Consider the following 57,671-nt stretch of genomic DNA (forward strand, 5'->3'; position numbering starts at 1 on the left):
TCAAAGTATTCAGCTATTTTGTTTGCTGTCAATGGTGTGTCTTCCGCGCTTTTTACAACAACGGTATTTCCCATTGCAATCGCTGCGGCAACACTTCTTGATAATATTTGTATGGGATAATTCCATGGAACAATGTGTGCCGTCACGCCGACAGGTTCCCGGACAACGTAGTCAAGAAGACCATCTTCTATTGGGATGGTATCACCCATTACTTTATCCGCAGCCCCGGCGTAAAACTCGAAGTAACGAATGGCCGCATCAATGTCCGCATAACCTTGTGATAACGGCTTGCCGACATCGGTCGACTCTAATTCTGCCAGCTCATCCCTGTTTTCGTTTACCTTCGCAGCAATTTCATGTAATAACCGACCTCTTTCGAATGGTTTGATGTTGCGCCACGCATTGCTTTCAAAGGCATCTTTTGCAGCTTTCACAGCAGAATCGACATCCTTTGGTTGACCGCGTGGTATCCTTGCCAGTTCACTTCCGGTTGAAGGATCTGTTACGGTAATCCACTTTTCATTAGAACTCTTGCACCACTCGCCGTTCACATACATTTCAATTGTTTTCATTCGATATTCCTCCACGAAAATACTGTCATGTTTCATCCCGAGAGACGATTTCCGGTTCCCTCTTTAAACTGGGCTTGTCAACATTCAAACGCTCCTGCCCCCGTCTACATGAAATACACTGCCTGTAACCATGTCAGCGTCATCCGAAAGCAGGAATTTGGCTGACTTTGCAATATCCATTGGGGTGATTAGCTCTCCCATAGGAACGCTTTGTTTAAATACTTGTTCCTTCACTTCATCCACATCTGCACCCTCTCCGGCAAATTGTTCCAGCATGGATGTGTCACACGGGCCCGGGTGCAATACATTTACCCTGATTTTGTCGGAGGCCAATTCCAAAGCCAATGCCTTCGAGAATGATTCAACCGCCCCTTTTGATGCAACATACGATTGTAATCCCGGTCTTGGTCTGGTGGTCGAAACAGAACCGATGTTTACAATCGTTCCTTTACCGTTTCTTTTCAGATAAGGTGTTGCTTCCCGGCAGGTCAAAAATGTCATGGTCATATTTATATCCATAATGCTTTTCCATTTTTCCAAGTTTACTTCTTCAATGGGGGTAGCACTTTGGGCAATACCAGCTGCATTGACAATTCCATCAATTCCGCCAAAGTGGGCTGCGATTTCCGCAAAGACATCGCGCACCTTCTTTTCATCCAATAAATCTCCTTTGATCGCCTTAAATCTATTATTTTCTTTCAAATCAGCTAAATTATCTACATGCAGATCACAGCCGGCTACATTTGCCTGTGCATCCAATAGTTTGGTAACAATCGCTTTTCCCATGCCCCCGGCTGCTCCTGCAACAACAAAGGTTTTGTTTTCGAACGTCATCTTTCATTCGCACCCCCTCTAGTTATAAAGTTTTTTGATTATGGCATCTCCCGCCTGATTGGTTGTTGCTTTTCCACCCAGATCAGGGGTCAGATATTCAGCATCATCCAGCAGTGACTGAATGGCTGTGAGCACGTTATCATGCAGGTCTTTCCTGCCCAAATGCTCCAGCATCAGTGCCAGCGACCATATCTGCGCAATTGGATTGGCAATTCCCTTTCCCGCTATATCAGGGGATGAACCATGCACCGGTTCAAACATCGATGGAAAGTTTTTTTCCGGATTAATGTTCGCTGAAGGTGTAATCCCCAATCCGCCAACAATGGCAGAGCCCAAGTCCGATAAAATATCGCCAAATAAATTAGAAGCGACGACAACCTGAAAATCGTGCGGTCGCTGGACGAAATATGCTGCCAAAGCATCAATATAATTTTTTTCATAGCCAATGTCTTGATGTTGTTCCGCTACTTCCTCTACTACTTTATCCCAGAACGTCATGACGTGGGTAATCGCATTCGATTTGGTTGCATTCGTTACTTTGTTATACCCATGTTCACGTGCATACCGGAACGCAAAATCGGCTATCTGGTTGACTCCTTGTCTGGTCATTACCGTGTTTTGAATGGCAAGTTCCCGCTGTTCTTGATGAAACATGGACCCGCCGGCATCAGAATACTCCCCCTCCAAGTTTTCACGAATAATCGTAAAATCAATATCCGCCTCTGTACGTACCAGACTATTGATTCCGTTTAACAGTTTAATAGGCCGCAAGTTAACGTACTGCTGAAAATTTTTCCTGATGGGCATAATTAATTCCCAAACAGAGATATGATCCGGCACCCGTTTATCACCAATCGCACCAAACAAAATAGCATCATAACCTTTCAGTCTGTCCAGCCCATCGTGCGGCATCATCCGGTTATGCTGCAAATAATACGCCGAGTTCCAATCAAAAACATCATAGTTTATATCAATTGTCTCATGACTGTTTATGGCCTCCAGAACCTTAATTGCCTCATCCATAACTTCCTTGCCTATCCCATCACCGGGAATAACAGCTATTTTATGATTCATTTCCGTTACCTTCCTGATTCAAAAATTTTAGTGCAGCAGTGCGATATAGTTTTGTTGTAGTGCCCAGTTCTTCAACTTCGACATATTCATTGATCTGATGGGGAATGTCCCTATCTCCTGCACCCGTTGTAACAATCGGCACCCCATGTACATGCAAAAACGTGCCATCTGTTGCACCAGGAACACCATTGTATACCGGCTGTTTGTCCAAGACCTCTCTAGCTGCATCATAAACAGCCTTTACGACTGGATCATCTTTTGCTGTTTCAGTCGCTGGTCTGTCTTCAATCACGTCATATTCGACCTGAAAATCTTTATCTTCCGCTTTTAACTTGGCAAAAATGTTCTCGATTTTACGGATAAGATCCTGATGATCTTGGTTTGGTACCGTACGAATGTCCAATGTGGTCATACACCTTTCCGGAATGACATTAATTTGGGCATCCCCGCTTACAGGCGATTGTAATATTGTCGGTGTAATGCTCGGCCACTTTAAATAGGGGTGCTCACCATGGATTTCCTGCTCGCTCTTTTCCAGTTCTTCCAATGCGGTGATGATTTTTGCCATCCGCCAATTGGGATTAATCCCGCTCCAGGAAATAGCACCATGGGCCATTTTCCCGATAACGGTTATTTTTATCCTCAAAGCCCCTCTTTGTGCAACACAAACCTGATTTTCCTCCGGTTCGCAAATGATTGCCCCATCAACATCATCAGCCCAGCCGCGTTCGATAAAGTGTTTAATGCCAAGCATCAAACTTTCTTCATCCACTGGAATGCACAGGATTATTTTCCCGGTAAATAATTCTTTATCCTCCAAAATAGATTGAACAGCAGTAATCATGCAAGACAGGTTTCCCTTTGTATCATTCGTCCCCCTGCCATACATTTTTCCATCGATAATGTCAGCACCAAAAGGATCATGTGTCCAACTGGCCGGATCACCTTCTGTAACAACATCCGTGTGTCCTTCAAACAGGAGTGTCTTGCCGGGTTTTCCCGAATCAATCACTCCAATTACGTTCGGCCTGCCAGGTGCAACCTCCTCCACATGCACCTCTATTCCTTCAATGTTCCGCAAATAATCTGCCACAAAATTAGCCGCTTTTTCCTCGTTGCCGCCGGGTTCATCCGGCCGGTATACGCTGGGGATCCGAACCAGCTGTTGGGTCAGTTTTACCGCCCTTTCATAATCCCGTTTAACACGATCAACCTTGGTAGTACGCATATACATGTCACAACTCCTTACGCTTGTTTTTTAATATTTGCTTCCGGAAATTCATATGCTTGCTGTTTAAACAGAAGGCTAAATAACACAAATACAATCAATGATAAGAAAACTGGAACTGTTACAGTATGAACGCCAAGCAAATTTCCATAGGCCTCATTGTAAAAGTGAATCGCAACGTAGGAACCGATTCCAGTAAGCATCGAAGCAATCGCCCCGTATTTATTCGAAAACTTCCAATATAACCCCAAGACTAATGGCCAGATAAAGGATGCTTCCAGTCCGCCGAACGCAAACAGGTTCAGAAAAATGAGCAAGTCCGGCGGTTTTATGGCCAGAACAAAGGCAACAATTCCGATTACGGCTGTAACTCCCATACTGACTCGTTTCACATGTTCACTGGAAGCATTCGGTTTGATGTAGTTAATATAAACATCTTTAACGACAGACGAACTGACAAGCAACAGTAATGAATCAACTGTTGACATCATTGCTGCCAGTGGCGCTGCCAAAACAATCCCTGCAGCCCAAGACGGCAATACATCCAGTGCAATGAATGGAATAACCTTATCCGCCACCTCGATTCCGGGCAAAATCGGCCGCGCAAAAATACCAATCAGGTGCATATTCAGCATAATAAACCCGACGACAATCGTTCCAATGATCAATGCCCTGTGCATCGACTTCGAATTTTTGTATGACATAGCCCTGACAGATACTTGCGGCAGACCAATAACCCCAACCCCGACCAGAATCCAGAAGGACGCGATATAAAAAGATGAAAGTTGTCCATTTTGCCCATACGGTGTTACCAAATTCGGGTTTTCCGCCATCAAATCCGAAAATATATTCGAAATTCCACCACCTGCAATAATTACTGCAATCAATAGCACCAATGTTCCGAACATCATGACAATACCTTGAATGGTATCCGTGACAGCAACCGCCCGGAACCCGCCAATAATGACATAGATTAAAACAGATATGGTGAAAACAAATAAAGCGGAAATATAGGATATACCTGTTAAAGACTGAATGAGATATGCTCCTCCAACCCACTGCGCTGCCATGGCAGAAAACAGGAACACGATGATACTGATGGCAGCCAATAAAACGACCGTTACACTTTTATACCTTTCCTTCAAAAAATCGATCAATGTAACTGCATTGTAACGCCGTGCAACGATTGCAAACTTTTTGCCCAAAATTAATAAAACAAAGTAACCTGTTGCAACCTGGGTCATTGCAAGTAATACCCAGCCAAGTCCTATCGAATAAGCTGCACCCGGTCCTCCCAGAAAACTGGATGCACTCCCATATGTTGCAACCATGGTCATTGCTAACACCAGACCGCCTAATTCCCTGCTTCCAAGAAAATAATCACTTAAAAATGTTTCACCCTTTGCCATTTTCCTGTTCGACCAAATCCCTACAAGAAAAATAATCACCAAGAATATCAATAACGGAATGATCACTCCCCAATTCATGCAGAATTCACTCCTTTATCGTCTTCGTCATCTTCAAAAGCCACTTCTTTCAGGACAAATTTAACCACCAGGATAACGAGTGCAACCATTACCAGAAACCCGACGATGCAGCTATAAAAAAACCATGCCGGAAAGCCGAATACATAATCATACTGCTCCGGCGGTTTGGAACCCATTCCATAGGCAAAACCATACCACCAGATAATATTAAAAGCCGCCAAAGCACAGCCCAGTAATGCCTCACGATTTGCAACAGCAAAACGAGAATCTCTATCCTTTTTCGCCATTTTCATCTCTCCTTTATGAATGGAGTAGTTTACTTGCTATTTCATCACCCGGTTCTGTTTTCTTGGACCCATCCCTTATAATTGAAATTCTCACCCCCGCTTGCTAATGGACAACTAATTCTTTAACATCCCCTACCCTAAGGGAACGCTTACAGATATGTTGTAATTACCTCCCAGTATGCAATCAATATTTATAAAGTTCACATAACTAATTCATTGATATATAGTACGTATGATGTATTATGTATGTATGATACAATATTCATTGTTATCTGTAAACAAATATTTCAACAATTCCATTTTATATGAAATTTATTTATAATTAGAGTACGTTGGAAAAATGAATTACTATTTTGGAGGAAAGCATATGGAAAGCATATTCAATTCATTAAATACAACAACAAACCGATCAACAGAAATAGTGAATCAAATAAAATCCAATTTGCTGGACGGTACACTAAAACCAGGAGATAAGCTGCCGACTGAAGCAGAACTGACCGAACAATTCGGGGTCAGCCGAACCCCCTTAAGGGAAGCTATTAAAGTCCTCGAATCTATTGGTGTCATTACAATAAAAAGAGGTTCAGGCATGTTTATCACCAATAACCTGTCCCATTTCTCTTTGAATCCGCTTGTATTCAGCTTAATCATGCATAGCCAAAACCTGGATAAATTAATTGAGTTTAGACAGCACTTTGAAGTTATGATGATCCACGTCATCAAGTCCAATTGGTCCAGAGAAAAAATTAACCGAATAGAAGAGGTATATAACTATCAGGTTAAAACATTACACCCCGATTTACCTCCCAAACGATTGGCAGAGATAGATTTAGAGTTTCACTATGCTGTACTGGAAGCAACAGAAAATGCATTAATCATTGAAATTGGAAAAACAATTTATGAACTCTATAAACCGAAAATGATCCAATCAAAACAATCTGGCAGTATAGATAAAACATTAAAAGCACATAAAATGTATTTGGATACACTCCGTGAGAAGGATACGCCATTAGAGGAATCAGAAATAGAAGAAATGATTCGGTTTAACCGGGAATGGTTAATTGGGGAGTAGGAAGTTATTAGTTGGTACCTGTCGCCTGGGACATGCTGAATTGTTTGAGGCGACTAACGTCTTAAGGAAGGGTCAGTTCCCGCTCGTCCTATTTTAAAAACAGGTTATCTTATATTAAATGATGTTGTGATGTTTACTTATACAAAAAGAAGCAAAAGATCTACCCCTTACTCTATTATTTAAGTTCCCTTCAAAGGGGGCGCTCTTTTGGCAGGTAACCCTCTCAGTTCAGAGCGATCAACTCAGGGGAGGTTTACTTATGCCGTTCAGACATAATAAACGCCACAAGCATCCCAAACGGCCCCGTTCCTGTACGTCCTAAAAAAGAAAAAAGAGCACAACATGCGGCTAATATCCGCTAGTTGTGCTCTCTTTTTCATCATAAAACTTTCCGATTGTTCCCACAACAGGCTTCTTATTCTTCCTGTCTCGTCACGCTGCTTTGTCCATTCCATCGTCAAGTATTATATTTTTCTTTAGTTGTTTTTGTGCTGAGAAGTAAAATAGTCCGATAACAATGACTGTTATTACCGCGGCAGCGATATTAGCCGTTTTGATTTGTAATCCAAATCCTATTTCTGCGTATAGGATATAGGACATTGTTGCCATTGTGATGAACGTCGCCGGAATAAAGGAAATCCAATAGTTTTTCTTCGCCAGCAATAGATACATCGCTCCAACCCACAATGCAATCATTGCCGTTGATTGGTTTGCCCATGAAAAGTAGCGCCACAGCAAGGTAAAGTCAACCTTTGTTAAAACGAAAGATATAACAAAAAATGGAAGCATTACCAAAATACGATTTATTACCTTCTTTTGGCTAATGTTAAAGTAATCTGCAACAATCATCCGCAAACCCCTAAATGACGTATCACCGGAAGTAATCGGCAAAACAATAATGCCAAGAATAGCTAGTGTACCACCAATTGCACCAAGCATACTGATCGAAACTTCACTTACAATTGCTGCCGGGCCGCCAGTAGCCAGGATTTCGTTCAATTCATTACCGCCAAACATACTCATAGCTGCAGCTGCCCAGATCATGGCAATAATAGCCTCGGCAATCATCATGCCATAGAAAATTTTGCGGCCTTGACTTTCATTCTCCGTAGTACGTGAGATGATTGGTGATTGTGTCGCATGGAAGCCGGATAATGCACCACATGAAATAGTTAAGAATAACAGCGGAAAAATAGGCGCATTATCAGGGTGCATATTTGTTAAATTTATTTCAGGGATTGGTGCGCCGGTTACTACCAACCCGATTCCGACACCTGCAGCACTGATTAACAGCAATGCACCAAAGATTGGGTAAACTTTGCCGATAATTTTATCAATCGGTAAAATCGTTGCCAAAATATAATACATAAAAATGGCGAAAACAATAAGTCCCATTCCAAGCCAATTTGATGTTAAACCATGAAGTAGTGTTGCCGGAGCAGTTACGAAAACTGTCCCTGTCAGCAATAACAATAATACCGAAAAAGCGTTTACAACATGTTTCATACCTTTTCCAAGGAACTTTCCCGCTAATTCAGGCAAGTGTGCTCCCTTGTTTCGAAGTGATATCATACCCGTCAAATAATCATGAACTCCACCAGCAAATATCGCACCAGCAACAATCCACAAAAATGCTACAGGACCGTATAATGCACCCATTATCGGACCGAAAATGGGACCAACACCGGCAATGTTCAATAATTGAATCAATGAATTCTTTTTGGAGTTCATTGGCAGATAATCAACATCATCTGCCATACTGAAGGCAGGTGTTTTCCTGTTGGTATTAGCACCAAAAACCTTTTCCACAAATTTACCATATGTTAAATACCCTATAATTAACAGGGCGATTGAAACCAAAAAAGTTACCATTTGTTTATTTCCTCCCCTTGTGAATCCGCTTTCAACCTAGGGATATTATATCTGGAATTATGGCTTATTTGTGAAAAACACGGCCAACATGTTGAAATTCCAGTTCAACATGTCGAATAAGGGATATAAACGTCAAATTATAACTCAAGCTGTTCCCGAAGTGTTTTAACATAATTACGACTTACGGGAATTCTTGTTTCCAGACTCTTTAATTTTAATTCATATGCACCATTAAACCATGGAACCAATTCTTCTATCTCCGTTAAATTAACCAAAAAACTTTTGTGTGTCCGATAAAATGAATAGTCCGTCAGCTTGGCCTCCAATTCTTTTAACGTTACTTTCGCCTGGTAGGAATTACGGTTTGTATAAATAACGGTTGCCCTGTCCTGATAGGTGCAATACACAATATCTTCCGGTGAGAGATAGACAATTTTCCCGTCTTCCTCCACCGCAAGCTTTCCAATAAGTTTCTCTTTACCTCTCTCATCTTTCGTCTCCGTTTGTAACATTTTTTCCAGCCGCCGAACCGTTTCCGCAACTTCATCATTAGAAAATGGTTTTAATAAGTAATCAACCGCACCATAGCGGAAGGCCTTAACAGCATAATCGGAGTAAGCCGTTGCAAAAACGATTTTCGGAGGTGCTTTCATGTTTTCCAGCGCGACAACCATTTCCATTCCGGACATATCCGACATTTCGATATCAACAAATAAAATATCAGGCTTTTGCGTTAAGGTTTTCTCCAGTCCCTTTTCCCCTGATTCCGCTTCATCTATTACGGATATCGAAGGATATGCTGATAATAAATGCTTCAGTTCAACACGTGCGTATAATTCATCATCAATAATAATCGCTTTGAGCATCGTATCGTACTCCTTTTTCTTCCTAATGGATCCCCCGATGTCCCCTTCATCTCACTCCTTGTCAAAACTTGGCAGATAGAAGGCCACAGTAGTTCCATTCCCAATATTGGACTGAATGTTCAACCCTGAACTTTTTCCAAACATCATTTCCAGACGAAGGTTCACATTATAAAGGCCGATCCCTGTACCGGTTTCAGACTGAAGTGGTTGATGAAGAAGCTCCTTTAAACGCTCCTCACTTATACCCTTCCCATTATCTTTTATGGTGATCAACACACCTTCCCCTTGCTGTTCAACAATAATTTGAATATCGCTGTTATGCGGCATACCCTTCATGCCGTGCTTAAGGGCATTTTCCACAATTGGCTGCAGTGTCATCGGTGGTATTTTATAGTTCATGAACCGCTGATCTTCCACCTCATAAGAAACGTCTAACCGTTCAACAAACCTTTCCTTCTCAACCGATAAATATGCATTCACGTGCTCAAACTCCTGGCTCAGGGATATCACCTTTGCATTGGAGCCCTCCAAATTTTTTCTGAAGTAACGTGATAATGAAATCAATAATTGCCTTGCTTTATCCGGATCAATACGAACCAATGACACGATTGTATTTAGTACATTGAACAAAAAGTGTGGACTCACCTGGGTCTGTAATGCTTTGATTTCCGCCTCCTTGGCTAATTGATAATACCGCTCTGCTTCGGCAATTTCCAACTGCTGACTCAATAACGAGGACAGTCCTTTAATGAACTCAATTGTAACGGTAGAAATGTCTGTTTCGGCCTGAAAATAAAACTTTAATGTACCCACCGTTTCAGATTTTCGTTTCAACGGAGCAATAATCACTTTATTAAGCGGACATCCACGAAAATCACAGTTAATGGCATCTTTATTAGCAATCAACAATGTACCGCTATGCAAAACATATTGGGTACCTTCCGTTTGAACCGGCTGAATTTGCTGGTTTGCTATATGGTGATCAGAAGCAACACCTACATGTGCAAGCGTTAAATCACGGTCAGTAATTGCAACGGCAGCGGCTTCAACCTCTTTCGACAAAATATTGCATGTTGCCCTGGCCGTTTTGACAGACAAGCCCTGGCGTAAATGAGCAATAGTCATCCCAGCAAGCCGCAACGCTTTTTGCGCCTGGGCAGCTCCCATTTTTTCCTCTTCCTGAAAAACACTGTTTATAACTAGAATAAAGATGGCAGTACCAATTCCATTCGCCACAATCATCGGCAGCCCTATTTCCGAAACCAGATGATAAGCTTCCCCAAACGGCCTGGAAATAAGTAAAATCAGCCCCATTTGCAATGCCTCCGCTAGACCGCCGACAAGCAAAGCAACGAACGGCGGAACGTGCCTCCTGCTTTTTTGCAGACGTTTATGAATAAGGCCAGATAATAATCCGGCAATTAACCCGGAGATGCTGCAGGATAATGCTGTAAAACCACCCAAGGTATAACGATGTATACCGGCAATCAGGCCAGCACCAAGGCCAATCCTCCACCCGCCAATCAATCCGGCAATAACAATTCCAATCACCCGCGAATTGGCAATGGCCTCATCTTCATCAAGTACCATCGCCCAGCTTGATATTCCCGATGAATCCATTGCCACCACTATCCCTGTATATGTACCAAGAATACCAAATAAGCCGAACATAATCGTTACTGGAATACGCTGTCGATTCGTAACATTTTGCTGATGAATAACCGTCCTGAAATAGTTGAGCCTTGTCATTAAGAAGGCAACTGTAACAATTATCCCCACCCGCTCCAGCATTAACAATAGTAAACTCCACATTACAGTCACCTCCCGGGACACGGTCCTTGTCCCACTAAAGCACAAAATTGCTTTAATTCGACATTTCCTACACTAATATTAACACTTACAAGGGGAAAGCAAAATAAGACCGATGATTAGTCGGTTCAACCGTGGCTGGCAAGAAAGAATATCCAATCTATTTACACGTAATTGACAATATGCAGAAAATATAATAAAATCATTTCATAAATTAAAGGACATTTCCTTAAATGTCCGAAAAGGTTGAGATGAATTTGAAGCTGGCATTTATAGGTATTGAGGAAATGAAACCGATATTGGATAAAATTGCGGTGGATTTTCCCGAATTAACGATGCGCTATTATTTTTATGAATTGGAAAGTGAAGCTCTTGCATACACCTTACAGGCTGAAAAGGAAAATGACGTTATCTTATATGGCGGACCAACCCCATATGAAATTGTAACGAAGCAACACAACCATACAATTAAAAAGCCCGTTACCTTTATTTCATATGATGGATCAGCACTATATTATGGGATGCTAAAAGTATTTAAGATGATGGATGGAGTTGTCAGTAATATAAGTTTTGATACGATTCCCGATTCAGCTATTCAACAAATCTTTAGTGACCTTAACATGAATTGTGAACAATACCGTCTTTACAACCATTCCTTTCAATCTAGTAAGTTGGTTCAATTTCATAAAAAAATGATTCAGGAACAAGGTAGTTGTTGTGCTGTTACTTGTCTTAAATCGTCCTACCTAAAATTGAAGGATCATGTTCCATGTGTGCTGGCTATTGCGCCTGAGTCAGCTGTAAGACAAGCAGTGCAACAATCAATTCTTCTTTGTCAGTCGGAAAGATTTCGCCAATCACAGATTGTTGCGGGAGTTATTACGGTAACTCCTTATACGGATTTTGATCAAGATTACATGATTTCACAAAAACAGCTCGAAATCCATCATGTTTTACTCTCGTATGCCAACAATCTGCATGCCGCATTGTTTTCAATGAACAACTTTAAATTTGTTTTTTATACGACAATGGGAATGCTCAAAAAAGCTGATCGGACATTATTTTATACGTTTACAAAGGACCTGAGGAAAGTTTTAAACAGTGAAATTGCACTTGGATTTGGGGTTGGCACAACCGCGCAAACAGCCCAACGCCGTGCAAATATTGCATTAAAATACTGTAAACAAGCTAATGTAAAAGAAAGTTGTTTTATCATCACAGATGAAGAAAGAATTATAAACGTTTTGCAGCAAAGTCTATCAGAAGATTGGTTCCGGTCCGAAAGTAAGGATTTAAGTGAGTTATCTGAAGTATCCGGTATCTCCCAGGTAGTTCTAATGCGTATTTCAAAGGTTATTCAAAAGTTGGATAAAACGACGTATACAGCGGAGGAATTGGGAGATGAGCTATCTCAAACACCAAGAAATGCTAGAAGAATATTGAAACAATTAGAAGATAAAGGACTAGCTAATCTTGTAGGAAATGAACATTATTCTGCAAGGGGAAGGCCAAAATCAGTCTATGATATATCCTTTTTAAGTTAAACATATTACACAAGATTAGCAGTCGACTAAGGAATATAATACCAAAGTCAGGAGAGTTAATGATGAATATAAATAAAGAACGCTTATGGGATCATATTCATTCACTTGGGAAATTTGGTCGTAATACAGAAGGTGGAATGACCCGCCTTTCATTTACAGAAGAAGAAAAAGCGGCAAAGGAAATTGTTTCACAATGGATGGAAGAGGCAGGTATGAGCGTTCACACCGATGAAATCGGTAACTTAATTGGCAGATACGAAGGGAAAAGTGTGGATGCACCTGTTGTTTTGGTTGGCTCCCATATTGATACCGTTATAAACGGAGGAATATTTGATGGTGCTGCCGGAGTTTTGTCCGCAATTGAAGCAATTCATACGATGAGTGAACAAGCAATTATCCCGTATTATCCGATTGAAGTAATTGCGTTTACTGATGAAGAAGGTGCCAGATTCAGCAATGGAATGCTAGGAAGCAAGGCATTGGTCGGTAAATTAAAGAAAGAAGACTTATATCGAATGAAAGATATGAATCAAGTATCAGCAGCAGATGCAATGAAACAATTTGGTTATGATCCGGAAAAGCTTGATACCGTTAAACGATCCCCGGAAAAACTAAAAAATTATTTGGAATTACATATTGAACAAGGAAAAGTCTTGGAAGACAACAATTTATCTGTCGGAATCGTGACAGGGATTGCCGGCCCGGTTTGGTTCAACGTACGAATCACAGGGGAATCAGGTCATGCCGGAGCAACACCAATGGATATGAGAAAGGATCCCATGGTTGGGGCATCGATTATTATCAGTAAACTTGAAGAGATTGCCGGTAAAGAAACGCAAGCTGTTGCAACAATAGGAAAGATAGAGTCCCACCCCGGTGGAATAAATATCATTCCTGACTGTATCGAATTCACGGTGGATATCCGTGATATTTCCGAAGAAACACTAATTCGCTTGGAAAAAGAGGTAAGAGAACTTGTTGAACACGTGGCTAATCAACGTGACCTAGGGTTTGAAATTGACGTATTGCATAGGGTATCCCCTTCTGTATCTTCACCCGATGTAATGAAACTGTTGGAGGAATCTTGTTCTAAAGCGGATCTTCCAACTTTCCACTTACCTAGTGGTGCCGGTCATGATGCAATGATAGTTTCTGAAATTACTGATATGGGAATGATTTTTGTTCGCAGTAAAGATGGAATTAGTCATAACCCCAATGAATGGACAGATAAAACAGATCTAGCAAATGGAACAGAAGTATTATTCTTTTCATTAAATGAACTAGCCTCAACAAGTGTAATGTAACGCATAACGACAACATGAAGGTGTGTGATGATAAATGGCAGGTAAAAAGAAAAAATTATTGGATCGTTTTCCCCATCCATTGGCATTGCTGTTTTATATCGTTGTATTTGCAGCGATTTTAACCTATATTGTTCCAGCGGGCTCGTATGAAAGAGAAACAATTGGTGGTGAGACACAAACAATCCCTGGAACTTTTGAATATACGGAACAAAATCCAGCAGGTATTCTGGATTTGTTTTCAGCCATACCGGAAGGATTTCAACAAGCATCCAATATTGTATTTATTGTATTTGCAGCAGCAATGATGTTTGGAATATTGGAGAAAACCGGTGTGATGGAAAATACGATCGGAACATTGGTAAAACGGCTCGGGGTAAAAAGACGATTTATGATTGTCGTTATCATGACCTTTGTTTATGGACTTTTAGGCATTTTCGTCGGGTTTGAAAATAATATTGCCCTCATCCCCATAGCAGTGTTGTTAAGCAGTGCGATTGGCGGAGATAAGATGCTTGGTGCAGGGATTGCGATTGGTGGCGTAGTTATTGGATTTGGCCTGTCCCCTTTTAATCCATATACGATTGGGGTAGGACACAATATAGCTGAAATGCCGCTATTTTCCGGTTGGATCTTTAGAAGCATTTTGGTATTCATTGTACTTTCGGTTCTTGCCGCTTATAATATTTGGTATTTTAAAAAGATACTAAGGGATAGGCAAAAAAGTTTGAGTGATATAGACACTTCTGAAATGCAGCTTACAAAGCCTTTGGAAGAATATAAAATGAAAAGGAAAGACATTGCTGTGCTCTTGGTTTTTGTAGCAGGACTAGCAGTAATGTTAACAGGGGTTTTTGCTAAAGGTTGGTTTATCAATGAGATATCAGCTATATTTTTGATGGTAGCTATTATAGCTGGCATTATTTCAGGCATGAACGGGAATCAAATAGCGGAAACGTGCACAAAAGCATTAGCGCCAAGTGCCTTTGCCGCTGTTATCATTGGTGTTGCACAATCGATTCAAGTCGTATTGACAAATGCAAATATCGGTGACACGATTGCTTTTTATTTTACATCCGGACTAGATGCATTTCCAACGTCGCTTGGTGTCATTTTCATGGCTGTTTCCCAGTCAGTAATCAGTATATTTATACCCAGTGGCAGTGGACAAGCATTGGCTACCTTACCCATTATGATTCCAGTAGGTAACATGATTGGTCTTACCCGTGAAACCAGTATTTTAGCATTCCAAGTAGGAGATGGCTTAATCAACACTATTGCACCAACATCAGGCGGCCTTATGGCAATGTTGGGATTATGCAGAGTCCCATATGGGAAATGGTTACGGTATATCATTCCATTTATTTTGATTGCTATTCTAATAGGTTGTATTGCACTGGTGACTGCGGTATTGATTGGTTGGGGTGCGTAAGTTGATGGTTTGGGTGTGTTAAGACTTTCGCTTTGCAGGGCGAGGGTCTTTTTCCGTTTCGTATTCAAAATAGCAACTGTTGAATTAATAGCAGCAGTTACGCCAACTACTCCCCCTGCTCAACCCTTTCCCCTTCCACTCCCTAAACCAATCCAAAATAACCCTACACCAACACAACTATTTGTATTTTTTTCTAAAATTCTGTGCTATATTATATACTTTGCGAGAATGATATTCTGATAGGATTACTCGATCATGTTCAAATTTTTGGACGACGGCTTTAGCCAAATGAGGGATTACATGAAAAGAATTTTCCAAAACAAAAAACCGATCAAATTGCAGACACGGATTATTCTATTAATCTTCGGGGTTTTAATTGTTGCACTGGCAGTCACCAGTTTTATGATTGCCAGTGAAACGGCTGACAGAACAAGGAAAAATCAAAAAGAAAAGGTAATGAATATTGCCAGTACCGTAAGCCATTCCAAGCTTGTTATCAATAAATTAACAAATCCGAATCATTCAAGGGACATACAATCCTATACGGAAGCGGTGCAGAAGGATACGGATGTTGATTATATTGTCGTTATGGATAATAATCATAAGCGAAGATCGCATCCAATTGAAGCGCGGATCGGTAAATCGTTTGTTGGGAATGATGAGGATCGAGCTTTCCGAGGAGAGCGCTATACCTCCATAGCGGAGGGAACACTGGGTAAATCAATGCGTGCATTTATTCCGGTTTGGAATGGAAATAGGCAAGTTGGTGTTGTAGCGGTTGGATTATTATTGGATAATGTGGAAGAGTCGGTTTTTCGAAGTCAGGTTATTGTTTATACGGGGACTGCCGCGGGTTTAATTATCGGAACAATCGGAGCTGTTTTCTTATCAGGTAGAGTCAAGCGTACCCTACACGGGCTTGAACCCCAGGAAATTGGACAGTTATTACAGGAACGGGATGCGATGCTTGCTTCTGTAAGAGAAGGAATTATTGCCATCAATGAACATGACAAGATTGTTGTTGCCAATGAAGTGGCGATGGATTTATTCCATCGGGCAGGACTTTCAGAAAATCCCGTTGGTCAGCAGTTGTCTGCCTTTCTGCCCAATTCTGATTTGAAACGGGTGTTGTTGGAGAGGGCGGCGGAATATGACCAGGAACTAAGCCTTAATGGCATTGATATTATAGTTAATATCAAACCAATTATCGTAAACGACCATATGGCAGGTACCATTGCCACATTCCGGGACCGATCGGAATTGACCTCTTTGGTGGAACAATTAACGGAAGCCAGGACTTACGCCGATACGCTTCGGGCGCAGACGCATGAATTTATGAATAGATTACATGTTATGTCAGCGATGGTACATACAGAATCATACAGCGAGCTGGAAAAATTTATTGACCAAATCTCCAACCATTATCATAAGGAAATTGGGGAAATATCCCGTCTTGTTAAAGATCCTGTACTGGCAGGTTATATACATAACAAGCTAAGTCAATTCAGAGAAAATGGCGTTGACGTAGAAATAAATGGGGATCGGCAGCTGCCACAATTGGGAAACACCCATCAAATTCATGCCATTATAACACTGATCGGAAACCTAATGGATAACGCAAATGATGCAGTTGCCCATAACAATGAGCGACATGTGTTTATCACAATTAATTATATAAACAAGCAGTTTCACTTTACCATTCAGGATAACGGTCCCGGCCTGACGCAAGTTGAAAAAGAATCAATCTTTGAACAAGGACTTTCAACAAAGGGAAAAAATCGGGGATATGGACTTTATTTAGCAAAAAAAGCCCTCGACGAGTTAGGCGGAACATTTGAGATTAACACGCAAAAAGGTGAAGGAACCGTTTTTGATATAATCATTCCATACAAGGGTGATGATGTATGATAAATGTTTTAATTGTAGAAGATGACCCGATGGTGGCAAAGTTTAATCGAATATATCTTGAAAAAGTACAAGGTTTTACGACGTTTGGTGTTGTTAACGACATCTCAGTCGGATGGGATTTCCTAAATCATCATGATGTAGACCTCGTTTTGCTGGATGTTTATATGGCCAACAGCAATGGTCTCGATTTACTGATGGAAATAAGGGATGCTGGCTTAAACGTTGATGTTATCGTCATTACAGCGGCAAATGATTACCCCTCCATCCAACGTGCCCTAAGATATGGAGCATTTGATTATTTAATTAAACCATTTGATTTTGACCGATTTAAAGTAGCATTGATGAAATATCAACAGAAATTCGAAAACATGAAAGACGGGAAAGATGTTCAACAGAAAGATTTAGATACCTTTCTAATGAATAAATATCATTCGCCTTCAAGTTTCGTTGATTTGCCTAAAGGACTGACAGCACTTACACTTGCCCGAATTGCCAAGCAGATTGAGGAGTGGGAATGCAAAGCCTTTTCCACTGCGGAAATAGCTGATGAGAGCGGGATATCCCGCGTGTCTATAAGCAAGTACTTGAAATACCTGGTTGGTCAGGACGTTTTGGAAGTAGAGGTTTTCTATCAAGATACCGGAAGACCATTACATCGATATCAATTAAAACCGGACAGAATTCAATTCCTTCAATCTTTAATGGGAGCGTCTGAAAAATAGACGCTTCCTTTTGCTTTTATTACTTTCAAAAGAATTGAAATAGTTTCATAAGGTACACAGCAACTCATCCATACCTTAAACTCCTTTGTAAGCGCTGACAATAACGCAAAGGAGTTGTTCGTATGATGCAAAAGAATATCACTGCTTTTTGGGGGTGGCTTTGGCAGTCACATGAAGCTACAAAACGACTGTTGACTTTTTCTCAGATGATAACCGGAGCGAGCTCTAAAGCCGCCGAAAAGTCGCAAGAAAATAAAGTTTCTGATTCAGGGGGTGGAAATAATCATCGTAATAAGAAACCTGCATATAAACCGGCGCAAATTACCGGGTTAATCCTGGGTCCGTTATTATTCTTAGTCACACTATTATTTTTCCAGCCGGACGGATTAAGTATGGAAGCAAGATCCGTACTCGCTGTAACGTTATGGGTTGCTACATGGTGGATTACTGAACCAATTCCTATTGCAGTAACATCACTCATTCCTATCATTTTACTTCCGATTACCGGAGCACTAGACGGAGAGTCAGTTGTTTCATCGTATGGGAATGATATTATTTTCTTATTTATGGGTGGATTTTTTATTGCAACAGCAATGGAAAAATGGAATTTGCATAAGCGAATTGCGTTATCGATTATCGCTGTAATCGGGACGAGCCCGCAACGAATTGTATTAGGTTTTATGGTTGCAACAGCTTTTTTATCGATGTGGGTTTCCAACACAGCAGCTACCATGATGCTGATTCCAATGGGGTTGGCAATTGTACACCAGGCATCAGATTCCTTGCAAAAAGGAAAATATGCCAATGAAATAACGAAATTCGAAAAATCGGTTATATTCGGGATCGGATATGCTGCAACAATAGGTGGTCTTGGGACATTGATTGGGACGCCGCCCCTAAGTATTCTGGCAGCTACAACAGCCGAAATGTTTAATATGGAAATTTCTTTCGCCAGCTGGATGATGATTGGTGTACCGGTTGTTATCGTCTTACTTCCACTCCTATGGCTTTACCTTACGAAAGTTGTTTATAAAGTTAATTTTCGCGAACTGCCGGGTGGAAAGGAACAGATTAATCGGGAAAGGAAATCCCTTGGTAAAATTTCATATGAGGAAAAAGCCGTGGCACTTGTTTTTATCTTCGCCGCCTTTATGTGGATTACACGCACATTTATTTGGCAAAACATCCTGGAAATCCCGGGAATCAGTGATGGTATCATTGCAATGACAGCAACTGTATTACTTTTCCTGATCCCGTCAAAACAGGAAGAAGGAAGCAAAATAATGGAATGGAAGGATTCTCAAAATATTCCATGGGGGATTCTTATTCTGTTTGGCGGAGGGCTTGCCATCGCTGCGGGTTTTACCGAAACAGGGCTTTCAGACTGGATTGGAAGCCAGTTGGCAGAACTGGAAGGAATGAACATTCTTATCATAATGTTTATAGCGACTGCTGTCATTCTGTTCTTAACCGAGATAACCTCAAATACTGCCACTGGAACAATGATTATACCAGTCGTAGCGTCACTTGCGCTTGCACTTAATGTACACCCATATGCATTAATGGTTCCATGCGCAATGGCAGCCAACTGTGCATTTATGCTCCCGGTAGGTACACCACCAAACGCAATCATTTATGGTACAGGAAAATTGAAAATAACCGGGATGGTCAAAAATGGATTCTGGTTAAACATCACCTCTTTAATTTTAATTGTACTGGCAGTATATTTCTTCTTGCCGATCATATGGGGAATTGATTTGTTTGAACTGCCAGCAAACTTGAAATAGCAATAAGGGAAGCATGGGGACGGTTCTCATGCTTCCTTCCCCTTTTTGCCTTCTTTCGCTCAAAATTTCCAATTGTTCCATTTAAGAACTGTCTAATGAGTTCGCGCGTTTGGGCGGGAGCTTCGCACGTTTTCCACCAAAGTTCGCGCGTTTGGCCATAGACTTCGCACGTTTGGACGGGGACTTCGCGCGTTTCAATCAAAGTTCGCACGTTTTAAAACCAAGTTTGTATTGAAGTGTTCTATTACGTAATTTATAAAAATTGCACGTCAGCCATTCCTCTGTTCCGACTTAATAGCAGCTCTGTACGCTTGCTTCACCTGCATATCATTCTGTGCATGTTTCATTTGTTGGGCAATCTTATACTGTGACTGACGGGAAAGCTTATTTTGCTGTGCCATATGATAACCACCTTATTTGTTTTACCACTATGTTTTGCATAAATGAAGGTAATATACAATGGCGTTGCATTAATTTTTAGGCAAAAGTTAAAATGCAGATTCCTTGCTTTTAAGATTGATTCGATAGATTTTCAAGACATGTTTCTGTTGTATATCCAACAGTTTTTTCATAAGTAGTAAAAATGTTTTTTTGATTGGTCGGTTCAAATACTCGAAACTTATTAAGCTGTTTTCCATAAACATGAACGGTAATGACTGTTTCCTCTCCTTGGGGTTTTAAAATGTGGCAGTCTGCTGGTGGCAAAAGCTCTCCAGTGCTTTGCTCGTTTATAGTCATTGTACCGGCATAACTTAGTTTAGTAGTCTGGTTGGAGTACGATTCCAATTGTAAATAATTAAAAATTTTCATACGCCCAGAAATGACTCCCTCTACTCCCCATGTTCCATCATGGTCGTGTAATGGTGTACTATGTTCAGGTTCCCAAATAAGTGCGAGGATCTCAAAGCGGTCTTGTGGATCGCGATATAGGGAATGACGACCATAACTGTTATTGCCTGCAGACATCTTTTCCATAGGCAACCATGACTTACTGCGCAATAATTTACTGAGATGATGCTCGGCCTGTGAAACACGATCACTATCAGAATTGGTTGTTTCTACTACATCAGTCAAATCCCGGATAAAATCCGTCAGTTTATAATGATTCATAAAACTTTCCTCCCTCTATAAATTCAAACAAAATCAAACCAAATTTTAATTACCGTAGCTAGGATAAAAAGTGATAAGATAGCCTTCAATATTTTGGTGTCTATTTTTTTACCGGTAACTGCCCCCATCGGTGCAGCAATAAGACTGGCAACTATCATAACCCCCGCTGGTCCAAACAACACTTGACCTGTTATTATTTTTCCAGCAGTTGAACCAATCGATGATAAAAAAGTAATTGCTAGCGAAGAAGCTATAGTGACACGGGTTGGTATGTTCAGTAAAACTAGCATGATAGGCACCAGTAGAAATGCTCCAGCCGCCCCGACAATACCAGACCCTATACCAACAAGAAAAGCACTTATTATTGCCATTAGACTGTTGAATTCAATTTGGTTTACCTCTGTTTCTAAACTATTTTCTTTCCTGGAGCAAAACATCATGATTGCTGCGATACTTGCTAGTATTGCATATACAAGATTAATACCCTGATCCGATAAAAGTACCGAGCCATAACCTCCTATGAAGCTTCCTCCCAACACAGCAGTTCCCATTGTAATAATTAGTCGTTTATTCAAATACCCATCTTTTCGGTAAGCCAATACACCGGCAATTGATGCAAAAAAGACATCGACTGCCGATATACCGGCAACCTCAGTCGCTGTAAATACACCTACCCCAAGAAATGACGGGATATAAAGTAGCAATGGATATTTAATAATTGAACCGCCAATACCTACCATACCTGATATAAACGAACCAATGAAACCGATTAAAAACAACACAATTATTAAGTCCAAACCCAATCCTAATCACCCATTTTCACATCTGTACAAAAACTATGAAATATCACCGTTATTTACAAAGCAGAAGAACAGATTTTAATCTTTAAAGTCATTTTTCCCGCTGAACCAGCACCCACTTTCGAGTCATTTTACCCTCCTTGTAATCGGTTGCAATTGTGAGAACATTAAACCTTAGAATAAATGCTTGTTGCAAGAATATGAAAGTAAATATTTAACATAAATTAATGGTATCACACGTTAAAAATGGTGAATAATAGATGATTTTTATGGGGTATAACTTAAAAAACAGGACATAATATTTCGGTTGCGTGAAGGGGAATTGAGTGCCCCAAAAATTAACTTGTTACATTTTTCAAATGGCCTATAAATGAATTCATACTCTTTTTTGGAAAGCGAGAAGCAATTTTTACTACAGATAAATCCCTGGTAATACGAACGTCGGAGATTGTTACATGTTTTATAACCCCTAACGCAAGCTCCCTTTTCACGGATAGTTTTGGTAGTATACTAATGCCCATTCCCGCCTCAACGGCACTTTTTATTGATTGAGTGCTCCCCAACTCCATATAACTCTTAACTTTTTCTAATACATTATTTTCCCGTAATACATTATCAACAATTTCCCTAATGCCGGCATTTTTTTCTCTCCAAATCATTTTTTCCTGAGGCAACTCTTCTATACTAATTTCACTTCGATCATTCCACCGATGATTACTGGGAACAACCATGATCAACTCATCTTCGGTGAATTTTTCAATATGAAAATCATCATGTGTAACGATGCCTTCCACCAAAGCAATATCAATTTCCCGATTCTCCAACTGAGCAACAATACTTGGTGTATTTCCAATAGCTAAATTCAATTTTAAATTCCGATTCTTTTTTTGAAATTCACCCAATATACCTGGCAAAAGATATTCACCGATAGTCAAACTTGCCCCTATATTTAATGTAGATACTTCACGATTTGTAATTACTTTTACTGCCTCTTCAGATTGATTAAAAAGATCAATGACCTCCTTTGCGTAGGGATAAAGGGCAGAACCTGACTCTGTAAGTTGCAATTTTCCACCGGTTCTATCAAACAACTCGGTACCATAATGTTTTTCCAGTTGCCGTATCTTGCTGGTCACTGCTGGTTGCGAGATATACCCTATACGAGCTGCTTGACTGATGCTTCCCTCCTCAATTACCTGACAAAACATTTCCAAATAATCTATGTTCATTGCTCAATCACTCCTTGTCTACGAATCTACCAATCCATTTCTATTTTAGCACGTTATTTATTTCTGATTATGGCAATATTGGATTAGACTGATAAATAGAAAATAAGCCTATTGCATATTTAGAAATATACAATAGGCCATTTATTTCGATATAATTTTGAACACGTATTTATAGTTTAAATTGCACTCTGCTCCAGTTCGACTCGGTTATCTTTATCGGTATATATACTTTTATCCAAATTTTTGGTGATTCTAGCTGTTAAGATACCTGTTGTCATTCCACCACTAACATTTAAAGCGGTCCGAGCCATGTCAATTAAAGGTTCTATTGAAATAAGCAAGCCGACGATAGCTACAGGTAAGTTCATCGTTGATAATACGATAAGTGCTGCAAACGTTCCTCCTCCGCCAACTCCTGCGACTCCGAACGAACCAATAGCTACAACAGCAATTAACATCAAAATGAATGAAGGGGTAAATGGATTAATACCCACTGTCGGTGCAACCATAACAGCAAGCATTGCAGGATAAATTCCAGCACATCCATTTTGACCGATTGTTACACTAAATGCTCCCGATACATCAGCGACTCCTTCTGAAACCCCGAGGCTTTTCTTTTGTGTTTTGATATTTAATGGCAAGGTTCCTGCACTGGAACGGGATGAGAATGCGAATATAAGAACTGGTATTATTTTTTTAACATATGTCACCGGGTTTAGTCCCGCCATTCTGATCAGCAACAAGTGAATTAAAAACATGGTAAAGATCGCAAAATACGACGCGATAATAAATAATCCCAGATTCATAAATGTAGCTATATCACTGGTTGCAGCCTTATTTGCCATAAGTGCAAGTATCCCATATGGCGTCAGGCGTAATACGAGTGTTACAATTCGCATCACAATTGTAAAAACGGATTCAACCACCCTTCCAAACACTTTCGCTTGTTCAGGCTGCTTTCTTCTTACACCCATAAAAGCCATCCCGGCTATAACCGAAAATATAACAACTGAGATAACTGATGTTGGTGCTGCTCCAGTCAAATCTGAGAAAATATTACTTGGTATCATGGACAAAATCATATCCGGCATCGACTTGTCTTCCAGATCGTTTAATGCTTTATCATTGCCCATAATAGCCTCTGTTTCTGCCTCTCCCTTGGAAAGGTCCATACCCTCCAACTGAAAAATACCAGCTGAAAAAATCCCAACAGTTGCCGCTATAGCTACTGTTCCAACTAAAAACCCTATTACTAATCCACCGATCTTACCGAAACCCTCTGAAAACTTTGAGTTCGTGAATGCCCGTAAAATAGCAAAGAAAACAAGTGGCATGATTAGCGTTTTTAATAGTGATACGAATCCACTCCCAACGATATTAATCCAGTCCGAGGATCTGCTGATAACGTCTGAGTTCGTACCATACGCGAACTGAAGGATAAGCCCAAACACTATACCAACTACCAGTGCGAGGGAAACGCGTTTACCAAATGAAACGAACTTTTTCTGCATATAGAATAGCCCTGAACAAATTAATAGGAACAACGTAATAATTAATATAACATGGAGTATTTCCATTATTGAGTCTCCTTCCCAACTCTAATTAAAGATTCGTTTACTGCCTTTTCTATTCTCCTTAAGCCTTCTTCTAAAGTCTGCCGTGGACAAGCAATATTAACTCGGGTAAATCCTTCACCGCCTACGCCAAATGTATATCCTTCATCAAATGCTATCTTGGCTTTCTTTTGTAAAAAATCCTCCAGAGCTTTTGCATCCATTCCGAGTTCCCGACAATCCAGCCAAACGAGGTATGTCCCTTCAGGAGGAATCACTTTTATTTCCTCCAAATTCGTTTCAATAAACTCCGTTAAAAATGCCAGATTGTCTTCAATATAATCTAAAAACTTATCAAACCATTCTTCTCCGTATCTATAAGCATTTTCAACTGCCGTAACACCAAACGTGTTGGATAGTCCCAAATAAAGGCGATCAATCATGTTTGTAAAGCTATCGCGTAGTTCTTTATTTGGAATAATGTTATTCGCCATTTGAACTCCCGCTAAATTGAACGTTTTACTAGGAGCTGTACATGTAATCGAATTATCTGCAAACTCTTCCGAAATACTTGCAAAAGGAGTATGGATAGATCCTTTATGAACAATATCCATATGCGCTTCATCAGATACTACCAATACATCATTTTCCATACATATTTGGCCCAATTTTGTCAATTCTTCCTTTGACCAAACCCTGCCGACTGGATTATGCGGATTACACAAAATAATCATCTTAACATCTGTATTCGCAGCTACTTCTTTCAGATTTTCGTAATCTACTTTATACTTTTTATGATCAAGCTTAAGTGGATTTAGCACAATCTCACGGTTGTTTTTCTCAATCACCTCAGTAAAAGGTGTGTAAACTGGGGTTTGGATAATGATCCTATCTCCTTCATTTGTAAAAGTTTGTATCGCAATACTAAGAGCAGTCATAATCCCTGGCGTACAGCGAATCCACTGTTTCTTAATGGACCAATCGTGTCGTCTCTCCACCCAGTCTATAAATGCCTCAAAATAATTTCTTGATCTTGAAGTATAGCCAAAAATTCCATGTTCTGCTCTCTCTTTTATTGCATCAACAACAGGATTGGGACACGCGAAATCCATATCAGCAATCCACATTGGCAGAATATCCTTATCACCAAATAACCTTTCTGTTTTATCCCATTTAACCGAATTTGTATTATACCGATTTATTACCTTGTCAAAATCATATCCCATAAAATACCCCTCCTTATAACGATTGAATCCATATGTTTTTTGACTAAGACTTTACTGGAAACTTTTCCTTCATCCAGGCTAAGTAACCACCTTTTACATTTTTAACATCCTTATATCCATTTGCCTGCATCAGGCTCGCGGCAATTGCTGAGCGGGCACCGGAACGGCAATGTACAAGATATGTTTTTCCTTCAGGCAGATCATCCAAAAGATCTGGAAGTGAACGAAGCGTCTTAAGATCAGCACCTTCAATCCTTCCATCATTCCACTCTGATTGGTTTCGAACATCAATCAGGTGATAATTTTCATCATCAAGTAAATCACGCAGTTTTTGGACATTCACTTCTTCGTAACTTTCTATACGTTCTTGATCACGTAATGTAAATGCTGGTTCTATTGAAGAAACAACCCGATCCAAACCTATTGATGACAAACTTTCTTTTATTTTATTGACGTGTTCTTCAGCTGCAATAAGGACAATATCCTGATCATAGCCGATCAACTCCCCTGCCCAATTTGTGAATGATTGATTAAATGGAATGTTGATGGCACCTTCTAAATGTTCCTTTGCAAATTCTTTGGCTCTTCTCGTATCCAACAAAACCGTATTACTTCCATACTTTATAAGCTCATCCGGTGTTTCCAGCCGCTCAATTTCCGTTTCATTAACTAATGGAGGCCCGATTTTATTCAATTTTTTCATCATCGCAAAATATTTAGGAGGGGTGGACTGACCAGTTAACAAAGATTTGACAAAGTCTTCCTTGTTCTCCTCCTTTAAACCCCAATTGTTTAATTTCTCATATCCAACAGTAGACATTGGTACTGCACCCAACGCTTTACCACAGGCACTCCCAGCTCCATGCGCCGGCCATACTTGCATAAAATCTGGTAATTCTTTAAACCTCTGTAAGGATTCGAACATTAGTCTTGCACCACTTTCAGCAGAACCGGCTATTCCCACTGATTTTTCTAATAAATCAGGCCGTCCAATTTCTCCAACAAATACGAAGTCTCCTGTAAAAATACCCATTGGCTGGGAAAAAGCTGCCCCTTTGTCCGTTAAAATAAATGAAATACTTTCTGGCGTGTGTCCCGGAGTATGCATAACTTGAAACTCAACAAACCCCACATTAAATGTGCTGCTATCTTTAAGAAACGTATAGTTGACACCTTCCACTTGATGGTATTTCCAATTTTCATCTCCCTCATCCGACACATAAACTGTTATATTGCAATTCTTGGCAATTTCCCTGGAGCCAGAGAGGAAATCGGCATGAATATGTGTTTCAGCCGAAGCTATAATGTTGAAACCCTTTTTCTTTGCTATTTTCAAATACGGGTCAATACTGCGTGCAGGATCAATTACAATGGCTTCTCCTGTACGTTCGCAGCCAACTAGATAAGACATTTGTGCTAAGTTTTCATCAAAAAATGAACGAAAAAACATGATTATACCTCCTCCTGAAGTCATTCATATTTAGATCGTGATATATTTCTCCATTGGTTAAAATGTCAGCGGTTTCATATTTCGAAAAACAATCTATTTTTCTCTAAAAATCACTCCCTCTTTATTTAATTAATGTAAAGTCAAAATATAGCTATATTTCAGTTAATTAAATACTAGCATACTAAAATGGGCGTGAATAATTGATTTATTTTATGGGGTATAACTAAATATTGTAGGCAGCAATGCATTTAAATCGGTTACTTCATAACAAACACACAAAAAAACTGCCGGCAAATTCACCAGCAGTATCACTGAATTAGATATTAAGCAGGACCCACACAGTAACCTTCATGCGGCCAGCCTTACTTACTAAATTGTTAAAGAAGATAACTAAAATACATACTATTAGTTGCACCCTGTTTCCATTCACTCAGTTATCCTTTATCTCACCTCCCCTATCATACTTGTTAAATCCCACAACAATAGTATAATTAAATAACTGAATATTTACGCTTATAAAACTTCACATAACCAAGGGAGGTACGCAAATTATGATTCAGGATTTTATTCAAAACCAAGATACAATAATCAAAAATGCTGAGCACTATCAAATAGATAAGTGGATGATTCCGAATCCTAACTATGTCGAACTAGACAACCTATCATTAATGCAAGCAGCTCAAGTAATACTAGCTTCGGATGCTGAATTTATACCTGTTGTGGGTAAAGAAAAAGAGCCGCTTGGTGTTATTACAGCAAAGTCTCTTTTGAAATCGTTTACACATAATGAACCAGTTAACCAAGCATTTATAACCGATCATTTACATGATAATTTTTCAATCGTTCATGTAACTGACCCCCTAATGAAAGTTAGTAAATTATCATATCCATATTATTTAGTTGTGGATAATCAAAATAAGTTGGTGGGCCTTTTAACTAGAAATGAAATTACAAATGGGTTATCCCAATATATTAGTGAAATGAATCAATTGGAACATTCGGCGGAAATATTAAACGTAATCTTGGATAGTGCTTATGAAGGAATTACCGTTGTGGATACAAAAGGTACAATCGTTGAATTCAATGATGCTTATAGCCGTTACACAGGGATTGAAAAAAAGGATGCAATTGGTCACCATGTCCAGGAAGTAATTGATAACACAAATCTTCACAATACGATAAGGACAGGAATGCCTGAACGCGGGGCAATACAATATATTCAAGGTCAAGCAATGATCGTACATCGCATTCCAATTTGGAAACAAAACCAAGTTGTTGGTGCTATTGGTATGCTTGTTTTTGAAGGTGTGACAGAATTAAATAAGATATATGAACGGTTACAGAAGAAATCAAGCCAACCTTACCGAACTGGAAATGCTATCACGCAAAAGTGGCGGGAAACCAATATGTTTACCTTAGATCAAATTATTGGCAATAGTAACCCTACCTCTGAATTAAAGCATCTCGCAAGGAAGGTCGCCAAAACAAATGCTACTGTTCTGATTACGGGTGAGAGTGGTACCGGGAAGGAAATGTATGCACAAAGTATTCATCAGTTAAGTCCATATGCATCCGGAAACTTTATCAGTGTGAATTGTGGAGCCATACCAGAACAACTATTTGAATCGGAATTATTTGGTTATGAAGAAGGAGCATTTACCGGAGCAAAAAAAGGGGGCAAGCCGGGAAAACTGGAAATGGCCCAGTACGGAACATTGTTTTTAGATGAAATAGGTGAAATGCCACTTTTAATGCAAACGAAGTTACTGCGTGTGTTACAACAAAAGGAATTTGAACGTGTTGGTGGTACAAGAAAAAATAAATTAGATACCAGAATTATTGCTGCCACAAATCAAAACCTTAAAGAAATGGTGGACAAAGGTGATTTTCGTGAGGATCTTTACTATCGAATTAATGTAATTGAACTACCTATACCGCCGCTTCGTAAACGGAAAGAAGATATTCCTCCTTTGGTATCCTACTACTTGAGTGCGGCATGCAACAAACATCAAATTCCGTTAAAAGAATTATCTTCTGAAGTAATAACCAAGTTTATTAATTATGATTGGCGTGGTAACATCAGACAACTATTTAATGTAATTGAAAATCTTGTGGTTCTGGTTGAAAGCGATACTATCGAACCCCACCACTTACCAGATTATATGTTACATACTGATCAAACACTCACCATCGGGGAAGATTCATTCCATCAGATGAAGACAGAAAGGATGAATACTGAAAAAGAAATGATTGTAGCTGTATTACGGAAGAATAACGGTAATAAATCAGAAACAGCGAAAACATTGGGGATTCACCGAACAACATTATACTATAAACTAAAGAAATATGACCTTATTTAGTCATCGAAATGTAGAAAAGTTACTACATGTGTTTGAAATAAATGTAGTAATTTTTCTACATTTATTTTTGAAAATAAAGTATTATCAAACCTTTCAAATTGGCATAACTTTTGCATATATAACACTGTACATCATTATAAGGGAGGTATGAAGAATGGAAAACTACAAGACTTTTCACTCGCCGCAAACGATTAATTATGGTCGCAATGCCTTTGGTGAAGTTGGTAGAGAGGCTAAGGCCAGGGGAAAAAAAGCTATTATTGTAAGCGACAAAGTAATGAATGACCTCGAATATGTAAGTGAATGTCGGGATAATCTGCTAAAAGAAGGCGTTGATAGTGTTACGTATTTAGGTGTAGATTCTGAGCCTACGGATATCTATGTAGATGAAGCGTTAACGCTTTTTAACGAAGAAAACTGTGAAATTGTCATCTCACTAGGTGGCGGCAGTTGCATCGATACAGCAAAATCAATTGCTGTTCTTGCAACCAATGACGGATATATCGGGGATTATATGGGCATGAAAAAAATGGCTGAAGTAAAGCCTATCCCACATATTGCAATACCAACCACTGCAGGAACCGGTTCAGAGGTTACGGATGCGGTAGTAATCGCTAATACTACAACCGATGTAAAAATGATGATAAAACAACCATCATTTTTACCTGAAGTAGCTATTGTTGATCCCTTGCTCACTTTATCGTCACCAAAACAAGTAACGGCTGCAACAGGTATTGATGCGCTCAGTCATGCGGTTGAAGCGTATATTTCCAAACGTTCACACCCTATGACAGATGATATGGCACTTTCAGCAATGAAATTAATAGTTGAAAATATCACAATAGCCTACGAGGATGGGGATAATTTAGATGCAAGAGAAAATATGTCATTAGGAGCCATGCAGGCGGGACTCGCTTTTTCCAATGCTTCAGTCTGTTTAGTACACGGTCTATCCAGGCCAATAGGTGCACTTTTTCATGTGCCGCATGGTTTTTCGAACGCAATGTTACTACCAGCGGTTCTTGAATTTAGTAAAGATTATGCCATTAAAAGATTGGCAGACTTAGGAAGAATTTTTATTCCCGCTGCAGAAAATTATTCTGATGAACAGGCTGCCGATGTAGCTGTGGCTTCAGTAAAAAGTCTGTGTTTGAAACTGAACATACCCAATTTAAATGGATGGGGTATTGACAAAACAGAATTTGAAAGCGTTGTCAGCAAAATGTCAAAAGATGCATTAGCCAGTGGAAGTCCAGCCAACAATCCAAGAGTACCTGAACAATATGAAATGGAGGAACTTTATAGAGTCTGTTTTGATTACGATTTTTCAACGGAACGTACAATAAAATAATTTGGGCAAACAGACAGGGGGGGATTTTATGAGTGTGATTGGTGTTGTGGGGTTAATCGTCTCACTGGTATTACTGATTTATCTAACAATGAAAGGGATAAATATAATAATCGCTGCGATCCTGTGTTCCATTTTGGTAGCGATTACAGGCGGGTTGAATCTTCAAACTGCCTTGATGGAAAATTATATGGATGGCTTTACAAGGTATTTTGCTTCATGGTTTTTAGTATTTTTACTTGGGGCTATATTTGGGAAAGTAATGCAGGAAACCAAGTCCGCGGAAAGCATTGCACAATGGATTAAAAAAACGTTAGGGACAAAACGTGCAGTGTTTGCTGTTGTAGCGGCAGCAGCAATTATGACCTATGGCGGAGTTAGTTTATTTGTTGTAGGCTTTGCCATCTATCCTATAGCAGTTTCATTGTTTCGTGCAGCTAATTTACCACACCGGTTTATTCCGGGGGCATTGGTGTTTGGTTCCATTTCTTTTACAATGACCGCACCTGGTTCACCGGAAATTCAGAATATCATTCCGACTAAATTCTTTGGTACAACACCAACTGGCGGTGGGTTTATCGGTGTTTTATGTGCACTGCTAATTATGATTGTCGGTGCCATATGGATTGGACATATGGTAAAAAAAGCAGTTAACGATGGAGAGGAGTTCCATCTTCCATATAAGAATGATAGAAATGAGTTAGCAGCATCCCTGGCAGAGGAAGAATATGATGCTAGAGACACTAAAAAACGATTACCGAACATTGTTGTCTCCGTAATACCATTAATCGTGGTAATTGCCGTATTAAATGTCTTGTCACAATTGATGGACCCGACAGCTGCACTATTAATAGCCCTGACAAGCGGTATCGCCCTGGCATGTGTAACAATGAATACGTTTCTCAAAGCATTTTGGGACTCCCTTGCCAAAGGCGCTCAGGATGCATTAGTTGCGCTTGCAAACACCTGTGCAGTCGTAGGCTTTGGCAGTGTAGTTGCACAGGTTTCAGCATTCGATGCTTTGGTGAATGGGCTTGTAAATTTGCCTGGTCCCCCATTATTGGGATTGGCAATTGGAGTGACACTTATTTGTGGCATTACTGGATCAGCCTCAGGTGGATTAGGTATCGCACTACCGGTTTTGGCACCCATTTATATGGGACAAGGATTGGATCCGGGTGCAATGCATCGAATCTCAGCATTAGCTTCAGGTGGTATTGATTCATTACCACATAATGGATATGTTGTGACAACAATTCGGGTTATATGTGGTGAAACTCATGAAAGATCCTATAAACCTGTTTTTCTTTTAAGCGTTGTTTTGCCAACTTCTGTAATGTTCTTAGCTGTTATTCTATATTCAATTTTTTAGTAATGAACAGCATGAACTAATATAATAACAACTATTGGAGGTATTATAATGGAACAATTAAAGGTTAAAACTATTAAAAACTATGTGAATGGCGAATGGGTTGCATCAAATTCAGATAAAACGGAAAAAGTATTTAATCCGGCAACCGGTGAAGTGATTGCCCATGTACCAATTTCCACCAAGGAAGATTTGGATCAGGCCGTTAAGACTGCTGCGGAATCATTTGAGACTTGGAAAGAGGTCCCTGTACCAAAACGCGCCCGTATTTTATTCAAATATCAGCAATTACTTGTTGAACATTGGGAGGAACTTGCGGAACTGGTCTCCATTGAAAATGGAAAAAGTTATAAAGAAGCCTATGGTGAAGTATTACGCGGAATTGAATGTGTAGAATTTGCATCCGGTGCGCCATCACTGATGATGGGCGAACAACTGCCATCGATTGCCACGGGATTGGAGTCAGGTGTCTATCGATATCCTATTGGCGTCATTGGCGGTATTACACCGTTTAATTTTCCAATGATGGTTCCTTGCTGGATGTTCCCAATGGCGATTGTAACGGGGAATACATTTGTATTAAAGCCATCCGAGCGCACACCAATTCTCGCCAATCGACTGGCTGAGTTACTGGAAGAGGCAGGACTGCCTGCCGGTGTATTTAACATCGTTCACGGCGCACACGATGTAGTAAATGGTTTATTGGATCACAACCAGATTGATGCAATTTCATTCGTTGGATCACAACCGGTTGCTGAGTACGTATATAAGAGAGGTACAGAAAATCTTAAACGTGTTCAGGCGCTTTCCGGAGCAAAAAACCACTCCATTGTATTAAGTGATGCCAATTTGGATAATGCAACAACACAGGTGATCAGTGCGGCATTCGGCTCAGCGGGTGAACGTTGCATGGCTTGTTCGGTTGTAGCTGTGCATCAATCCATTGCAGACGAATTCGTTGAACAATTAATCCAAAAAGCAAATGAAATTAAAATCGGCAATGGCTTGGATGAAGGGGTATTTCTCGGACCGGTTATTCGGGAACAGCATAAAGAACGTACATTACAGTATATTGAAACCGGTGAAGAAGAAGGTGCGAAACTGGTTCGCGATGGACGGGAAGATAAAGAGCTCCAAGAGAAAGGCTACTTTGTCGGACCAACTATCTTTGATGATGTGACTAGCGAAATGAAGATTTGGGAAGACGAAATGTTTGCACCGATCCTATCCATCAGCCGGGTCAAAAATCTTGACGATGCGATTGAGCTAACAAATAAATCAAGATTCGCAAATGGCTCCTGTATCTTTACGAATGATGGCGGAAGCGTTCGGACTTTCCGGGAAAAAATTGATGCGGGCATGCTCGGGGTAAATATCGGTGTTCCCGCTCCAATGGCCTTTTTCCCATTTTCCGGATGGAAAGATTCTTTTTACGGTGACCTTCATGTTAATGGGAAAGATGGAATAGACTTCTATACACGTAAAAAGACGATTACTACTCGTTGGGTTTAAGTAAGGTTTGATGGGGGAATCTTTTGTTCCCCCATTCATTACTTCTTTCATCGCGCCACCCCTAGTAAACTCCACCAACAACCTCTCAAACTCCTCCTGTTCATCCAAATCAAGAACTTCTTCAACAACCGCCACTCCACCATTCTGCTTAGCAGATTTATTAACCTCTCCCCCTGCCTGCGCAATGTTTTCTTCACGTATACAACTGCCCATTTTACAGATTATCGTCCCATTACAGCTTTTCCCGGAACTTGGGATCACGCAGCTTCATTCGCACCTGCTTACCCCATCCCTTCACAGCTTCAACGGTCGTATTCTCCGTAATGGCAATTTCTTTATAGGACATGCCTTCGATGATATGGTAATAAATCCATTTCCATTGTCTTTCTGTCAGTTCAGATTTTAACGTTTTCCAAAGTGTAAAATCAGTTAGTGAAAAGGATTGCCCGGGTAAGATTCGCCGGTTAAGCTTATCCCGAAGGCTGTGACGATTGCCGTCCGTGACTTGTGTTAAATGTTCCTGAATGGCTTTCGCCTGCGTGTTTTGATGGGAGGCTTCCTTGCGTATACGATCAATCAGGCGGTTACGGATGGTGTAATTGAAGTATGTAGCCATAGCGCCTTTGTCCGGCTGATATGTCTCGTAGGCGTTCCACATTGCGATTAAGCCCTCCTGAAAAAACTCATCGTGTGGGTCATTGATGTTCAGCTTGTGGATGTGATAGTGGATCCTTCGCTTGTTTTGCTCAAAAATTTCCTCAAAAGCTATTCGGTTGTCCATTGGCGTTCTTCCTTTGCTTTATAGTGATAAAAACTCCTTCTCATAACTATTATCGTTGCAACCTTGGATTTGGTGGCATGTAAAAACTATTATTTTTCGCCTTCTACTTATTCAATATAAACTACTTGTCGTGTGAAATCCGCCCGTAAGAGGGGTATGCACTCGGGCGGGCTTGCTAAAATGGCGGTGGCTGCCACTTGTTTTCATCTAGTGGTAAACAATATTTTACGCCGAACGTTGTGAAGCGGTATTTTTCCTGTAATTTATTGCGGGGATAAAGCACGGGAAGCATAAGGACTGTTCCAAATACTGATAAAGTGCGGTATCTGACTGATAAAACCCGGAAAGTGACTGATAAAATTCCAAAGCGACCGATATACTTCGACATCTGACTGATAAAAAATGAGAAGTGACTGATAAGCATGGGGACGGTTCCGCTTCTTGCACAATTCAAAAAATAAACAGAGTGCCAGAAAGCAAGGGGAATCGCCTTGCTTTACTCGCACTCTAGGCATCAAGCCCGCCTCTTTACCAACATAAATGAAGCCCTGTTGATAGATAGTGATTGGCTGCTGCAGTGGACGAATAGTTAACATCAATGTCCATTCATCATCCTATTAATGGAGAAGCACAAGAACCGTCCCGGCACTTCCTCAATGCATCAAATCCACAACTATTCTGGAAGAAAACTCAGGTGTCTCATACTCTACCTCATCTATCTTCAGGTTAAATGCAGCAACGAACACATCATTTTCAATCCTATAGTCGATACTGGATATAACTGGGCTGTTCTTTATATCAATGGTTCCTCCTTGTTCGTCTAATTCCCCTTCAATTTCTCCATAAGGAATTTTCAGTAATAACTTATCATCCTTTTCTTTTATCGTGTAATTATTCACTGTCTTGTTCAAATCGAATACTATCCTTGAATAAGCTGAGTGTATTCCATAACGGATATTTTTGATTTGTGTGGCTGATACGTTGACATCCCTGCTTGCGGTATAATCACCATACGAAGCTACTATTTTACCCTGTCCTTCTTTTTCTGCATGAAAAATACCATTTTCAACATACCCGATATCATTTGTAGTGGACCATTCAACCGATGAAGGAGCAATATCCAGCTTTTCACCGTTTTTATCATATCCTTGTACAGTTAATTCAACACTTTGACCCGGAGCGGCTGTTAAATCAAGCGGCAATATCCCTAACACTCCTTCGTCTTTATAAGGCTGGGCACCACTTGGATACGGATTATACAATAAATATTGGTTACGGACTTCTGTAACCCACGTATTTAATTCATCTTCCCAGGACTTTATGATACGATCAACTGGTTCATCATTCATAATCATCTCCGGTACTTCCGGATCCCCAATAAGATTCGCATAACTGGATGTCATCTCAAACTTTTCCGGATTTTGATCTCGCATTGCATCCACCAGATTTAAACCTAAATTAACTAAATTTATTTGTGATGGATCATCAATATGGACTTGAACTCCCCCGACTAATTCACCTTCATATTTACCAAACATCGGAGTGAAATAGGCGGATCGGAAAGTTACCCCTGAAATGTTCCGGTTATTCATTTCTTTTGCTAATGCTTCACCATCAATCCAAGGTGCTCCAACCAATTCAAACGGTTTGGTAGTGCCTAGCCCCGTGCTTAACGAAGTATCATCCAGCAATTCCGTTCCAGCATATAAATATGCAGTCTCTTTAGTTGGTATATTTGGTGAAGTCATGACCCATGGAAGACCGGTGTCTTCGAAATGCATGGTGCGTTTCCAGCCTTTCATTTTAACAACCTTTAAATCTACTCCCATACTATACTCATGATTCCACATCGTTGCTAATTCCCCGACTGTCATTCCATGTCTTACAGGAAGCAGAAATCTTCCCATGAAACTGACCGTTTCCTCTGATCGCAGCGGCCCTTCCACCTTCGTTCCGCCAATTGGATTCGGGCGATCCAATACAATTAATTCTTTATCATATTCTGCAGCTGCCTCCATGGCAAACCCCAGTGTATATATATACGTATAAACATTTGAACCAACATCCTGAATGTCAAATAGTAACACATCTACATCAGCCAGCATTTCTTCTGTTGGTTTCCATGTTGGTCCATATAGACTATACACAGGAAGACCGGTTTTCTCATCAATATATGATTCGACATATTCCCCTGCTTCACGGCTCCCCCGTATACCATGCTCCGGTCCAAATAATGCAGTTAATTTAACATCCGGGTGGTTATACAATAAATCAACACTGCTCTTTAGATCGCTGTCAACTCCAGTCGGATTGGTTATTAACCCAACTCTTTTATTTTCCAGCCAGTCTAACTTTTTATTCAATAACACTTCAATACCTGGAACAACCTTCCCATTTCCATTATTACCGTCTTTCCCCTCTGCACTGGAAGTTACCAACAAGGATGTCACTAATAACGCTAAAACAAATACAGGGAAAATGTATTTGATATATTTCACGAAAACACTCCTCATCTATTATTAGTCTTCCGAAGTACCCCATGTTTCCTGCTCCAGCTTTTTCTTACTGTTCCCCTCCATTAACTGATTCAGCTTTTGATTCATTTCATGTTGTTTACGGTACATCTCAATCATTTCCTGAATTAAATCTCTTTCCGACATTACAGTCATCAGATGATCCTGCGCATGAACCAATATTACCGACACACTGTCTACTTTTTCTTTTGCATCATCCTGCAGGAATTGCGTTTGTATCTTATGTGCTTCCAAAAGCTCATTTGATGCTTGTTTTATTTTTGCATCCACCTGTTCAAAATCATCGTTCCTTGCGTCCTGCAGCGCCTCATGTAAATATCCTTTGGCGTTCCCTGCATGTAATATAATATTCATTGAAAAATTTTCATGGTTCATCAACTAGCCCTCCATAATGGATTAAATCAACAGCGTGCTCATCTATCCAGTTTTTAATTTTGCTGTTCACAAGAATATTTAATTCTTTCATTCGAGTGAAATTATAGCTGCTTTTATTGCTTAGCCACGAATCCAAAAATGCAGGGTGACACATAATTTCTGTTACTCCTGGCTGCAAACCGGAAAATAGATTCAGTAAATATTCCGGTGAAACGTAATTATCACCATAAAAATCGTAGTGAAAGTAGTCACTTGTTAAAACAGAACCAGGAAGAACGGAGTCTGAAAATGACCTTACAGGGAGTTTGTATGTTTCGGCTACTTCCACCACTGCTTCCATTCCACAAGGGATATGGAGGTGCATGTGGTGATGACTATCAATATGCGTCACATCCACCCCCGACCTTAAAAGCAATTCAAGCTGGTATTCAAGTTCATCTTTTATGTCTTGCCGTTTCGCAGACTCTATTAGCTCCCTCCCTTTTAGAAATTCACCTCTATTATCTGTTAAACTGCTGACGGAAGTGGATATCGGTTGACCGGCATCCAGAACAAGATGCAAGCCTACCCCAAGATCAGGATACCGTTTCACTTCTTCGAGGCTTTCCTTTGAAAACTCTGTATTAACCATTGCCGTTGTACTTGTCAATATGCCATGCTGATGTGCATAAAGTATCCCTGCAGATACACCCGGCGTTAAACCGAAATCATCAGCATTTACAATTAATCGTGATGAATGCATGAAAAGTCTCCTTATTCATTCTTCGTTGCAGCAACTTCTTCATCATCTGATTTCTCTTCCTGAAGAAGCTGTTTATCATATAATCGGAAGAATGGATAGTATATAGCCATTGCAACGATTAGGTTGAAAGTCATTAATACGCCGCCACTCCAATCACCTGTTGTTAAAACCCCAGAAAACGGTGGTGGCGTCGTCCATGGAACGATAATATATGGCTTGCCAACCAGCCCTATTGACATTGAAAAATACGTTATTACCCCTATAACTAACGGAACAAGTATAAATGGAACCACTAACAGCGGGTTCAATACAACAGGAGCTCCAAATATTACTGGTTCACTGATGTTAAATACACTTGACCAAATGGAGCCCCTTCCCAGGTTTTTCAGATGTTTTGAGCGCGCCCGCCAGACAAATAATATGGTAAGAGCAAGTGCCATGCCTGACCCGCCAACAGCAAACCAAATTGCCATAAATGGCTGACCTATAATATAAGGCAACTCTTCCCCGGCTTGTTGAGCTGCTACATTTTGTTCGGTTAAACTATACCAAATCGGAGCCATAACACTGGCGACAACTGAAATCCCATGGATACCAAATGACCATAACAAGTGGATAAGTAAAATGGCTAAGAGCGCACCCCATAAACTACTCCCAAACATTTGTAAAGGTTCACGCAGAACGGCACTAACCACACCATGCAAGGATAAATCGAATGAGAATTTCAGAATAAGATCTACGCCCCAAACAACTGCAATAATTACAGCCCCGGGAATGAGGGCGGTAAAGGCGCGCCAAACTGACGGTGGAACACTTTCAGGCATTTTAATAACGATATTTCTTTTTTCAAAGAAATGATACACTTCAACAGTGAATAACGCCAAAACAATCGCAATAAATAACCCTTCACTTCCCATTAAATTCAGCCGGATATTACCTTCCTCCGTAAGTGGTGTCGCTACAAAAAATGCAGCTATACTGAGAACACCAGCAGACAGGCCATCCATTTCATAATTTCTGGCCAGACTATATGCAATTGAAAATCCTGCCACAAGACCAATCAGTCCAAATGTAGCGTTTACCGGAATACTTAAAGCCTCAGCATACGGTGCCATAAAGTCTGACCATGATGGGACCGGTGGTGAAGAAATGATTAAAAAGATACTACCAATAATCAATAATGGCATGGTTGCAATTATCCCATCCCTGATCGCCTTTAAATGGCGCTGTTCAGCCATCTTACCGGCAACAGGCATAAAATAACGCTCCATAAAAGCGTTAAAACGATTCATGAATCTTCCTCCCCCTTTTTTAAAAATTTATTTGCTTAATTTAAGTGCCTGATCCAGCACTTTCTCTCCATTCGTCATTCCATATGCTTTCATATCGACAATATCGATTGGAACATTTGCCGCTTCAGCTTTCTTATACAATTCATTCTTCTTATAGCGAATTTGCGGCCCTAGCAGAATGACATCTGAAGTTTTCAAATGCTCATCGATATCATCAACCGAGTGGGCTTCAATTTCCACTTCAATGGCCCTCTTGTCTGCTGCTTTTTTCATTTTCTCAACTAGTAAACTCGTGCTCATTCCTAAAGCACATAATAATGTAACCTTCATTGGCGTATCTCCCCTTTAATTTTCATGTTTGTCTGTCAGAACTGGGGCAAGTATTGTCTATTCACTTCCAGCATTTCATCCAGAATACGATTGGCCCTGTCGGATGATGGTATCAATGGATGCAACGTTAAAGCCTGAAGCGCCATCCCTCTGTCTCCACTCACAGCAGCTGCAACTGTTAATTCTTCATATGCCTTAACATTTTGCAGCAGACCCCGGATTTGCGGTGGAACACTGCCAACCTGGAGCGGGGTGATTTGATGACTTTCAACAACACAATTCACTTCAATGCTGACATCATCCGGCAAACAGGTGATTGTTCCATTGTTCCGGACGTTTAACGTATGGACTTTTTTGGTATTCAAATGAATTGATTTAATTAAATTAATTGCTGCCTCTGAATAGTAAGCCCCTCCACGTTGTTCCAAAGCATCCGGCTTTTCCTGTACATTGGGATCTTTATAGATTTCAAATAGTTCTTTTTCCACTTTTTGTACCTTGTCTGCTCGTGTTTCGTTGTTCTTGAATTGATCAAGCTGTTTTTTAAGGATCTGATCTGTTTGATAATAATACTTGTGATATCCGCATGGTATGGCCCGAAGCGACTGAAGGAATGATGTATCCCAACCAAACGATGGAATGTTTTTCGCTTCATACGTTTCAGATTTTCCAGTTAAAACATCCTCTAACTTTGACTGACCTTTAATATACAAATCCGTTATCCAAATAAGATGATTAATTCCTGTGAAATTAATACTTACATCTTCCATGTCAACGTTGTACGCTGCTGCAAATTTTTTATAGAAATTGATTGGATTGTTGCACAAGCCAACTACTTTTACATTGCTGTGTTTTAAAATAGCCTCCGTGATGACACCAGCAGGATTTGTGAAATTTAAAAGCCATGCATCCGGCGCAAGTTCTTCGATGTCCCTGCAAATATCAAGCATTACCGGAATAGTCCTTAGTGCTTTCATAAAACCCCCGGCACCGGTAGTTTCCTGTCCAATCACACCATGCTTGATCGAAATATACTCATCATTTCTCCGCATGTTTAATTGGCCGACCCTGATTTGCGAAATAACATAAGAAGCATCCTTAATGGCGTCCCGTCGGTCAAGCGTTGCCACAATTTTTATCCGGCGATTTGCTTTTTGAACCATCCTCCTTGCCAGATTTTCAATGATAGCGAGCTTTTCTTTTCCTTCAGCAGTATCTACCAGCCATACCTCGGATACATGTAGGACATCCTGGTTATTAATAATTCCCTCCAACAGTTCCGGTGTATAGGAAGATCCTCCTCCAATAACAGCCATTTTAACTGGTTTCATCATTGCTGCATCCCTTTCAATACATGAATTTAATGAACTGACTTCATTGTATTATGGAAGCGCATTCATATGAAGCCAGTCTTTTTCCGTTGGCTGTGGCAAAAGATGAATACATAGAAAAAAGCACAATAAATATATATTGTACTTTAACGGTTTCCTAATTTATTTTTGAACTGGATATACGTCCGGCATTGGAGCAGCTGCTGAACAAAGTTTCTGTCGTCCACAAGCTGTACCAACGAATGAAACATCGGTTTTAAATCATCCTTTTTGTACCGATTAACATTTAGTAAAAATACGATTTGCACCAATTTATCTTCCCACTGTATGGGTTTTTTTAACGTGACGATTGACCAAAATGTAGAATCTGTTTTTGGTTCGAGAGGATGCGGGATGGCAACAAGGTTTCCAAAACTTGTCGGGGAGTAACTTTCCCGTTCCAAAACAGAGTCAATATAATCACCTTCGACTATTCCATCCTTCATCAGCACATTTCCCAAAAAGCGGATCACCTCTTCAGATGATTCAAATTGCCGATTTAAAAAGGTATAACGTTCATGTACATATTGTTCAATGACAGAAGTATCTTTCGTAATCAGCCTTTCAATTTGGTCCACATCACTGTCACCGAGTATTGTGCTTACACGGACGACAGGAATTCCCGGATCATCTTCAATCGGTACCGTACTGACAATGAAATCAATATCACTTAGCGACTGATAAGGTAAATTATATAATTCCGTCGTTCCTTTAATATCCAACGTATCGCCAAACCGGTCTTTTAATTTATATATTAATAACTGTGCACTGCCTAATCCTGATGCACAAACAATCAGACAGTTTCTACCGTTGGAAGAAGCTCTTTTCATTCGTTCCTGAGCAGCTTCAATATGAAGGGCTAAATATCCGATTTCATGTTCATCAACATAAATTCCGACTTTTTCATATAACAGTTCAGAACCAATTAATGCTGCCTCAAAAGAGGTTGGGTATTTCGTTTTAATTTCTTCCAGCATTGGGTTCCTTATATTCATTTGAAATTTATAGCGGTTTATTGCCGGCTTTAAATGTAATGACAAATTAAACAGCAATTCCTCATCATTTGAAAGCTGGAAATGATATTTCTCATCAATTCTGTTTACAATTTCTTTTACAAGCATTTGGATTTCTGTATCAATTACCGTTTTCATCTTTTCCTTGCCATGATTCGGACCTACCAGTTTCGTACCCTGCAAATGGATGGCGAGATATGCCACTTCATTCTCCGGAAAACTTACATCAAGTGCAGCTTCAATATCCTGCAATATTTCCTTTGCAACAGCAAACTCTTTCGTATCCTTCATCTCGTATAATGCTTCATGGATAATCTCAACCTGGTTATTTTCCCGAATCCGCTTACAGGCAATAGCCAGATGTGTCGTTAAATTTTGCAAACTAACATCGGAAGTAACAATGTTGTGCTCTCTTAATTGGGACAAAATGCTGTTCCTTATGATGGACAAATCATTTTCGGGTAAAGCAGCCAGCCAATCATGACTTTCTTCCAGTGCGGCAGGTTTCAGATTAAAAATATACTCCGAAATACAATACCTTATTTTCGATTCACTGCCGTTCACTTTGATTCCATAGTTTGGCTTGTGATTGAGGGTTAAATCGTATTCTTTAAGGATTTCCCGGACCTTTTTCAAGTCACTTTGCAAAGTGGAGCGGCTGATGTACAATTCATCTGCCAAGTCTTCTATCTTCACATAACCGGAATCCAGCAATACCCGCTCGACTAAAAAGTTAACACGATCACCAGGTTCATCCGGGATGATTTCCTTCATGTCTCCTGCACCCTGTAACAAACTTTGAAGTGAGCTTTCGCCATTCGTTTCAAGCGTATATCCCTTACCCCGAAATGCATTAATTTTCGTGTTATGATTTTGTAACAATGCATTTAACGCCTGAATATCATTCCGTACCGTTTTTGAACTAACCTGCAAATCCGTCGATAACTGTGAACTTGTGATAGGCTCTTTAGCTGTCTTGAGTATTTGTAATATTTCCATCCATCGGGAATTCATTTGAGAAACCCCTTTTTTGAAAATGAATTCTCTTACTTGAAGCATGGGGAAGAACGAGAACTGTCCCTGTGCTTCCAATCTATAAGAAAATTATTCCTTATCATAGTTTCCAAGATTGCGGTAAAACGAATATTTCTCTTTCATCATTCCGTATGTCCCGTGATCTACTATTTCTACACGATCAGTAGGCTTAAAACATTTAAGATGAATTAAAGAATGAAATTCATCCATTACAACATACTCCGACTTTTCATATTCTTTGTGACAATAACCGCAATGAATTTCCATGTTACCCCTCCTGCACATGAACTGTTTCTTCTATCATACACCATAAATGGGATATTTTATTAAAGTTTTAAAATTTTTGTACAAGTTTCTTTTGTACTAGGCCAATCAACCTACTGAATACCTTTAGAAAAAGGTGGGTGGTACATCATGATGGAGCAGAGTGATTATTTCATATAAGTTCCGCTGGTGGGGCCCCGACCCCTTCCAACAATCACTAAGAAGTGGCACGGCGGTCAAGGGCAAGCAGCTAAAGCTGTGGTTCAGATAGTATTATAATCCAGTTCGTGGATCACTCATGTTATTACTGAATCATTTCCTTGTCACAGTTGGATCAAAAAGATGGTACAACTGGTTCAATCAGAATTCTGTAATCAGTGGACCTCAATTGAATATTAGTGGACTCATGTTGAAAATCAGAAGACTCGCCTCCATGTATTGATGGACTTATTTACGTGAAATAATCACCTGACAATGAATCAAAAACAATCTGAACATAAAATGCGTTCATTTCCTTAATATAGTTCATATCCCCTTTATCCGCCATTTGGATGAATTTTTGAAAGTCAATACACCATAACAGCTGCGACCCTCCACCCCGACCGCAGCCATCTTCACATATACAACTGCCCTTTTTACAGACTCTCGTCCCACCGCAGCTTTTTCCGAATCTCGGGGTCACGCAGCTTCATTCGCACCTTCTTGCCCCACCCCTTCACTGCCTCAACAGTCGTATTCTCCGTTATAGCAATTTCTTTATAGGACATGCCTTCGATGATATGGTAATAAATCCATTTCCATTGTCTTTCTGTCAGTTCAGATTTTAACGTTTTCCAAAGTGTAGAATCAGTTAGTGAAAAAGATTGTTTTAGCTAGGCGAAAAAGACCGGAAGTTGACGGTTATGTCCGACCAGAAGTAGACTAATAGAGTGACCGAGGAAAAAACCTGAAGAAAGGAAAAGGACGTCCCCCATTAACGTGAAACTGCGGGAACAATTTCACTGGAGACGCCCACCAAAAAAACAATATATGGTAAGTATATCAGATTATACGTTGGTTGAGAAGAAGAATGAGCCTGGCGTTTTTTGTTAGGAGTGCGGAAATCAATCACTGTCCTTGTTGTGAAGGTCCTCTAATAGTGGCAGGTAGTCGGCGAAGAGTATGGTATAGACATTCCGGAGATAAAGCGAAACTTATTATACGTCGTCTTTTTTGTGAACGCTGTCATAAAATTCATCACGAACTACCAGATCTTCTAGTCCCCTACAAGCGTTATGGGACAGAAAGCATCGAACAGGTTCTGGATGATCAATTGATAGATGTACCGGCTGATGAATCGACATTGGGGCGCTGGCGTGAATGGTTTCGGAATTGGGGGCCTTATGCTGTGGGTTGTTTCAATTCTATTATCAGGCGCTTTCAATTGGATTTACCTGTGGGGAGCACGTCCGATCCTCCACGGACCGTGCTCCAAAGAATCGGACGCAATGGAGAATCATTCGTTGGATGGCTGGCGAAAGTTGTCCGTCCCATTGTAAATGTTCATTTATGGGTACAGACCCGTTCTGCATTCCTGTCCAAACAGCCTTAAGATAAACTCATGTTAAATAGCTTAAAAAGGAGGCTTTTTGGCATGAGAGATCAAAAGAAAGCACAGGAAATTGCTGCTGAACGGGTACAATTATTGTCCCCATTATTGGCGGATGGGTTGGATGCTGCCAAAGCTAGACAAATCAGACGGCAAATTTGTGAGGTAAGTGGATTGTCTGAACGAACCATTCGAAGATACTTGGCTCAATATCGACAAGCAGGGTTTGAAGGATTAAAACCAAAAGGAAAAGGCACGCAAACCAAGGAGACCATTCCCCATCATTTATTGGAACAGGCCATCTTACTGCGTCGAGAAGTCCCGACACGCAGTATTGCCCAGATTATTCAAATTTTAGAATGGGAAAAACTTGCTGAACCTGGTCAATTGAAGCGAAGTACATTACAGGAAAAGCTCGCTGAAAAAGGATATAGTGCTCGGCATATGCGGATGTACAATGATCCTGGTGTAGCTGCGCGGCGTTTCCAACGGAAAGCGCGTAATCAATTATGGCATTCTGACATTAAGTACGGGCCGTACCTTCCTATTGGCCCAGGTGGCGAGAAAAAACAAGTTTATTTGGTGGCGTTCTTGGATGACGCTACGCGTTTTGTATTGCACGCCGGGTTTTATCCCACGATGGATCAACGTATTGTGGAACAGGGTTTCCGTGAATCTGTTCAGTTATACGGTGTTCCCGAATCTGTTTATTTTGATAACGGGAAACAATATCGCACGAAATGGATGAAGCGAACCTGTTCAAAGTTAGGCATCCGGTTATTATATGCTAAGCCCTACTCACCGGAGTCGACCGGTAAGGTGGAAAGGTTCAACCGAGTAGTCGGTCATTTTTTAGATGAAGTTGGACTGGAGAAACCGACAACGCTGGATCAATTAAATGAGCGCCTTCGCGTATGGTTGAGTGAATGCTATCAGCATAAACCACACAGTGCTTTAGGTAAAGATCAAAGTCCAGAGGCAGCTTTTCGTAGCGATGACAATGTCTTACGGTTTGTTGGTACAGAAGAATTGGCACAAGCATTCTTACACTGTGAAGCACGTAAAGTGGATAAATCAGGGTGTATTAGTTTTATGGGAAAAAAATACGAAGTTGGATTATCGTTTATCGGCTGTAAGGTCGATGTGGTTTACGATCCTTCGGATATTACGGAAGTAACAATTGAATACGAAGGACACGCACCTTGGACAGCCCGTGAATTGGTGATTGGCGAACGCGCTGGGAAACGACCAACGATGCCGGACCATCTTGGAAAACAGTTTGCGGAGCACTCTAGACTGTTAGACGCAGCTTCGGAACAATATGCTTCCCGTACGGACGTTCAGAAGACAGCGGTCTCCTATCGCAGGGTTAAGAAAGAGGGTGCGTCACATGTTTAATCAGTTTTATGGCTTTACGCGTACCCCTTTTACGCGGGATATTCTGACATCCGCATTATACTATCCGGATATGCTGGACGAAACAATCGGGAGATTGGAATATGCAGCCCAATCCCAATTATTTGTGGTTGTGACAGGTGATGCTGGGACTGGGAAAACGACGACACTGAGAAGATTTACGAGTGAACTGGATTCCGGTCATTTTAAGGTTTTATATCTAGCCGATTCAAAATTAACACCGCGACATTTTTATAAGGGATTGTTGGAACAGTTGGGATGCGAGTCCAAGTTTTACCGTGGTGACGCTAAACGTCAGTTGCACAATCAAATTGAAATGATGCGTGGTATTCATGGATTATTACCAGTGGTTATTGTAGATGAAGCACATCTTTTGGATCGGGAAATGTTGGAGGAAGTTCGCTTCCTGCTTAATTTTAAAATGGATGCTGAAAGTCCGATGGCGTTGATCCTTGTTGGACAGAGTGAACTTTGGGATCGGCTTAGGCTCCAATCATTTGCGGCTATTCGGCAGCGAATTGACCTGCAATGTAAGCTTCCGCACTATGATCGTGCTCAGGTGGGTGAATATATACGGAAACATTTAATGGAAGTTAGCGCTCAAAGTGACATTTTCACAGATGCCGCCATACGTGAAATTTTCCAGTTTTCGAATGGGACGCCAAGACTGGTCAACAAAATTTGTACGCATTGTCTCATTTACGGTGCCCAAAATAAACAAAAGCTTATCGATGACCATATGGTAAAGCTGGTCATAGAAGGTGAACTATCATGACAGAAGGGATAATGACGTATGAATATGATCGAGACGCCTGGGTGGTTGAAATAAATGGTTATCAATATACACTCCTCTGCGGGGAGTCATTTGAACTCATTGTTGGACAACGTAACATCCCTTCAAGGCTAGAATTGGGAGAAGACTGGTATATTATAATGGAGGAGAATGTTCCATTCGATCTTCGAATATGTAACGTATACCATATTTACATCTAAGTTTGTAAAACCACGGGAAAAAGGAAAACATCATCCTTCTTCCCTTTATTTTTACAACCATGGGTCACTAATTCCATCAAAAATTGGACAGTGTACGCAATCAATAGAAAGGCATTATATACTAGCAGTAACAAAAGATTTCCCGGGTACGATTCGCCGGTTAGGCTTATCCCGAAGGCTGTGACGATTTCCGTCCGTGACTTGTGTTAAATGTTCCTGAATTGCTTTCTCCTGCGTGTTTTGATGGGAGGCTTCCTTGCGTATACGATCAATCAGACGGTTACGGATGGTGTAATTGAAATATGTTGCCATAGCGCCTTTGTCCGGTTGGTATGTTTCGTAGGCGTTCCACATAGCGATTAAGCCTTCCTGAAAAAATTCATCGTGTGGGTCATTGATGTTCAGCTTGTGGATGTGATAGTGGATCCTTCGCTTGTTTTGCTCAAAAATTTCCTCAAAAGCTATTCTGTTGTCCATTCGCGTTCTTCCTTTGCTTTAAAGTAATAAAAACTCCTTCTCATAACTATTATCGTTGCAACCTTGGATTTGGTGGCATGTAAAAAATATTGTTTTCGCCTTCTACTTATTTAATATAAACTACTTATCGTGTGAAATCCGCCCGTAAGAGGGGTATGCACTCGGGCAGGCTTGCTAAAATGGCGGTGGCTGCCACTTGTTTTTAATCTAATGGTTATCAATCTGTTACGCTGAACGTTTGTGAAGCGGTATTTTTCCTGTCAGGGAGTCAGTCAAATAAATGCGAATGATACAGGTGAAGTAGATTGCCAGAGGATCATTGTCAGACTGATAGAATTCAAAGGGGTTCCATATTGCGAATAAACCTTCTTGGAAAAGATCATTGTCCGGCCTGCTGATGTCCATTTTTCGAGCCTGGCAGCGGAATCTCCATGCGTTCTTCTCCAACAATGCGTCAAGCGTTATTCGGTTGTCCATGTGATTTGCTCCTTTGTGGGTTTTGTGGTGGGTTAATCATATGCGGGTTCTGAGGTGTTGAAATTGTGGTACGAAAGCCTGTAAAGGAAGTCTGAAGCGGGTTGGAATTCAATGGGAGAAATTACTCGTCGTCATACAAACATTCTTTGTATTGGTATAAATAATCCATAAGATCATTCACGTCGATTTCGAGCGCAATGCAAATTTTATGCAATGTTTCAAACAGCGGGCGCTTCTTGCCATTCTCAAGCTTTGAGATATACCGATCACTCAAGCCAGCATATTCCGCCAATTCCGCCTGTTTCATATCAAGCGAATTTCTTTTGTTTTTCACGTATTTCCCCATTTGAATGTAATATTGATTAATTGGCTTTTCCAATGTCCCCTTCTCCCTTTCAACTCAATTATTAAGTCAAAAGAAAGAAATGACCACGCCCGATAGGACACATTTAAGAAAAAATATTTTAAATTTTGAACCTGCTATTACAGGAAAACAAAACCTTTATAAACACAATTAAGGCAGAGTATTCAGATATATATCTAAAAATAAAACCCTGCACTCCTCCAAGCACAGGCTTAATAAAAATATATCACATTATATAAACTTACGAATCAAACTTCATAATCCTTCAATGCTCTATTGCAACCCCTTTATTCCACTACATCATATAATAAGTAAGTTACACGTTCAACATCAGATTAGCTTTGATGGGCGTCTAATCCTTTTTGTTCTTTCCATAGTTTATAGTTATCCAAATCAGATGATATTTGTTTAACAGTATATGCAATTACTGCGGCATCATCGAACAAACCAAAACCTGCAATAAAATCTGGAATTAGATCTACTGGTGAGACAAAATAAATTACAGTCGCTATTATCATTACTATGGATCCAACAGGTATTTCTTTATATTCCCCTTTAATCCAACTTTGAGAAACATCAAATAATAACTGTAGTTTTTCCCATGCTTCACCCAGCGCATTTTTATTTTGGGTTGATTTTTCTTTTGCTGCACCTACCAATTTTCTCGTCTTCTCTTGGTCATTAAGGATTTCTTTAGCTTTAGATTCATACTTTTTAGATCCCTTTTCACTTTTTTGTCCAGTTTATTATCTTTGTTAAATAAATTGGACCATGTTTTTTTAGGCATAGGTTATATTCCTGTAACCGTCAAGTAAAATGTTACAGTTTTCGCTAATTAATTTGTTACACTTATTCCTCAAATATGGATGATCTATGTTTCATCCGATAACTATCCCCATTTAAATGAATGATCTCTGCTCGATGAATAATGCGATCCAGTATAGCCGTTGTTATGGCTGGGTCGCCTAACAGCTCACCCCACTCCTTCGGTGCCTTATTGGAAGTAAGTACAATACTGGCGTTATTATATAAATCGTTAATTAAATGGAAGAATAAATTTGCTTCATGTTGGTCCATTGCCATAAACATTAGATCATCAATAATGACGAGATCTGCGTTTCGTATACGCTTCAACCTGGTTTGTGATTTGCGCGTGATTTCCTCGGTTTTCAAGGCATGTATCAACTCATCCATGGATGTGAATATTACCTTATAACCTCGATTAATTGCCTGCATTCCTAGCCCTATCGCCAGGTGTGTTTTACCAACACCCGGCGGTCCAAGTAGGATAATGTTGAATAGTTGTTCAATCCACAATAACTCCTTCAATTTATTAAATTGTTTTTTACTCATGGACTGTTGCTCACTTACATCAAACGAATCTAGCGTTTTCCGATAAGGAAATGTTGCCCATTTCATCCGTTTCTCGATCTGTTTTTCATCACGTCTTTGTTGTTCGTAATTAACCATTCTTATAAGCATGCTTGCATATGTTTCATCATTTGATTCAGCCTCCTGTAGGAGTACTGGTAAATGATTTGCTGTTTCCGTAAGGCGAAGGGACTTCAGTTTACTTTGTAGTGTCGTCAACTGTTTCATCGTTCATCCCCCTCCAAAACGGATACATATTCATTGATATCTCTTGTTTGTGTATTGGTTTGAACTATGGAATCACCCAAAGGGTGAATTGAACTGGGTACAATTTGGGAATGTTGTATCGTTTCCTCTGTAACTGTTACCCCTCGTTGTCGTTCAAGGTAATGAATGACATCGCTAAAATCTGTTGCACTGAATAATTGTTTCACCATACATTCTGCTAAAGCTAGATCTAATAATTGCTGTTCATATTTTTTAATTTGTTTGGCCATTATTTGTAGTTGATCACGAATGTAGCGTGGTTTTCGCTTATAGATTTCGTTCAAATACAACCTTGCTTTTTCTTCTTCTGTGAATCCCGATACAACTGTTTCAATGAATGTATCAATACCTTTGGTACGATCACGCTTATGTTTGTTATTCTGAATCAACTTCCCTTTTCCAGGGTCTATTTTATGTTTTGCGATGATGGATCCACCTTTCGATTCTCTTATACAAAGGTACGCATCATCCGTTGTTTCAATATAAACCTCTTTTGTCTTATGGAACGTCCCGAGAGGAACGCTGTATCGATTAGAGTCATACCAAATAACATTGTCTTTACGAACGGTTCTTGTTATACTTGATTCATAGTGGTTATCGGCAAATTCGTCGATACGTTGAGAGATTGGTCGCAAGTGTTGCTTTTCGAGGGTGAACACTTCTACCGGTCTCTTTTTTGTTGTGTGATGAATTTTGTAATTACCAGTGCGCTCTAACCAGTCCCATCCCGCCTCATTCCATGCATCAAGCCCGTAATATAATCGGTTTTTCGCAAAATTATGTTTGATATACTTGATAACATTTTCTATTTTTCCCTTGCTTTGCGGATCAGCTTTCCTGCACATTCTTATTGTCAAATCTCTGTCTTCTTTATAAGTCTGAAATTCACGTGTTAGGATTAAATCCCCACTATTTTCACTTACGAGAATCAGTGCATCCTGATCATAAACAATCTCGTCCGGAATTCCTCCTCCAAAATAATGAAAGGCATTCTCGTGGGTTCGAACCACATCTCTAGTGGTAAAGGGCCTATCCAACCACTCTTTATATTTATATCGTGAATTAGAAAGAACAAACGCTATTCCATAAAGTTTTACCTTTTTGCCATCGGGAGTTAATTGCTCCGTTTGCCCAAAGTCTACCTGCACCTGCTTGCCAAATGGTAGTTCTGGCACAGCCTCATGAGACCGAGGGTTTGATTCCTTTTTAATATCATGTTCTCTGCGTAGTTCTCTTACATAGAGCCGAACCGTGCTTTCAGCTACTTGCAGTCCCTGGTACTTCTCCATAAGCCAATCAAATACTTGGGCAGCTGTCATGTCAGGATGTTCACGTAACCAGGAGAGAATCAATTCTTGATAGTCATCCAATTTCTTCTTTCTAGTTTTTGTTTGCGTAACCCATTCCGCCATATCCTGTGGATTACGTTTTAGGTAACGGTATACAGTGACCCTGGATATACCAAGTTTTTCAGCCACCTTTACTTTACTAAAACCTTGTTTTAATAATTGCTTAATGTCCATATACATGTTCCACTTATCCACCTTTTTTCCTCCATCACTGTTGTCATCTATCAAACTATTATTATAACAGTGTTGGATTATGTTTTGTGCCGCATTCGCGCCGGACAGTTTTTATATGGCTGCCCGAGGGCAGCCATATAAAAACTGCACTCACATCTGTAAAAGTGTAAACTTTTATTTAGCGGGAACTGTATACTTTAGTTTATCAGTCACAATTCCTCTCTTGGTTATATTAATCTACTAAATCTAATTCATTTATTAATTATAATATACCATTTTTTGGACACACATCAGTAAAAACATTTCTATCTGAAGTACAGGGAAGGTTCCGATGTTTCGATTGCTTCCATTAAGAAATATGGAGCAAGAGAATCGCCCCCCTGTTTTCACAAAAAAATCCCAGCTTGATAGCGAGGACACCCATAACCTGTTGGATTTTATGGAATACAGCTTCAATGCATAAAAAAAATTACTCTTCATCAAAGTTACCAAGATTACGGTAAAACGAATATTTCTCTTTCATCATTCCATATGTTCCATGATCTTTTATTTTTATAAAGCCAGTAGGCTTAAAACATTTAAGATGAATTAAAGAATGAAATTCATCCATTACAACATACTCCGACTTTTCATATTCTTTATGACAATTACCGCAATGAATTTCCACGTTATCCCTCCTTGGAGATAAACCATTTCTTCTATCATACACTATAAAAATCATGTGGGGAAAATTTAAATCGAATTAAACAAACAATTTTCTACTAAAGAGTTCATTATTCCTTATCAAGTGTAATACACGCTTCAATAAAAATGGTCTCCACAGCGCTAGCGTTGGATATGGCTATTCCAATGTCCTTCTCCCGTTCAACTTAATTACAAGTCAAAAGAAGAAATTACATGCCCAATAGAATACATATAAGAGTTATTCGGAATATAGAATAATTTATATAATCTACTATGGCGGAATATTCAGATACAAAGTCCCTAAATTAGACCTGCACTCAATCAAAGTGTAGGTCTATTTTTATTATTCTATTATTTTGCAAAGATCAGAACCAAACTCCGTAACAGTCTTTTGTTCTTTTCAATTTCCTTAACCGACATATTCATACGTGTATTCTATGGGACGCACACTAATTAAAAGTATTTAAACACTTTTACACTAAATTGTTTTGATACTATCACATATCCCATTATATTTGTAAACATAAGCGTAATCATACTTGCAAATGCAGCACCATTAATCCCGTAAATTGGTATTAAAACCAAATTTAACAATATATTGATAATAAAGGCAAATATATTAGCATACATTTGAAATCTAGGCTTACCTGTCATTGCAAGCATAAGCCAAACACCACCGACAGCTATATTAACAAATTGACCTAAGCTTCTAAGAATTAACGCAGTTTGTCCCTGTACAAATTCAGAGCCAAATATGTATAAAATAAATTCACTGCCAATTAATAAAATTGATGTAGTTATTAAAGAAAAAATTGCTAAACACCTTGTTGCTTTAATGTAAAGCCTCCTTAACTCCATTTTTTTACCTTGATGGTATAGTTTTGCTATTTCTGGAGCAAATACAGTATTAAAAATTATTAATAATGCTGACACAAGCAAAGAAACTTGGACAGTAATTTGATAAATCCCAACATCTTTGGTAGTTGTCATAAAACCAAGCATTAAGATATCAACCTTATTAATTAGAGTATCCATCATGGTCGCTAAAATCAATGGAATAGAATATAACAGGAATGACTTATCGAACTTAAGCTTTTTAAACTTTTTTCTATTTTGGATGAGGTACATAATAATTGAAAACAGAAATGAAAAATATACACCTAAAGCAATACTATACTCGTTTTCACCATAAAGATAATAGAATGAAATTATCAATCCAACCCTTAATATCATGGATAAAAATCCATTAATAAAGTAATATTCCTTAATCATTCCCTCAGAACGATAGATACCAAAAAATATATGCTCACATGAAAACATCCATATTAAGGGAAGCATAAACCTGATAAAAGTATCATCAATTAAAAACCATAAGAGTACAATTAAAATGAACGATAATAGCAAGTTTATTACAAAACTAAGACTCACATGCTTATACCTATTTTGTGGAATAGAATACATTAACCCTTGGTCCATTCCAGCTTTTGCAACTATCATGCTTACTTGAACTATTGTAAAAGCATAAGTGAATTCACCAAAAAGCTCTGCACCATATAACCTTGTACAAACTAATGAAAAGAGTACAGTAAAAAATAAGAACGAACCCCGCCCGAAAAATGATTCTATAATTTTTATAATAAATTTACTGGATGATAATTTAATATTTAATTTAGACTTGCTCAACCCAAACGTCACCAATCCTATAGTATTCAACTTAGAAAAATACATCTTTTTAGATAATGCCAGATATTAATTCATTTATTTCATTCGTTATAATAATGAAAATCAACAATTTATGTTTTGTGATGGAAATCTATACTTAAAAATTTCAACGTCATCTTTGTACACTTCCTCAACAATTTTCATCATTTCATAATTATAATAATCCCAATAGTCTTTATGTTTGCTTGTATTGTGTTTATCCAACCTAATGTTTGGAATTTGAAATACCATTTTTAAGTTCTCAAAATCGTTAGTAAGGGTCTCATACCTCCCTAAGTAATCAACCTGTATTTCACCTTGATCGTTGCATAGAAATTTATGTTGCGGGGTAAAGTGGACCCATTTAAAAATTTTATTTCTATACGAATTTTCCTTTAATTTATAAACGAATTCTTCAAAGGTAATATCTTTTAAATACTTTTTCCTAAACTCTTGATCAAGCGGACTTGACCCACCTTGTTTCAAATAAAAGAACGCAGATACGAGTCTATCCCAAGGATTTCTCACAAAGCCTATCTTGTAAGCTTCTGCAAAATAATTTTTATTAATTTTTTTAAAATCATGAATTGTGAAATGGTTGAGTTCATCGTATCCTCCAAATAACGATTTTACTATTCCATTCCCCGCGGTTTTAGGAACATGCACAAAAATAACATTTCTTTCTAATAAGGAATCTGAGTATGGTTGCCTAAAATAAGTCCTAAAAATATAAGCACGCTGAATTATAGGAACAACTTTCATCAACTTTTTTGATATCAGCTTTAATATTCTATTTTTTTTAATTAATCTAAGTAAATCTCTAACATTCATATTTAACATCCTTACTAAATATTATATCGGGTTTTTCCGACACTGAAGATGCCATATCCAGGAAAGGTAAGGTATATCAAACCTGTATGCCCATTCAAGCAAGTGGGAGCTTATTTGCGATTGAAACTTTTCAGCAAGTTTCCGTGACCTAAAGTATAGAAATTCCGTATATCATTCGTGTCTGAATTATGCCACCTCTTCAGGCAAAGATTCTATTGGCTTATAGTAAGCTGGATCGATTTAATTTGAACCTTTTTTCATTTCTCAAACATCTATAACTTCATTTCTTTGTTTCAAAACTTTTAATTAATCCTTAGGAATTTCAACAAATGTCCCATAAATTGAATATAACGCAATCAAAGAATGTATTATAAAATATAAAATCAGAAAAACGTTTAAGGTTTGGGTTAAAATCGCAACGAATAATAAAGGATTAATAAACCCAGCTACTCCTGCAACATTCAAACCAATTAAATAGAATAGTGAATAACTCTCTTTATTTGTTGTTTTCGATTTAAAATTATCAAACATTGTATGAGCCTTATGAGCTATAAGCCTTGGAAATATTATAGCTATAGAGGTTAAACACCCTAACAATATATATATCCATTTCATTTCATAAAAAATAGTTACAACATTTTCGCTAAAATAAACCGACATGCCTATGGAAACATACATTATTGTCGAAAATACATAACCACTAAACCCGTCAAGAAACTCACCGAATTTACTAGTTTTATTTAAAAATCTTGCTAAGTTTCCATCTACACAATCTAAAACAATCCAAAAGTTGATAATAAAAGCGGCCGCTATCCTTAAATATTGATAATCAGATATTAACAGAATTGATCCAATAACGCCTACAAAAATAGAGATCACGGTTGCCATATTCGGATTAATTCTTAATTTAAGAAATAACCATGTAACATAATAAGATAACGGTCGAATAATAAAATAAACCCATATGTCCATTTTATCAATTTTGTTTTTTTTACTAGGCAAACTATCTCTTATTGAATTAATTGTAATTGTTTTATTCAATTTAACTTGCTCCTTTATTTTCGGTAACTTCGGAATAGACTTCCATGGATAAAGATCTAAATAGTTATATTAGTTTCATACTTATTTTCGTTCAGTATACTTATTAACACAGCTTCTTTTTTGGAAATAAATATATGAAATAAGAGCTCCTAAACACAACCAAAATATTCTAGCATTATTGAGTGACACTGATAGCGATCCTATTAATAACACAATAATGATGTCTCTCAATACATATATTATTTTTGAATTATAATTGTTGCTAAATGTTACTTTTCCCAATAAATAAAATATAAATATAAAAAACGTTATCGCCAATAAAACTCCCCATTCAACAGACAACTGAAGATACGTGTTGTGAGCAACTGTAGGGTCACCAAATAATTGTATACCCAAATTCGAATATGTTCCTACTCCAATTCCAAATACCGGAGACAATTCAATTAAATTCAGGGCGTGATACCAAGAAGTTTTGCGATCAGATCCGCCTTCAGTCATAGCCGCATCTAGGTCCTGGAATAACAGTAAAATTCTATCAAGGGCAGGAATGAAATCATTAATTGAACCTAATAAAGTATCAGATAGAGTTACTAAAATGGGCAATAAAATTAAAAAAAGAAACGTACCAAAGGTAAACAACAATATACTTTTGACTTTTATTTTAAATTGAAACAAGAATTCTATCGCCCTAAATAAAAAATAGATTATTAAAGTAACTATACCTGTTTTTGATCCAGAAATAATCACTGTAAAAGACATTATAAGTACAAATATAGATGTAAAAATAACCTTATTATTGTTACATCTTGTGAAATAAACTAAAGCAGTAATTTGTAAAAGAGAATAATAATTTGGATCATTCATAAGCCCTATAACACGGGTTCCTGATGGGTCATAGAAAAGACCGGAAAAAAAACGTGTATTTGTTATAGTAAACATTAAGCCCAAAATTCCAATTATAAACCCTGCTAAAGCATACCACTTGAGCATTTTATCAATTAAGTTGAGATTCGCCAGATTATAACCAATAACAAAAAATATAAAAATAGCTAATAATTTAATATAACCTGTAATGATATTGTTAAAGCTAGGAACAATGTTAAATTCGATTGGTACATAAAATACAGATGTAAATAATACCACACAAGAAAGTATCATAAAATATAAAAATGATTTTATTGGCACTTGTAACCTTTTATTTATTACAAGGAATAAAAAAATAAAAAAACAGAAGAGATCTGCAATTGACAAATTAATTCCAAAAATTATTCGAGACTGTTGTAAAAAGATTCCCATTAGAATTGCCATTAAATAAATGTAACGATAACAACTTTTAAGGCTGATATTATCAAACATGGGGATACCCGACAATTCCATATCACCGTGGCTTAAAAATTTATTAATGTCATATCCCCCCCCCTTTAAGCTTATGAATCTTTATGAATAACTA

Annotated in this window: 52 protein-coding genes and 1 pseudogene (1 of these 53 running past the window's edge); 15 read left to right on the forward strand and 38 right to left on the reverse strand. The window is 39.1% G+C overall.

Annotated elements, in window-relative coordinates; genetic code table 11:
- From B1K71_RS16570 to B1K71_RS16595, 6 genes are all read right to left on the reverse strand, one after another.
- Nucleotides 1-572: the start of an aldehyde dehydrogenase family protein gene (locus B1K71_RS16570; protein WP_077328991.1), read on the reverse strand. The gene continues 871 nt to the left of window position 1, outside the view; 572 of the gene's 1,443 nt are visible here — the first part of the coding sequence; its start codon is at nt 570-572; its stop codon lies off the left edge, out of view.
- An 84-nt stretch (nt 573-656) separates the two neighbouring features.
- Nucleotides 657-1,406: an SDR family NAD(P)-dependent oxidoreductase gene (locus tag B1K71_RS16575; RefSeq protein ID WP_077328993.1), complete on the reverse strand. Its 750-nt coding sequence runs from the start codon at nt 1,404-1,406 to the stop codon at nt 657-659.
- An 18-nt stretch (nt 1,407-1,424) separates the two neighbouring features.
- Nucleotides 1,425-2,480, reverse strand: a complete 1,056-nt coding sequence (locus B1K71_RS16580) for a tartrate dehydrogenase (RefSeq protein WP_077328995.1) — start codon at nt 2,478-2,480, stop codon at nt 1,425-1,427.
- Nucleotides 2,470-3,708, reverse strand: a complete 1,239-nt coding sequence (locus B1K71_RS16585) for a M20 family metallopeptidase (protein ID WP_077330333.1) — start codon at nt 3,706-3,708, stop codon at nt 2,470-2,472. Before B1K71_RS16585 ends, B1K71_RS16580 begins: the two co-directional genes overlap by 11 nt.
- A 17-nt stretch (nt 3,709-3,725) precedes the next feature.
- Nucleotides 3,726-5,195 (reverse strand): sodium/pantothenate symporter, encoded by a 1,470-nt coding sequence (gene panF / locus B1K71_RS16590; protein ID WP_077328996.1) that lies wholly within the window; start codon nt 5,193-5,195, stop codon nt 3,726-3,728.
- The gene (locus B1K71_RS16595) at nt 5,192-5,488 is read right to left on the reverse strand and encodes a YhdT family protein (RefSeq protein WP_077328998.1); all 297 of its coding nucleotides are present in this window, start codon (nt 5,486-5,488) and stop codon (nt 5,192-5,194) included. Before B1K71_RS16595 ends, panF begins: the two co-directional genes overlap by 4 nt.
- Before the next feature lie 361 nt (nt 5,489-5,849).
- On the opposite strand from B1K71_RS16595, the gene B1K71_RS16600 reads away from it, so the two are divergent.
- Entirely contained in the window at nt 5,850-6,554 is a 705-nt protein-coding gene (locus B1K71_RS16600) for a FadR/GntR family transcriptional regulator (protein WP_077329000.1), read from the forward strand.
- Nucleotides 6,555-6,986: 432 nt separating this feature from the next.
- On the opposite strand, the gene B1K71_RS16605 is transcribed toward B1K71_RS16600, so the two are convergent.
- From B1K71_RS16605 to B1K71_RS16615, 3 genes are all read right to left on the reverse strand, one after another.
- Nucleotides 6,987-8,426, reverse strand: a complete 1,440-nt coding sequence (locus B1K71_RS16605) for a carbon starvation CstA family protein (RefSeq protein ID WP_077329002.1) — start codon at nt 8,424-8,426, stop codon at nt 6,987-6,989.
- A 137-nt stretch (nt 8,427-8,563) separates the two neighbouring features.
- A complete protein-coding gene (locus B1K71_RS16610; RefSeq protein WP_077329004.1) occupies nt 8,564-9,292 on the reverse strand; it encodes a LytR/AlgR family response regulator transcription factor in 729 nt (242 codons plus the stop codon).
- A 51-nt stretch (nt 9,293-9,343) separates the two neighbouring features.
- Nucleotides 9,344-11,104, reverse strand: coding sequence for a sensor histidine kinase (locus B1K71_RS16615; RefSeq protein ID WP_077329006.1), 1,761 nt, complete (start codon nt 11,102-11,104; stop codon nt 9,344-9,346).
- Nucleotides 11,105-11,334: 230 nt separating this feature from the next.
- Between B1K71_RS16615 and B1K71_RS16620 the strand changes: the two genes are divergently transcribed.
- The 6 genes from B1K71_RS16620 (at nt 11,335) to B1K71_RS16645 (ending at nt 19,795) form a co-directional block, all read left to right on the forward strand.
- Nucleotides 11,335-12,645, forward strand: coding sequence for a hypothetical protein (locus B1K71_RS16620; RefSeq protein ID WP_077329008.1), 1,311 nt, complete (start codon nt 11,335-11,337; stop codon nt 12,643-12,645).
- Between the two features lie 62 nt (nt 12,646-12,707).
- Entirely contained in the window at nt 12,708-13,949 is a 1,242-nt protein-coding gene (locus B1K71_RS16625; RefSeq protein ID WP_077329010.1) for a Zn-dependent hydrolase, read from the forward strand.
- A 34-nt stretch (nt 13,950-13,983) separates the two neighbouring features.
- Complete coding sequence (locus tag B1K71_RS16630) at nt 13,984-15,378, forward strand: YfcC family protein (RefSeq protein WP_077329011.1); 1,395 nt, start codon at nt 13,984-13,986, stop codon at nt 15,376-15,378.
- A gap of 300 nt (nt 15,379-15,678) precedes the next feature.
- Nucleotides 15,679-17,286, forward strand: coding sequence for a DcuS/MalK family sensor histidine kinase (gene dcuS / locus B1K71_RS16635; RefSeq protein ID WP_077329013.1), 1,608 nt, complete (start codon nt 15,679-15,681; stop codon nt 17,284-17,286).
- Complete coding sequence (locus B1K71_RS16640; RefSeq protein WP_077329014.1) at nt 17,283-18,008, forward strand: response regulator; 726 nt, start codon at nt 17,283-17,285, stop codon at nt 18,006-18,008. Before dcuS ends, B1K71_RS16640 begins: the two co-directional genes overlap by 4 nt.
- Before the next feature lie 125 nt (nt 18,009-18,133).
- Complete coding sequence (locus B1K71_RS16645) at nt 18,134-19,795, forward strand: SLC13 family permease (protein WP_217697245.1); 1,662 nt, start codon at nt 18,134-18,136, stop codon at nt 19,793-19,795.
- A 269-nt stretch (nt 19,796-20,064) separates the two neighbouring features.
- On the opposite strand, the gene B1K71_RS20300 is transcribed toward B1K71_RS16645, so the two are convergent.
- From B1K71_RS20300 to B1K71_RS16675, 7 genes are all read right to left on the reverse strand, one after another.
- Nucleotides 20,065-20,196: a hypothetical protein gene (locus B1K71_RS20300; RefSeq protein WP_281250356.1), complete on the reverse strand. Its 132-nt coding sequence runs from the start codon at nt 20,194-20,196 to the stop codon at nt 20,065-20,067.
- A gap of 109 nt (nt 20,197-20,305) precedes the next feature.
- Nucleotides 20,306-20,905, reverse strand: a complete 600-nt coding sequence (locus tag B1K71_RS16650) for a cysteine dioxygenase family protein (RefSeq protein ID WP_077329017.1) — start codon at nt 20,903-20,905, stop codon at nt 20,306-20,308.
- A 23-nt stretch (nt 20,906-20,928) separates the two neighbouring features.
- Nucleotides 20,929-21,708 (reverse strand): sulfite exporter TauE/SafE family protein, encoded by a 780-nt coding sequence (locus B1K71_RS16655; protein ID WP_139343349.1) that lies wholly within the window; start codon nt 21,706-21,708, stop codon nt 20,929-20,931.
- 335 nt (nt 21,709-22,043) lie between these two features.
- Complete coding sequence (locus B1K71_RS16660) at nt 22,044-22,934, reverse strand: LysR family transcriptional regulator (RefSeq protein WP_077329019.1); 891 nt, start codon at nt 22,932-22,934, stop codon at nt 22,044-22,046.
- Nucleotides 22,935-23,110: 176 nt separating this feature from the next.
- The gene (locus B1K71_RS16665) at nt 23,111-24,511 is read right to left on the reverse strand and encodes an L-cystine transporter (RefSeq protein ID WP_077329020.1); all 1,401 of its coding nucleotides are present in this window, start codon (nt 24,509-24,511) and stop codon (nt 23,111-23,113) included.
- Complete coding sequence (locus tag B1K71_RS16670) at nt 24,511-25,713, reverse strand: MalY/PatB family protein (RefSeq protein ID WP_077329022.1); 1,203 nt, start codon at nt 25,711-25,713, stop codon at nt 24,511-24,513. Before B1K71_RS16670 ends, B1K71_RS16665 begins: the two co-directional genes overlap by 1 nt.
- Before the next feature lie 43 nt (nt 25,714-25,756).
- The gene (locus B1K71_RS16675) at nt 25,757-27,163 is read right to left on the reverse strand and encodes an MBL fold metallo-hydrolase (protein WP_077329023.1); all 1,407 of its coding nucleotides are present in this window, start codon (nt 27,161-27,163) and stop codon (nt 25,757-25,759) included.
- 551 nt (nt 27,164-27,714) lie between these two features.
- On the opposite strand from B1K71_RS16675, the gene B1K71_RS16680 reads away from it, so the two are divergent.
- The 4 genes from B1K71_RS16680 to B1K71_RS16695 all read left to right on the forward strand — a co-directional run bounded on the left by B1K71_RS16680 (nt 27,715) and on the right by B1K71_RS16695 (nt 33,752).
- Nucleotides 27,715-29,523 (forward strand): sigma-54-dependent Fis family transcriptional regulator, encoded by a 1,809-nt coding sequence (locus B1K71_RS16680; RefSeq protein ID WP_077329025.1) that lies wholly within the window; start codon nt 27,715-27,717, stop codon nt 29,521-29,523.
- Nucleotides 29,524-29,677: 154 nt separating this feature from the next.
- A complete protein-coding gene (locus B1K71_RS16685; RefSeq protein WP_077329028.1) occupies nt 29,678-30,874 on the forward strand; it encodes an iron-containing alcohol dehydrogenase in 1,197 nt (398 codons plus the stop codon).
- A 28-nt stretch (nt 30,875-30,902) separates the two neighbouring features.
- Nucleotides 30,903-32,243, forward strand: coding sequence for a GntP family permease (locus B1K71_RS16690; protein ID WP_175631945.1), 1,341 nt, complete (start codon nt 30,903-30,905; stop codon nt 32,241-32,243).
- A 48-nt stretch (nt 32,244-32,291) separates the two neighbouring features.
- Complete coding sequence (locus B1K71_RS16695; RefSeq protein WP_077329030.1) at nt 32,292-33,752, forward strand: CoA-acylating methylmalonate-semialdehyde dehydrogenase; 1,461 nt, start codon at nt 32,292-32,294, stop codon at nt 33,750-33,752.
- Between the two features lie 232 nt (nt 33,753-33,984).
- Here B1K71_RS16695 and B1K71_RS16700 read toward each other — a convergent pair whose 3' ends face one another.
- From B1K71_RS16700 to B1K71_RS19700, 11 genes and pseudogenes are all read right to left on the reverse strand, one after another.
- Complete coding sequence (locus B1K71_RS16700; RefSeq protein ID WP_077329031.1) at nt 33,985-34,533, reverse strand: sigma-70 family RNA polymerase sigma factor; 549 nt, start codon at nt 34,531-34,533, stop codon at nt 33,985-33,987.
- A gap of 263 nt (nt 34,534-34,796) precedes the next feature.
- Nucleotides 34,797-35,132 carry a hypothetical protein gene (locus B1K71_RS19695; RefSeq protein WP_139343350.1) on the reverse strand — a complete coding sequence of 112 codons (336 nt, stop codon included), beginning with the start codon at nt 35,130-35,132 and terminating at the stop codon, nt 34,797-34,799.
- Nucleotides 35,133-35,186: 54 nt separating this feature from the next.
- Nucleotides 35,187-37,031: an exo-beta-N-acetylmuramidase NamZ family protein gene (locus B1K71_RS16705; RefSeq protein WP_245799328.1), complete on the reverse strand. Its 1,845-nt coding sequence runs from the start codon at nt 37,029-37,031 to the stop codon at nt 35,187-35,189.
- 21 nt (nt 37,032-37,052) lie between these two features.
- Nucleotides 37,053-37,442 carry a PTS lactose/cellobiose transporter subunit IIA gene (locus tag B1K71_RS16710; RefSeq protein ID WP_077329033.1) on the reverse strand — a complete coding sequence of 130 codons (390 nt, stop codon included), beginning with the start codon at nt 37,440-37,442 and terminating at the stop codon, nt 37,053-37,055.
- On the reverse strand, nt 37,432-38,184 hold the full coding sequence (locus tag B1K71_RS16715) for a ChbG/HpnK family deacetylase (RefSeq protein WP_077329035.1): 753 nt from the start codon (nt 38,182-38,184) through the stop codon (nt 37,432-37,434). Before B1K71_RS16715 ends, B1K71_RS16710 begins: the two co-directional genes overlap by 11 nt.
- Before the next feature lie 11 nt (nt 38,185-38,195).
- Nucleotides 38,196-39,476 carry a PTS cellobiose transporter subunit IIC gene (gene celB / locus B1K71_RS16720; protein WP_077329037.1) on the reverse strand — a complete coding sequence of 427 codons (1,281 nt, stop codon included), beginning with the start codon at nt 39,474-39,476 and terminating at the stop codon, nt 38,196-38,198.
- 27 nt (nt 39,477-39,503) lie between these two features.
- Nucleotides 39,504-39,806, reverse strand: a complete 303-nt coding sequence (locus tag B1K71_RS16725) for a PTS sugar transporter subunit IIB (RefSeq protein ID WP_077329039.1) — start codon at nt 39,804-39,806, stop codon at nt 39,504-39,506.
- 35 nt (nt 39,807-39,841) lie between these two features.
- Nucleotides 39,842-41,140: a 6-phospho-beta-glucosidase gene (locus B1K71_RS16730; protein WP_077329041.1), complete on the reverse strand. Its 1,299-nt coding sequence runs from the start codon at nt 41,138-41,140 to the stop codon at nt 39,842-39,844.
- 143 nt (nt 41,141-41,283) lie between these two features.
- Entirely contained in the window at nt 41,284-43,203 is a 1,920-nt protein-coding gene (locus B1K71_RS16735) for a BglG family transcription antiterminator (protein ID WP_175631946.1), read from the reverse strand.
- Between the two features lie 90 nt (nt 43,204-43,293).
- Nucleotides 43,294-43,491 (reverse strand): hypothetical protein, encoded by a 198-nt coding sequence (locus tag B1K71_RS16740; RefSeq protein ID WP_077329045.1) that lies wholly within the window; start codon nt 43,489-43,491, stop codon nt 43,294-43,296.
- A 632-nt stretch (nt 43,492-44,123) separates the two neighbouring features.
- A pseudogene (locus B1K71_RS19700) lies at nt 44,124-44,321 on the reverse strand (sigma factor-like helix-turn-helix DNA-binding protein); the annotation flags it as partial.
- Nucleotides 44,322-44,557: 236 nt separating this feature from the next.
- On the opposite strand from B1K71_RS19700, the gene B1K71_RS16750 reads away from it, so the two are divergent.
- From B1K71_RS16750 to B1K71_RS16765, 4 genes are read left to right on the forward strand one after another with little or no spacing between them, the layout of a single operon-like run.
- Entirely contained in the window at nt 44,558-45,079 is a 522-nt protein-coding gene (locus tag B1K71_RS16750; protein ID WP_281250313.1) for a DUF6431 domain-containing protein, read from the forward strand.
- Between the two features lie 42 nt (nt 45,080-45,121).
- Nucleotides 45,122-46,474, forward strand: coding sequence for a DDE-type integrase/transposase/recombinase (locus B1K71_RS16755; RefSeq protein WP_077324788.1), 1,353 nt, complete (start codon nt 45,122-45,124; stop codon nt 46,472-46,474).
- Nucleotides 46,467-47,267 (forward strand): ExeA family protein, encoded by an 801-nt coding sequence (locus tag B1K71_RS16760; RefSeq protein WP_077324789.1) that lies wholly within the window; start codon nt 46,467-46,469, stop codon nt 47,265-47,267. Before B1K71_RS16755 ends, B1K71_RS16760 begins: the two co-directional genes overlap by 8 nt.
- Nucleotides 47,264-47,485 carry a DUF5348 domain-containing protein gene (locus B1K71_RS16765; protein WP_077324790.1) on the forward strand — a complete coding sequence of 74 codons (222 nt, stop codon included), beginning with the start codon at nt 47,264-47,266 and terminating at the stop codon, nt 47,483-47,485. The genes B1K71_RS16760 and B1K71_RS16765 overlap by 4 nt, the downstream gene beginning before the upstream one ends.
- A 114-nt stretch (nt 47,486-47,599) precedes the next feature.
- On the opposite strand, the gene B1K71_RS20200 is transcribed toward B1K71_RS16765, so the two are convergent.
- The 11 genes from B1K71_RS20200 to B1K71_RS16820 form a co-directional block, all read right to left on the reverse strand.
- Nucleotides 47,600-47,962, reverse strand: coding sequence for a sigma-70 family RNA polymerase sigma factor (locus B1K71_RS20200; protein ID WP_077329048.1), 363 nt, complete (start codon nt 47,960-47,962; stop codon nt 47,600-47,602).
- A 225-nt stretch (nt 47,963-48,187) separates the two neighbouring features.
- The gene (locus tag B1K71_RS16775; protein WP_077329050.1) at nt 48,188-48,439 is read right to left on the reverse strand and encodes a hypothetical protein; all 252 of its coding nucleotides are present in this window, start codon (nt 48,437-48,439) and stop codon (nt 48,188-48,190) included.
- A gap of 121 nt (nt 48,440-48,560) precedes the next feature.
- Entirely contained in the window at nt 48,561-48,818 is a 258-nt protein-coding gene (locus tag B1K71_RS16780) for a helix-turn-helix domain-containing protein (RefSeq protein WP_077329052.1), read from the reverse strand.
- Nucleotides 48,819-49,138: 320 nt separating this feature from the next.
- Nucleotides 49,139-49,462 (reverse strand): YkvA family protein, encoded by a 324-nt coding sequence (locus B1K71_RS16785; RefSeq protein ID WP_245799329.1) that lies wholly within the window; start codon nt 49,460-49,462, stop codon nt 49,139-49,141.
- Nucleotides 49,463-49,652: 190 nt separating this feature from the next.
- A complete protein-coding gene (gene istB / locus B1K71_RS16790; RefSeq protein WP_077324756.1) occupies nt 49,653-50,402 on the reverse strand; it encodes an IS21-like element helper ATPase IstB in 750 nt (249 codons plus the stop codon).
- Nucleotides 50,399-51,985 carry an IS21 family transposase gene (istA, locus tag B1K71_RS16795; protein WP_077324757.1) on the reverse strand — a complete coding sequence of 529 codons (1,587 nt, stop codon included), beginning with the start codon at nt 51,983-51,985 and terminating at the stop codon, nt 50,399-50,401. The genes istB and istA overlap by 4 nt, the downstream gene beginning before the upstream one ends.
- Before the next feature lie 448 nt (nt 51,986-52,433).
- Nucleotides 52,434-52,631 carry a hypothetical protein gene (locus B1K71_RS16800; protein WP_077329056.1) on the reverse strand — a complete coding sequence of 66 codons (198 nt, stop codon included), beginning with the start codon at nt 52,629-52,631 and terminating at the stop codon, nt 52,434-52,436.
- Nucleotides 52,632-53,101: 470 nt separating this feature from the next.
- A complete protein-coding gene (locus B1K71_RS16805; protein WP_175631947.1) occupies nt 53,102-54,331 on the reverse strand; it encodes an oligosaccharide flippase family protein in 1,230 nt (409 codons plus the stop codon).
- A gap of 102 nt (nt 54,332-54,433) precedes the next feature.
- Nucleotides 54,434-55,180, reverse strand: a complete 747-nt coding sequence (locus B1K71_RS16810; protein ID WP_175631948.1) for a sulfotransferase family 2 domain-containing protein — start codon at nt 55,178-55,180, stop codon at nt 54,434-54,436.
- A gap of 306 nt (nt 55,181-55,486) precedes the next feature.
- Nucleotides 55,487-56,221, reverse strand: a complete 735-nt coding sequence (locus B1K71_RS16815; protein ID WP_077329062.1) for a CDP-alcohol phosphatidyltransferase family protein — start codon at nt 56,219-56,221, stop codon at nt 55,487-55,489.
- Between the two features lie 81 nt (nt 56,222-56,302).
- Nucleotides 56,303-57,577, reverse strand: a complete 1,275-nt coding sequence (locus B1K71_RS16820) for an O-antigen ligase family protein (protein ID WP_175631949.1) — start codon at nt 57,575-57,577, stop codon at nt 56,303-56,305.
- Nucleotides 57,578-57,671: the final 94 nt, after the last annotated feature.

It is taken from the genome of Virgibacillus siamensis (assembly GCF_900162695.1).
Taxonomy (GTDB): domain Bacteria; phylum Bacillota; class Bacilli; order Bacillales; family Amphibacillaceae; genus Lentibacillus; species Lentibacillus siamensis_A.

Bases quoted from the DNA above. Each gene is read 5' to 3' on its own strand.
- B1K71_RS16575 (WP_077328993.1), bottom strand. From the start codon at position 1,406: ATGACGTTCGAAAACAAAACCTTTGTTGTTGCAGGAGCAGCCGGGGGC.
- B1K71_RS16580 (WP_077328995.1), bottom strand. From the start codon at position 2,480: ATGAATCATAAAATAGCTGTTATTCCCGGTGATGGGATAGGCAAGGAA.
- B1K71_RS16585 (WP_077330333.1), bottom strand. From the start codon at position 3,708: ATGCGTACTACCAAGGTTGATCGTGTTAAACGGGATTATGAAAGGGCG.
- panF (WP_077328996.1), bottom strand. From the start codon at position 5,195: ATGAATTGGGGAGTGATCATTCCGTTATTGATATTCTTGGTGATTATT.
- B1K71_RS16595 (WP_077328998.1), bottom strand. From the start codon at position 5,488: ATGAAAATGGCGAAAAAGGATAGAGATTCTCGTTTTGCTGTTGCAAAT.
- B1K71_RS16600 (WP_077329000.1), top strand. From the start codon at position 5,850: ATGGAAAGCATATTCAATTCATTAAATACAACAACAAACCGATCAACA.
- B1K71_RS16605 (WP_077329002.1), bottom strand. From the start codon at position 8,426: ATGGTAACTTTTTTGGTTTCAATCGCCCTGTTAATTATAGGGTATTTA.
- B1K71_RS16610 (WP_077329004.1), bottom strand. From the start codon at position 9,292: ATGCTCAAAGCGATTATTATTGATGATGAATTATACGCACGTGTTGAA.
- B1K71_RS16615 (WP_077329006.1), bottom strand. From the start codon at position 11,104: ATGTGGAGTTTACTATTGTTAATGCTGGAGCGGGTGGGGATAATTGTT.
- B1K71_RS16620 (WP_077329008.1), top strand. From the start codon at position 11,335: ATGTCCGAAAAGGTTGAGATGAATTTGAAGCTGGCATTTATAGGTATT.
- B1K71_RS16625 (WP_077329010.1), top strand. From the start codon at position 12,708: ATGAATATAAATAAAGAACGCTTATGGGATCATATTCATTCACTTGGG.
- B1K71_RS16630 (WP_077329011.1), top strand. From the start codon at position 13,984: ATGGCAGGTAAAAAGAAAAAATTATTGGATCGTTTTCCCCATCCATTG.
- dcuS (WP_077329013.1), top strand. From the start codon at position 15,679: ATGAAAAGAATTTTCCAAAACAAAAAACCGATCAAATTGCAGACACGG.
- B1K71_RS16640 (WP_077329014.1), top strand. From the start codon at position 17,283: ATGATAAATGTTTTAATTGTAGAAGATGACCCGATGGTGGCAAAGTTT.
- B1K71_RS16645 (WP_217697245.1), top strand. From the start codon at position 18,134: ATGCAAAAGAATATCACTGCTTTTTGGGGGTGGCTTTGGCAGTCACAT.
- B1K71_RS20300 (WP_281250356.1), bottom strand. From the start codon at position 20,196: ATGGCACAGCAAAATAAGCTTTCCCGTCAGTCACAGTATAAGATTGCC.
- B1K71_RS16650 (WP_077329017.1), bottom strand. From the start codon at position 20,905: ATGAATCATTATAAACTGACGGATTTTATCCGGGATTTGACTGATGTA.
- B1K71_RS16660 (WP_077329019.1), bottom strand. From the start codon at position 22,934: ATGAACATAGATTATTTGGAAATGTTTTGTCAGGTAATTGAGGAGGGA.
- B1K71_RS16665 (WP_077329020.1), bottom strand. From the start codon at position 24,511: ATGGAAATACTCCATGTTATATTAATTATTACGTTGTTCCTATTAATT.
- B1K71_RS16670 (WP_077329022.1), bottom strand. From the start codon at position 25,713: ATGGGATATGATTTTGACAAGGTAATAAATCGGTATAATACAAATTCG.
- B1K71_RS16675 (WP_077329023.1), bottom strand. From the start codon at position 27,163: ATGTTTTTTCGTTCATTTTTTGATGAAAACTTAGCACAAATGTCTTAT.
- B1K71_RS16680 (WP_077329025.1), top strand. From the start codon at position 27,715: ATGATTCAGGATTTTATTCAAAACCAAGATACAATAATCAAAAATGCT.
- B1K71_RS16685 (WP_077329028.1), top strand. From the start codon at position 29,678: ATGGAAAACTACAAGACTTTTCACTCGCCGCAAACGATTAATTATGGT.
- B1K71_RS16690 (WP_175631945.1), top strand. From the start codon at position 30,903: ATGAGTGTGATTGGTGTTGTGGGGTTAATCGTCTCACTGGTATTACTG.
- B1K71_RS16695 (WP_077329030.1), top strand. From the start codon at position 32,292: ATGGAACAATTAAAGGTTAAAACTATTAAAAACTATGTGAATGGCGAA.
- B1K71_RS16700 (WP_077329031.1), bottom strand. From the start codon at position 34,533: ATGGACAACCGAATAGCTTTTGAGGAAATTTTTGAGCAAAACAAGCGA.
- B1K71_RS16710 (WP_077329033.1), bottom strand. From the start codon at position 37,442: ATGAACCATGAAAATTTTTCAATGAATATTATATTACATGCAGGGAAC.
- B1K71_RS16715 (WP_077329035.1), bottom strand. From the start codon at position 38,184: ATGCATTCATCACGATTAATTGTAAATGCTGATGATTTCGGTTTAACG.
- celB (WP_077329037.1), bottom strand. From the start codon at position 39,476: ATGAATCGTTTTAACGCTTTTATGGAGCGTTATTTTATGCCTGTTGCC.
- B1K71_RS16725 (WP_077329039.1), bottom strand. From the start codon at position 39,806: ATGAAGGTTACATTATTATGTGCTTTAGGAATGAGCACGAGTTTACTA.
- B1K71_RS16730 (WP_077329041.1), bottom strand. From the start codon at position 41,140: ATGATGAAACCAGTTAAAATGGCTGTTATTGGAGGAGGATCTTCCTAT.
- B1K71_RS16735 (WP_175631946.1), bottom strand. From the start codon at position 43,203: ATGAATTCCCGATGGATGGAAATATTACAAATACTCAAGACAGCTAAA.
- B1K71_RS16740 (WP_077329045.1), bottom strand. From the start codon at position 43,491: ATGGAAATTCATTGCGGTTATTGTCACAAAGAATATGAAAAGTCGGAG.
- B1K71_RS16750 (WP_281250313.1), top strand. From the start codon at position 44,558: ATGAGCCTGGCGTTTTTTGTTAGGAGTGCGGAAATCAATCACTGTCCT.
- B1K71_RS16755 (WP_077324788.1), top strand. From the start codon at position 45,122: ATGAGAGATCAAAAGAAAGCACAGGAAATTGCTGCTGAACGGGTACAA.
- B1K71_RS16760 (WP_077324789.1), top strand. From the start codon at position 46,467: ATGTTTAATCAGTTTTATGGCTTTACGCGTACCCCTTTTACGCGGGAT.
- B1K71_RS16765 (WP_077324790.1), top strand. From the start codon at position 47,264: ATGACAGAAGGGATAATGACGTATGAATATGATCGAGACGCCTGGGTG.
- B1K71_RS20200 (WP_077329048.1), bottom strand. From the start codon at position 47,962: ATGGACAACAGAATAGCTTTTGAGGAAATTTTTGAGCAAAACAAGCGA.
- B1K71_RS16775 (WP_077329050.1), bottom strand. From the start codon at position 48,439: ATGGACAACCGAATAACGCTTGACGCATTGTTGGAGAAGAACGCATGG.
- istB (WP_077324756.1), bottom strand. From the start codon at position 50,402: ATGAAACAGTTGACGACACTACAAAGTAAACTGAAGTCCCTTCGCCTT.
- B1K71_RS16810 (WP_175631948.1), bottom strand. From the start codon at position 55,180: ATGAATGTTAGAGATTTACTTAGATTAATTAAAAAAAATAGAATATTA.
- B1K71_RS16820 (WP_175631949.1), bottom strand. From the start codon at position 57,577: ATGTTTGATAATATCAGCCTTAAAAGTTGTTATCGTTACATTTATTTA.